General features: G+C 43.4%; 40 protein-coding genes and 1 pseudogene (1 of these 41 running past the window's edge). 12 read left to right on the top strand and 29 right to left on the bottom strand.

Annotation, left to right across the window (positions count from 1 at the left end):
- From eat to EPX21_RS16250, 5 genes are all read right to left on the bottom strand, one after another.
- Positions 1 to 440: the 5' end (the start) of an ethanolamine permease gene (gene eat, locus EPX21_RS16270; RefSeq protein WP_134090758.1), read on the bottom strand. It extends 862 nt beyond the left edge of the window; 440 of the gene's 1302 nt are visible here — the first part of the coding sequence; its start codon is at positions 438 to 440; its stop codon lies beyond the left edge, outside the window.
- A 58-nt stretch (positions 441 to 498) separates the two neighbouring features.
- Positions 499 to 1284 carry a 5'-nucleotidase, lipoprotein e(P4) family gene (locus EPX21_RS16265; RefSeq protein ID WP_134090757.1) on the bottom strand — a complete coding sequence of 262 codons (786 nt, stop codon included), beginning with the start codon at positions 1282 to 1284 and terminating at the stop codon, positions 499 to 501.
- A gap of 14 nt (positions 1285 to 1298) precedes the next feature.
- Positions 1299 to 2837: a SusD/RagB family nutrient-binding outer membrane lipoprotein gene (locus EPX21_RS16260; protein WP_134090756.1), complete on the bottom strand. Its 1539-nt coding sequence runs from the start codon at positions 2835 to 2837 to the stop codon at positions 1299 to 1301.
- A 108-nt stretch (positions 2838 to 2945) separates the two neighbouring features.
- On the bottom strand, positions 2946 to 6356 hold the full coding sequence (locus EPX21_RS16255; protein ID WP_134090755.1) for a SusC/RagA family TonB-linked outer membrane protein: 3411 nt from the start codon (positions 6354 to 6356) through the stop codon (positions 2946 to 2948).
- Positions 6357 to 6368: 12 nt separating this feature from the next.
- Positions 6369 to 7355 (bottom strand): FecR family protein, encoded by a 987-nt coding sequence (locus tag EPX21_RS16250; RefSeq protein ID WP_134090754.1) that lies wholly within the window; start codon positions 7353 to 7355, stop codon positions 6369 to 6371.
- A 270-nt stretch (positions 7356 to 7625) separates the two neighbouring features.
- Between EPX21_RS16250 and EPX21_RS16245 the strand changes: the two genes are divergently transcribed.
- Positions 7626 to 7937 (top strand): nucleotidyltransferase family protein, encoded by a 312-nt coding sequence (locus tag EPX21_RS16245; protein WP_134090753.1) that lies wholly within the window; start codon positions 7626 to 7628, stop codon positions 7935 to 7937.
- Positions 7938 to 8035: 98 nt separating this feature from the next.
- Here the strand turns inward: EPX21_RS16245 and EPX21_RS16240 are convergent, their stop codons facing one another.
- The 8 genes from EPX21_RS16240 to EPX21_RS16205 form a co-directional block, all read right to left on the bottom strand.
- Complete coding sequence (locus EPX21_RS16240; RefSeq protein ID WP_166670791.1) at positions 8036 to 8617, bottom strand: RNA polymerase sigma-70 factor; 582 nt, start codon at positions 8615 to 8617, stop codon at positions 8036 to 8038.
- A 316-nt stretch (positions 8618 to 8933) separates the two neighbouring features.
- Positions 8934 to 12044: a DUF5107 domain-containing protein gene (locus EPX21_RS16235; protein ID WP_134090751.1), complete on the bottom strand. Its 3111-nt coding sequence runs from the start codon at positions 12042 to 12044 to the stop codon at positions 8934 to 8936.
- A 47-nt stretch (positions 12045 to 12091) separates the two neighbouring features.
- Entirely contained in the window at positions 12092 to 15082 is a 2991-nt protein-coding gene (locus EPX21_RS16230) for a glycoside hydrolase domain-containing protein (protein WP_134090750.1), read from the bottom strand.
- Between the two features lie 10 nt (positions 15083 to 15092).
- Entirely contained in the window at positions 15093 to 16583 is a 1491-nt protein-coding gene (locus EPX21_RS16225) for an aryl-sulfate sulfotransferase (RefSeq protein ID WP_166670790.1), read from the bottom strand.
- 10 nt (positions 16584 to 16593) lie between these two features.
- Positions 16594 to 18147 carry a RagB/SusD family nutrient uptake outer membrane protein gene (locus EPX21_RS16220; protein ID WP_166670789.1) on the bottom strand — a complete coding sequence of 518 codons (1554 nt, stop codon included), beginning with the start codon at positions 18145 to 18147 and terminating at the stop codon, positions 16594 to 16596.
- Positions 18148 to 18157: 10 nt separating this feature from the next.
- A complete protein-coding gene (locus EPX21_RS16215; protein WP_134090748.1) occupies positions 18158 to 21586 on the bottom strand; it encodes a TonB-dependent receptor in 3429 nt (1142 codons plus the stop codon).
- A gap of 120 nt (positions 21587 to 21706) precedes the next feature.
- On the bottom strand, positions 21707 to 22882 hold the full coding sequence (locus tag EPX21_RS16210) for a FecR domain-containing protein (protein WP_134090747.1): 1176 nt from the start codon (positions 22880 to 22882) through the stop codon (positions 21707 to 21709).
- Between the two features lie 652 nt (positions 22883 to 23534).
- Positions 23535 to 24095, bottom strand: coding sequence for an RNA polymerase sigma-70 factor (locus tag EPX21_RS16205; RefSeq protein WP_134090746.1), 561 nt, complete (start codon positions 24093 to 24095; stop codon positions 23535 to 23537).
- A 406-nt stretch (positions 24096 to 24501) separates the two neighbouring features.
- Between EPX21_RS16205 and EPX21_RS16200 the strand changes: the two genes are divergently transcribed.
- The 4 genes from EPX21_RS16200 to EPX21_RS16185 all read left to right on the top strand — a co-directional run bounded on the left by EPX21_RS16200 (position 24502) and on the right by EPX21_RS16185 (position 31030).
- Positions 24502 to 25035 carry an RNA polymerase sigma-70 factor gene (locus EPX21_RS16200; protein WP_134090745.1) on the top strand — a complete coding sequence of 178 codons (534 nt, stop codon included), beginning with the start codon at positions 24502 to 24504 and terminating at the stop codon, positions 25033 to 25035.
- A gap of 75 nt (positions 25036 to 25110) precedes the next feature.
- The gene (locus EPX21_RS16195) at positions 25111 to 26163 is read left to right on the top strand and encodes a FecR family protein (protein WP_134090744.1); all 1053 of its coding nucleotides are present in this window, start codon (positions 25111 to 25113) and stop codon (positions 26161 to 26163) included.
- 6 nt (positions 26164 to 26169) lie between these two features.
- Complete coding sequence (locus tag EPX21_RS16190; RefSeq protein ID WP_134090743.1) at positions 26170 to 29502, top strand: SusC/RagA family TonB-linked outer membrane protein; 3333 nt, start codon at positions 26170 to 26172, stop codon at positions 29500 to 29502.
- Between the two features lie 10 nt (positions 29503 to 29512).
- The gene (locus tag EPX21_RS16185) at positions 29513 to 31030 is read left to right on the top strand and encodes a SusD/RagB family nutrient-binding outer membrane lipoprotein (RefSeq protein WP_134090742.1); all 1518 of its coding nucleotides are present in this window, start codon (positions 29513 to 29515) and stop codon (positions 31028 to 31030) included.
- Positions 31031 to 31107: 77 nt separating this feature from the next.
- Here the strand turns inward: EPX21_RS16185 and EPX21_RS16180 are convergent, their stop codons facing one another.
- From EPX21_RS16180 to pgi, 9 genes are all read right to left on the bottom strand, one after another.
- The gene (locus EPX21_RS16180; protein WP_240768704.1) at positions 31108 to 32166 is read right to left on the bottom strand and encodes a glutaminyl-peptide cyclotransferase; all 1059 of its coding nucleotides are present in this window, start codon (positions 32164 to 32166) and stop codon (positions 31108 to 31110) included.
- Between the two features lie 135 nt (positions 32167 to 32301).
- The gene (locus EPX21_RS16175; protein WP_134090740.1) at positions 32302 to 32670 is read right to left on the bottom strand and encodes a YraN family protein; all 369 of its coding nucleotides are present in this window, start codon (positions 32668 to 32670) and stop codon (positions 32302 to 32304) included.
- Between the two features lie 8 nt (positions 32671 to 32678).
- Entirely contained in the window at positions 32679 to 34661 is a 1983-nt protein-coding gene (gene dnaG, locus EPX21_RS16170) for a DNA primase (protein ID WP_134090739.1), read from the bottom strand.
- Between the two features lie 35 nt (positions 34662 to 34696).
- Entirely contained in the window at positions 34697 to 36019 is a 1323-nt protein-coding gene (locus tag EPX21_RS16165; protein WP_134090738.1) for a mechanosensitive ion channel family protein, read from the bottom strand.
- Positions 36020 to 36171: 152 nt separating this feature from the next.
- Positions 36172 to 37356, bottom strand: coding sequence for a M20 family metallopeptidase (locus EPX21_RS16160; RefSeq protein ID WP_134090737.1), 1185 nt, complete (start codon positions 37354 to 37356; stop codon positions 36172 to 36174).
- A 1-nt stretch (position 37357) separates the two neighbouring features.
- Positions 37358 to 37786, bottom strand: coding sequence for an SPOR domain-containing protein (locus EPX21_RS16155; RefSeq protein WP_166670788.1), 429 nt, complete (start codon positions 37784 to 37786; stop codon positions 37358 to 37360).
- 130 nt (positions 37787 to 37916) lie between these two features.
- Entirely contained in the window at positions 37917 to 41222 is a 3306-nt protein-coding gene (gene secA, locus EPX21_RS16150; RefSeq protein WP_134090735.1) for a preprotein translocase subunit SecA, read from the bottom strand.
- Between the two features lie 488 nt (positions 41223 to 41710).
- Positions 41711 to 42967, bottom strand: coding sequence for a sorbosone dehydrogenase family protein (locus EPX21_RS16145; protein ID WP_134090734.1), 1257 nt, complete (start codon positions 42965 to 42967; stop codon positions 41711 to 41713).
- Positions 42968 to 43018: 51 nt separating this feature from the next.
- Complete coding sequence (pgi, locus tag EPX21_RS16140; protein WP_134090733.1) at positions 43019 to 44665, bottom strand: glucose-6-phosphate isomerase; 1647 nt, start codon at positions 44663 to 44665, stop codon at positions 43019 to 43021.
- A gap of 301 nt (positions 44666 to 44966) precedes the next feature.
- On the opposite strand from pgi, the gene EPX21_RS16135 reads away from it, so the two are divergent.
- The 4 genes and pseudogenes from EPX21_RS16135 to EPX21_RS23510 form a co-directional block, all read left to right on the top strand.
- Positions 44967 to 45674, top strand: coding sequence for a hypothetical protein (locus EPX21_RS16135; protein WP_134090732.1), 708 nt, complete (start codon positions 44967 to 44969; stop codon positions 45672 to 45674).
- 86 nt (positions 45675 to 45760) lie between these two features.
- Positions 45761 to 46847 (top strand): peptide chain release factor 2 gene (gene prfB / locus EPX21_RS16130; protein WP_134090731.1). Its coding sequence is split into 2 segments (ribosomal slippage): positions 45761 to 45820 and positions 45822 to 46847, totalling 1086 coding nucleotides; the frame shifts between segments, so codons are not numbered across the junction.
- 83 nt (positions 46848 to 46930) lie between these two features.
- Positions 46931 to 47152, top strand: coding sequence for a DUF433 domain-containing protein (locus EPX21_RS16125; protein ID WP_134090730.1), 222 nt, complete (start codon positions 46931 to 46933; stop codon positions 47150 to 47152).
- Position 47153: 1 nt separating this feature from the next.
- Positions 47154 to 47297, top strand: a pseudogene (locus EPX21_RS23510) (DUF5615 family PIN-like protein); the annotation flags it as partial.
- A 34-nt stretch (positions 47298 to 47331) separates the two neighbouring features.
- On the opposite strand, the gene dcd reads toward EPX21_RS23510, so the two are convergent.
- Positions 47332 to 47868 (bottom strand): dCTP deaminase, encoded by a 537-nt coding sequence (gene dcd / locus EPX21_RS16120; RefSeq protein WP_134090729.1) that lies wholly within the window; start codon positions 47866 to 47868, stop codon positions 47332 to 47334.
- Positions 47869 to 48104: 236 nt separating this feature from the next.
- Here dcd and EPX21_RS16115 point away from each other — a divergent pair, with 236 nt between their 5' ends.
- Positions 48105 to 48749 carry a 4'-phosphopantetheinyl transferase superfamily protein gene (locus EPX21_RS16115; protein WP_240768703.1) on the top strand — a complete coding sequence of 215 codons (645 nt, stop codon included), beginning with the start codon at positions 48105 to 48107 and terminating at the stop codon, positions 48747 to 48749.
- Between the two features lie 7 nt (positions 48750 to 48756).
- On the opposite strand, the gene EPX21_RS16110 is transcribed toward EPX21_RS16115, so the two are convergent.
- From EPX21_RS16110 to EPX21_RS16095, 4 genes are all read right to left on the bottom strand, one after another.
- On the bottom strand, positions 48757 to 50088 hold the full coding sequence (locus EPX21_RS16110) for a S41 family peptidase (RefSeq protein WP_206106088.1): 1332 nt from the start codon (positions 50086 to 50088) through the stop codon (positions 48757 to 48759).
- A gap of 203 nt (positions 50089 to 50291) precedes the next feature.
- A complete protein-coding gene (locus EPX21_RS16105) occupies positions 50292 to 51398 on the bottom strand; it encodes a DUF5700 domain-containing putative Zn-dependent protease (protein WP_134090726.1) in 1107 nt (368 codons plus the stop codon).
- Between the two features lie 185 nt (positions 51399 to 51583).
- Complete coding sequence (locus EPX21_RS16100) at positions 51584 to 52435, bottom strand: retropepsin-like aspartic protease (RefSeq protein WP_134090725.1); 852 nt, start codon at positions 52433 to 52435, stop codon at positions 51584 to 51586.
- 245 nt (positions 52436 to 52680) lie between these two features.
- On the bottom strand, positions 52681 to 53163 hold the full coding sequence (locus EPX21_RS16095; RefSeq protein ID WP_134090724.1) for a FecR family protein: 483 nt from the start codon (positions 53161 to 53163) through the stop codon (positions 52681 to 52683).
- A gap of 371 nt (positions 53164 to 53534) precedes the next feature.
- On the opposite strand from EPX21_RS16095, the gene EPX21_RS16090 reads away from it, so the two are divergent.
- Entirely contained in the window at positions 53535 to 54062 is a 528-nt protein-coding gene (locus tag EPX21_RS16090; protein ID WP_134090723.1) for a PD-(D/E)XK nuclease family transposase, read from the top strand.
- Positions 54063 to 54430: 368 nt separating this feature from the next.
- Positions 54431 to 54622, top strand: a complete 192-nt coding sequence (locus EPX21_RS16085) for a hypothetical protein (protein WP_134090722.1) — start codon at positions 54431 to 54433, stop codon at positions 54620 to 54622.
- A 113-nt stretch (positions 54623 to 54735) separates the two neighbouring features.
- On the opposite strand, the gene EPX21_RS16080 is transcribed toward EPX21_RS16085, so the two are convergent.
- Together EPX21_RS16080 and EPX21_RS16075 are read right to left on the bottom strand one after the other, a co-directional pair.
- Positions 54736 to 56421: an outer membrane beta-barrel family protein gene (locus tag EPX21_RS16080; RefSeq protein WP_134090721.1), complete on the bottom strand. Its 1686-nt coding sequence runs from the start codon at positions 56419 to 56421 to the stop codon at positions 54736 to 54738.
- Positions 56321 to 57163, bottom strand: a complete 843-nt coding sequence (locus tag EPX21_RS16075; protein ID WP_134090720.1) for a carboxypeptidase-like regulatory domain-containing protein — start codon at positions 57161 to 57163, stop codon at positions 56321 to 56323. Before EPX21_RS16075 ends, EPX21_RS16080 begins: the two co-directional genes overlap by 101 nt.
- Positions 57164 to 57671: the final 508 nt, after the last annotated feature.

Below are 57671 nucleotides of genomic sequence, written 5' to 3'. Positions count from 1 at the left end.
TCAAAAGTTGCTGCTGCTTTTACCCCCACCATGTTCAACCCGGTAAATAACAAGTAAGCAATAATAGCGGTGTATATAATGGATGCCTCGGGGAAGAAAGCATTAAAATAAGCGCCAATGGCAAATGCAATAGCAGGTGGCGCAAAAACAAATTCAACTGTTTGGGCGATGCCCGATATAAAAGCGATATCTTTTCCCAGCACCCTGCCTGCATAATCAAAAACTCCACCAGCCTTGGGGATCGCGCAGGCCAGCTCTGTATAGCTGAAAGTAAAGGTAATATACATCAGCATCACCACAAAAGTAGCAAGCGCCATGCCCAGTGTCCCGCCCTTTTCCAAACCCAGGTTCCAGCCGAAATACATACCAGAGATGACGTAACCTACGCCAAGTGCCCATAATGCAAAAGGGGTTAATGTTTTTCTTAATGTCGTACTCATTCATTATTTGGTTTAATGTTTAAAAAGTCTCCCCAGCTTTTTATATGGCTATTCAACATTAGTAGCTTCTCATCAGACTATTCAATACGGTGTTGCTATCCGCAAAAGATAGCGCCTTTTTATCTCGGTAAAAGGCCTCTTCCCAATTTCCGTACATATGATTAGGTAATACAATAAAACGCTTTCCGAAATCCAGTCGGCTTTTTTCTACCCATTCCCGTCGTTCTTCCATCGAATTATTGTTAAATATAGCAGAAAAATCACCAAGGTTATCTCCTAACAACATAATAATATTGAAGTTATCGGCCACACTATTTCTTCTCTTTTCTTTCGATGAGGTATCTTCCAGTAATAACAAATGTTCTTTATCCGCATGCGGGAAACCATACTGCTGTAAGTTTGCCAAGGTCTGTTGTTCGTCCTGCAAAATACGGTTCGTAACGTAAAAGACTGTCACGCCTTTTGAGGCAGCGTACTGAAAGAAAGACGGTGCCCCAGGTACGGTATCGCAGGCCACTTGCTTCGTCCATTCAACCCAGGAAGAGTCGGTGTAATTTCCACCCTGTTGCGCTTGATGCACATAATAAGGGCTATTGTCCAACACTGTTTCATCAATGTCCGTCACAATGGCGAAAGGTTTATCCGTTGAGGATTTTAATAACTCGTCCAAGCTTAGCCGAGCGCTATTATAAGCTTGATAACTTAGCGCCCGATATTCGGCAGCACGCTGCTGCCACAAAGCCCCCCAAGCGGGAGCTTCGGGCATTAACGACAGTTCCTTCGTATTGTTTTTTTGCTTACAGGACAGGAGGACCAGCAAGCAGAGTATTCCTATTTTACGCATAAGGTAGTTCCTTCTTATTTTAATATCCAAATTTCCTGATTCACATGATCATTCCCACCAAACTGTCGCTGTATCGCTTCAGAAACATTTTCACCATTATAATTCAGCTCATCAGCTGGATATAACCACCTCTTTGGGAAAGTATTTGTCGGATCATTCAGGTTGGTCGCCGAATTCAGGATGAAGGTTGGGTATCCTGTCCGTCTATTTTCAAACCAAGCATTAAAATCACAGGCTTGTAAAAAACCAGCTAAGTATTTTTGCGTAATGATCTGTTCGATTTGTTGTTCGGTTGATCCTGTTAGCGGATGATCATTCACATATTGTTGAATATAATCGTCTGTGATCGGCATACCATGATGATATTTTTCATTATCAGGAGTATAACGTGCTAAAAATTGCATCGAGGCTGTAATTCCGGCATTGTAATACGTGCTTGCCGCACCACCAATCCAACCTCTTATACTCGCTTCTGCCAAAATAAACTGCACATCCCAATAATTGAACTGTCCTACCGGCTCGGCATTGAACAAGTCTGCATAACGATCGTTCAAGTCACTAAAATCCTTTGTGGCGTGGATCGTTTGCAAACTATTAAAGGATGCGGATGCTTCGACCGCGGGATAAGCATCCCAATCCGAAGCGCTTTTACCAGCAGCCAGCTTTACAGCAGAAGGTTTTGCATAATAAAACAATCGCCGATCCCCCATCTCCTTTAAAGGATTAATGAGATTTGCCGATAACATGGGGTAAATTGTAAAGGGGTTAGAACTATTGATATTTACCCAAGGGTATTTTTGGTTGTCCTTATCCAGATAGGTAAGCGCAAAATTATCATCATAGCCCCGCATAAGCGGCCGGTTATTCACAATCTCCTGAAAGCGAGATATCACGTTCAAATCAGCATCATCTGTTTTTTTATAGAGATTGATCAGTACATACAACTCAAAACTATTTACTAAACGCTGCCATTTATCAGTACTTCCATTATAAATAGGATCACCCGCAAAATTTTCTCCTTGAGAAAAGAGGTCATTGGCCTGATCCAATTCTGACAGAATTCCTAAAAACACCTCTTTCTGCGCATCATACTTCGGCTTCACCAAACCCTCTGTTTCTCCTTTAACGGCCTCCGTATAGGGTATATCGCCCATTTGCATGGTTAGTATAAAAAACTGCCATGCGCGGATGAAATGCCCCAAGGCAGTATAGGAATTTTTCAAACCATCTGTTTCAGCGTAACCAATCATCGGATCTATATTACGGAGTAGCGACAAACGATTAAAGTTACCGCGCGTAATTCGATTATATTGGTAATTTTCCTGCCCTTCCTGCCAGGTAAGGTATTTTGCTAACAGAAAAGGTTGCATAAAGGATTTCTGCGTACTGATGTCTGTCCGTGTAATATCGAGCAACATGTTACTGGCCAACATACCCGAAGTGACCTGATCGGTGGCATTGGGATTGGTGTTCATCTCATCAAATTTAGAGCAACCCAGCAGCAGGCTCGTTGCCATGCTGAACACACCGATATATTTTATATAGATTTTCATATGTGTATAATTTATTTTTTATCTGTCATATGGAATACTCATGTGTGTTTGTGTTTTGGAAACATGAGTATTTCATTTTTTATCACATTAAAAATTTAACATCCTTTATTAAAACCCAAGACGTATATTCAACCCAAGCATACGCTGTGAAGGTGAGTTTAAGTTTTCCGTAAACACATCGGGATCCGAAAATTTAAATTTGGTAAATAAAAGCACGTTCTGTCCAGTCAACGATACGGATGCGTTTTTAATACGCGTTTTGGACAACAGCTTTGCTGGAAAGTTATAACCAATGGATATTTCACGTACTTTCACAAATCCTTGCTTTTGCACACCATGTTCGCCGTCACCATCGTTCAAAGATTGCGCGTAATCTTGGTAATTCACCTGCACATCGTTTGGAGCATATACACGGGTATCGTTGGTTATTTGACCATATTTATCATAAGTTGCTTCACCCGATACCACTTTTACACCTTGGCCAACGTAATTCGATAAACCATTCACCACTGCATCATAGCGGTATTGATTATCGGTTTCCGGATTCGCTCCTGTATCAAACATTTTATCCCAGATATAATTGTACATTAAACCACCAATACGGCCATCAATGGTAATACCGAGCGTGAAGTTGCCCAAACGGAAAGTATTGATAAAACCAAACATAAAATTAGGATCACCATAGCCCATTTTACTCTCGTAATTGCTGGTCTTCGGAATACCGTTCACATGAATAATATTTCCCTCCGGATCGCGTTCCCACATATTTTTCTTATATACATCCCGTCTCGCCCCTTTCTTCGTCCAAAGATCGTCGGCTGAATAAACAGGATCTAAATTCACATAATATTGATGGTTGTTCGACCAGTTGATCGCTGTATTCCATTCAAAGTTTTGTCTCTTAATGGGTGTCCCTGTCAAGGTGATCTCCAAGCCTCTCCGTTCATAGGTTTCAGCTGTATTGACAAGCGTTGAAGAAAATCCGGAAGCGGAGGAGATGGTTACAGCCTTTTGCTGATTGTAGTAATACTTATTGAAGTATGTAACATCGAGGCCTATCCTTCTTTGGAACAAAGAGATATTACCACCAAATTCATAGGTGCGGTGCGCATTGGCCAGCAAACTATTTCCGAGCAGGTTAGCCGGGTAACTGGCCGTATTGTAATTATCCCAAACACCCGGTGATACCGCATAGGTTCTGTTGTTGCTGTATACGTCCAAAGGCGACTTATCAACCGCCCAGGAACCACGCAATTTCACCATATCAAAAGCTTGTGGTAATTTGACGTATTGAGAGAGGATAAAGCTGGCGGCCACGGAGGGATAAAAATAGGACCGGGAAGATTTAGCTTGTGTGGAACTCCAATCATTTCTACCGGTCACATCCACAAAGATCGCATCATCCCAGGATAAACTGGCTTTACTGAACACGCTATTCACCTGTCTTCTATATTCCGTTTCAGCAACTAAGGCCTTGTCTACTGAAGCAGCCAACGAATACCAACCCGGCACACTCAGGCCATTCTGCGTGGCTGCGTCTAACCCACGATCATTGTAGTAATAAATGGTTCCCCCTCCTAAGGCATTCAATCCAAATTTACCCCAACTTTGGTTGTAGGTCAATATGAAATCATTATTCGTGCTGAAGCCCCAGTCTTTATTGATCCCGTAGGTACCAAGTGAATTAAAGGACACATTTGTCCCCGGGGTTAATGCAAGGCTAGGATCCTCTCTTGAATAGTATCTTCCTACGTAAAACTCACTGCGCGTCGAGTTGATACCGATCGGATTCCGTATCGTCTCTATATTACTGTAAAAATCATATCCGGTACGGAACAAAACTTTCAAATTTTTATTGATCTGATAGTTCGCATTAAAACTGGCATATAGTTTATTCTGCGTGATACCATTCAGTTTTTCATAGGCAATTAAGTAGGGATTATCATACCAGGCATCATACAGCCAGTTTTGTTGTTGATGGGGGGTTACCCAATAATCACGATACTGCCGGATATCATAATCTGGGCCGGTCCACATCAAAATCTGATAAAGATATCCTTGATTTCCATATCCTGTACCCCATACTTGTGGAGCATTCTGCCGGGTATAACCAGTTTGGGCCCCAATGGTAAATTTATCTCCCAGCTTCATTTCTCCGCTGTTCGTAAAGTTGATGATATTGAGTTTGGTATTTGGGTACTGGCCTTTATTGAGAATATGATTCAAGCTGGTACGAAAAAAGCCGTTTTCACCTGTTTGCGTAATGCTCACATTGTTATTGGTTATGATACCTCTTTCTAAGAAATTCTTCAGATTATCTTTCCCGCTAGAGACTAGCGGCATCTCTTCTTCTTGTTTAGTAATGGGATTCCACTGCATTGCCGTTTGGCCAATATCCAGTTTAGGTCCCCACACATAATCATCTGCAATAGCTCCATTAATGCCATGGGCATAAGAAGTTTGTACTTCTGGAAGTGCTAAGAAACCCATTTGGGTCATTGTATTGCTGTTCACGTCGGTCGAAAAGCCTTTTGCCTGTCCTCTTTTGGTGGTGATAATGATGGCACCACTACCTCCTCTGGAACCGTATAGTGCAGATGCCGTTGCACCTTTTAAAATGCTCATATCGGCAATATCATCGGTAGGAATATCCCGCAATGTCATATTACCATAAGGCACCCCGTCTATGACGATGAGCGGCGATTCGCCTCTCAATTCGATCGTTGGCCGGGCATTGAATTCGGTAGAATTCTTCACCACTAAACCCGAAACTTTACCGCTTAAGGAAGTTCCCACATCCACTCCTTTAACGGTTTGCAATTGCTCACCAGAAACCTTTTGCACGGCATAACCGAGTGATTTTTCTTCCCGCTTAATGCCAAGTGCCGTAACCACCACTTCTTCTAGCTGGCTTTCGCTAGGGCGGAGCTGCACTTCGATGTGTGTTCTACCGTGAATGGGTTCTTCCACCGAATAATAGCCCATATAGGAGAAAACAATGACCGCATCGCCGGAAACTCCGGTTAACACATAGTTGCCGGAAGCGTCTGTTACGGTACTTCTGGTGGTACCCTTGATCAGGACACTTACACCAGGTAAGGCAGTACCATCCGCCGCATCTTTTACAGTGCCGACAATTTCCTGCTGTGCATTTGTGATGGGAGAAGGGGATTCCGCCTTCTCTTGCTTGGTAGCGACTTCCTTCATACTTTTAGCAGGCTTCACCACATATAACATGTCATCAATCTTCTCTACTGCAAGCTTTCCAGCAACTACTTTTTCCAGAAAGGAGGCGATATCGCCCTTCTTTAGTTTGCTTAGGTCCGGACTTTCAATCATCGCCGGACCAATGAGATCGGCGCTATAGTTAAAGCGGATATTAAATTTCTGCTCTAAGGAACTCAGTAAATCCCGAAAGGGAATGCGTTGTTCCTCCGCATCTGCTTTGCTTAACGTACCGAACGTAAAGGCAATAAGGAGCATGATAGGCAATTTTTTGCCTAGTAAAAATCGTTTCATAAATCTCCGTTTTTAGTTATTAATTTGTTGGTTGATATTTATTTTTTTATTGTCATGAATTGTTATCTCACAATTTAACGCTGCCGAAAGTGTTTTGATCGCTTTGTCAATATCATTGGAAGGTAAAGAACCTGTAAAATGTCTTTTCTCCAAACCGGTCTTACCAAACACAACATCGTAGCCGTAAATTTCTTTTAGAACATGGGCTATCTTCGCTAACGATTCGTTTTTAAAAGGAAGCAAATCGTATTGCCACGCCGCATAATCAAGGGTATCCACCGGTCTCTTAATGAGCGTTTTTTCCTCCATGTTTAGCATGGCCATTTCTCCTGGGACCAACATGGCCGCCTCCTTGGCTGTATTTCTAATGGCCACCTGCACACTTCCCCGATTCAGCACGACATGTGTTTCCGCTTCTCTGGCTTTTAGGTTAAAGGCCGTTCCCAATACCCGCACTTCTAATCCTTTTGATGTATACACAATAAAAGGTCTTTTTTTATCAGGCGCTACATCAAAAAACGCCTCTCCTGTTATCCAAATTTCTCGCTTATCTTGGTTTAAAAAATGCTGATGGGTTTCTATTTGTGTATTGGCATTCAACAACACCTTCGTGCCATCTGGCAGCATCACCGTTTTCTTCTCGGCAAAATCTGCCCGGTAAATAGTTTTGGTTGGACTTAGAAGAGAGTGCGCTAAAATTCCGATTGCGAATAAGACAATAATACTGGCAGCGACCACCAGCATGGATTTCCACGTGCTTCCTGGAAATTTGCTTTCCTCACGCCCCTGGTCGGAAGTGATAATCGCATGGAATATATCGTCAGACGCCTCTTCATCCAGTACAGCCTCCTGATCCAAACGTTTTATTTCTTCAACGGTTGGCAATCCTGCTTCATGCTCGGTCGACTGCAAAAGCTTAACCAACAAATCAATCTCCCGCCGGGTGCATTCACCCTTGATAAATTTTAGATAGAGATTTTTTATTTGCTGTATGCTCATGCTTGTCCTATTTATAAGGTAATACAAGGAACTTAACAGGAAGGACGATCAGGGAGGGAATTTTTTTTGAAATGGTTGAATAGTTGAGTTGTTGAATAGTCAAATTGTTGAGTAGGGAATTAGCTGATTAGCCAATTTGATAATGAGTCAATGATCTATTCACTATCACTACTCAACTATTATCACAACTCGACTACGAATCGTTTGCGTTAAGTAAGTGTTTTTTTCATTGACATTGGCGAATTTCAAGCATTTTATCTAAGTTTGTGTATGGCAGTCGCAATTTATAATAAAGTGGATTTAATATCCCTTCTTCAAGCCAATAAAGACAGGATTCGATCATTTGGTGTTAAGAAGCTAAGCTTATTTGGCTCTTTTGTGACCAATCAGGTAAAAAGCGATAGTGATGTTGATTTTTTAGTGGAGTTTAATCCGTCGATGAAGACGTATGATAATTTTATGGATCTCTCTTTTTTCTTGGAAGATTTATTAGGAAGAAAAGTTGAACTGATTACACCTCAGTCGTTAAATAAACATATAGGTCCTTATATTCTTAAACAGGCAGAGCATGTCCGTCTCTAATATCGAAGCGCTTTATTTAGTTAATTGTCTAATTTAAAATTATCCCTACTTAACTACTCAACGACTATTACTCACAACTGGCAACGGGCAACTAAAAACTAAAAACCCGCAACGAATAGAACGAAAGCAACTAAGGAGGTAGTTAACTCAGCGTGTGTATACATGTAATGTTTGATAAATTTGAGGGACTTAACGATCTGGTCTTTCACCGTATTCTTTGAGATACAAAGTTGATCGGCTATTTCTTCATGCGAGAGGAACTCTATCCTACTCAACTTAAAAATCAGTTGTCTTTGCGTAGGTAGTTTATTAATGGCTTCTTCGTATATCTCCCGCAACTCCTTACAATGTATCCAATCTTCCAGGTCATTGTGACTCGCTGCCTGACTATAAAAAACATGCGAGGCATACCGTCCTTGATGAGCGATTTGCTTTAGCTTATTATAAATACTATTGCGAGCGATGCGGTACACATAGGCTTTGAGATTTTGTTCCGGGTCTATATTTTCCCGGTATTTCCACACCTGCATGAATACATCTTGAACGGCTTCCTGTGCTAGCTCACTCGATCTGAAAAAACGGTACGCATACGCATACACATCCTGCTTTAACAGGTCATAAAATACTTTGAACGCTTTGGGATTTCCTGCCCTGATGGCAGTTATCATACTTGTATCCATTCCATCCATTTTGAACCTTCCAAAAATAGTATATACACGTTTACCGCATTTTAAATTCTTATTAAGCTAATAAGAACATTTTTTGCAATACAGCGCTTATTTTGAGGATAAATACATCTCCAAAAATGCAAACATATACGACCTACAGTTTATCGGTATCTTATTGGTCAGCCTGCCTTATCGGCAGCGATTGAAAGCAAGTATATAGCTTCGGTTCCTTTTTTCAAAACAATAGTGAAACGCAACCGATTGCGTGAGTTGTCTTTGTAACGCACGTGATGCTAAAAATTAATGAACACAAAATCATCATACAAATCTAAAACAGTCGCCTATCCTCTTGGATCAGTAAAAAGCTTATCAGTTCGTTTAAGTCAAGTGCATTACCTTGAAGCAGTGCATGTTGCGCTAAGGTTTTTGCTGCCTCGCTCGATGAAGTATTTGTTTGGTCGGCCAACCACTCCTTGGCTTTTATTGCTGCGTCGCTTGCCTTACCCAGCGCTTTCAATGCAGCTATTTTTAATGGCACACTCGCCCCCCTATGCGCTTGATCTTGAACAATCTGCAACAAAAGCCTTTGATACTGCTCCTTTTCGCCTTTTGCATTACAAATTTGTGCTGCTACCCAGCGTACCAGCTGCTGATCTTTTAAGTTTTCGTAGGGCTCTCCCACTCCTAAATTACTGGGCCATTGTTGTGCTTCCCGTACTTTTTGATTTGCCAAACCAAACTCCTTGCGCTGCAGGGCTTGTAAGGCGAGCATCAACTTGGTTTGCTCATAATACTTGCGACCGTCGGTTGCTCCTTCGAAAGGCAAAATCTGAATGGCCTTCAACACTTTTTCGGCTGCCAGGAATTCCTTATTTAGCAAGAGCACTCGAATATAATCCAAACCGATTACATAATTTGCCGGATGATGTTCGTAATAGGGTTTGATTGTTGCAATCGCTTCCGTGTACATTTTTTGCCGCGATAAAAACCGGGCGAATAACTGCCCGTAGCGCCACTCCTCCCGGTCGAGCTGAATGGCTTGCTGCAGATCCCGCCGTTGTACCGCTTCTTGCCCTGCTTGATAAAGACGTGCACGTGTCACGTAAAAAGGAGCAAAATCTACCGGATCTTTCACTTGCCCCAACAATACCCTTGCTGTGTCCTCGTTGTTTCGAAAGATATGTACCAGCGCTTCCAAATAATTCGCTTTCCATGATGCCTTTTCGGCGCTTGCCCATGCAAATACCGCCGCACTCTCCTCTCGGAACGGAAACACCTGCTTCAGATCGGCCGCCTCTGCCATTTGTAACCATTTGTCTTTTTCTGCGTCCTGTTCGCGACAGAGCCAGGCAAGCCAATAGAGGCCTTCTATATTCAAGGGAGATAGGCTTAAAACCTCCTTTGCCGCATCGAATTCCTTGATATTGGCATACCAAATGGCCAATTCTAAATACGTTTCCATTGGCAGTTCATTGCGTATGAGGGAAACAAAATGATCTTTAGCTGCAGCCGATGGATCTTGGAAATAGCTTTCAAAACGAATAAAATGATTTAAAGGTTCTCTTAATCGAATAGCTTCTGCTATTGCGGTTGCTTCTACCTCCTGTTTGGCGTGTCGTGTGCTTAGGTATTGTAGCTGTAATGCCTCGATATTGTCCGCATTTTTTCCTAAGGCCTTTTGGGCATAATCAAAAGCCCGATGATAATCTTTCTCCACGACATATGCCTTGCTCAAGGCGGTATAGGCTGCGCTCTGAAAAGTGGGATCTAAGGAGGCCACTTCAAAACCGTCCATGGCATCATACGACTTACCTAATTTAGCAGCCGCGAGCCCATAATAATAGTTTGCTTCCCCATGGTAAGTGTCTATACTTAAAGCCTTTTTTGCATAATAAAAGGTCGAATCGTAATGCATATGCGTCCATTGAAGCTTCGCCATTTCAACGAGCGCAGGCACAAATGATCCATCCTTTGCCAGAGATTGCGCAATTTTAGGCTCTGCCTCTTTATAAAAACGCAAGCGCATACGATCCCTCCCTTGTAGGTATAAGCCATAAACAGATCCGGTATCCATTGTTTCTGGCAGTTCCAGGGGTCTTTGTAATAGCGCCGAAGAAGAGCTTTCCAAGAGATCCAGTACCTCTTGCCGTATTTTTACCTTTTTTGGATGGGTCTTCCCACCTCCTGTGATTTCCAAGGATATGGGCTTGCCAATTGTTGTCTGTATAAAGGCCTCCTGAATGAGTTTTTCATTTTCATCATAGATAAATAAGCTGTCGGCTAAAGCCTGATTGGGATCTATGTTAAGTATGAGCTTATCGGCCACCTTTTTTGAAGAAAAAGTCCCCAGAAGGCTCGCTGCCTGAGCCGCTCCAATGCCCTGGTAGGGAAACCAATATTCTATCCAGGTGTCTGTTTGATAAGGTTTGAAATCGATTTGTTTAAAGGGGGTGAAACTGCTCTCAAACATATTCTGATTGAATAGGCGTCCGCTCTGTATTTCTACATATTGCCCACTATTGTCAGTTAACAGTTGTTCCCAGATTTTCCCTTCGCCCGATTGTGCCCAGAGAAAGATTTTCTTGCCCAACTTATCTTCCCGATTAGCGATTCGCAGCATCCCATAATCCTGATTTTTCCAATAAGCACTGAAATAACGACTGTGGGTGCCTAATACATGGTATGACTTTGATCCGTCAAAATTATTCTGACGGTAATAGGACAGATTCCTTCCCTGTTCATCTATCGGCCAAGGATGACTCTTGCCATCATGACCGATGTAATGATCTCCGGGGTAGAGAAACTGCAAATCATCTGCTGCAGGAACCCCTAGGTTCATCCAGGTATAATAGGGCTGCTCCATCGGATTGGTATTGCTCCAAAAAGAGCGGGTGGAGAAATAACGTTTATCTTTTTCAAGCTTTATTTCCAAGGTCCAGCGGGTACGGGTAAGCAGGTCTAAGGCACTGATAAAGCAACTGACACTACCATCCTCATGCTGCTGCGTCAGGTAGTCTACCGGTGTGGAGGTATTCGGTGTATGACCGATAATACCATAATTCGCCTCAATCCCACCGCTGGTCCATGGCCCGCGCATGGCGATATCCCGGAATTTAACCACCTCATTATTATATATAAAATCTTTTTGTGCTACTTTATCAAAAGCCGACCAGATTTTGCCGCCTATTTCGGGCATGATTCGCACTTTGATAAAATCATTTTCCAGCTCTACTATTTTCCAATTTTTTTGGATCGGCTTCTGGGCGAATCCATCAAACCTGAAATAGGGATAAATTTTCCGGGAGGCCGGAATAGGATCTGGATCAGAAAAGGGATAGGTCACGTAACGTTGAGTCGTTTCCTTGATGCTAGCTGCCTGTTGTGCATACAGCACAACAGGCAATATCGTCAATAAGCTTACAAGCATTGATTTAATCATGGCATATTCTTTTATGGTATGAACCAAGTATCCGGATCAACTCTTTATTATTCAACAATCAACAACAGGCCCTTATTTTTTTGAACGGGTATCGCTTCTCCTATTTTAAAATGACGGGCTGTTTGAAATTCGTCTATCGCAGGAGCAGTAATAGTAGCCCGCTGGGGGTCTATGCCAAGCTTTTGCCAATCCAACTGCAATTGAATCGCTACGTCTTCGGTTGCCCAACTGGCAAGGGATATCATCAATTTCCCTTTCTTTTGGTAGCCGGTTGCCAGCACATCTTGGCGATCAACCTTTACCGGATTGTCTGCTACCCAATAGCCAATCATCTCCGATCCTTTCATTCCAAAATCATCCCAGGCTTTCCAAAGTGCTTGTGGACCGCTTTTTTGATAGGGCAATCTATTTGTCATCCCATATACCATTCCTCTCCACGGATTTCCACCATCTTGTAACATCTCGCCCATCAAACCGAAAGGAATACCGCTTACTTCGGTAAGAAAGAAATCGGGATCGTTATTTTCGTAGTCGAAATACTCGCCAAACCATAAGCGATTGAGATAAGGAAAATGCTCCAGGTATAAATTTGCACTATTGTTAAATCCGTCCCGTTCGTTATATTGATTGGCCGAATGTAGATCAATTAGTCCAGGGCGACCGTCTTTCGTCATCACTCTTTTTATCCGTTTCATCGTCACCCGGTCGAACGCAACATCATCTAGGTAAATACCATCAATACCGATGCGATCCACTAACCAATTCATGCCTTCTACATAGTAATTATGCCACCGGTTCATGCCACTGTTGATAATGGCTGCATCTTGATAAAAAGGAACGAACCAAGCGGCTATATAATCCTGCTGCAGGTGTTCCTGTAACCAGGAGTATCCTTTCCCAGGCCCCGACGAGAATACTTCATGACCTAGACTCCTTAATGGATATAATTCATACATACGGTTAGAGACTTCTCTCACCGTATTATAAATTTTCACTTTCAGTCCCAAATGATGGGCGGAATCGATGTAGCTTTTCATCTCTTTTGTAGCGATGAAAGGATAATTGATATAAGGATTGAGGGCATTACCATGGTGAATATTGATCACATTGGCGCCACTGGCCTTCACGGTGTCGACCGACTTATACGCGTGAAAATACCGTTCGCTCCATTGTTCCTCGGTATTTAGAGCATGAAAAGGTGTGATCAGCAAATTAAAATTGTAAAATAGCGTGTCGCCTTTTTTCATGTTTCTGGCTCCACTGTAACTGTTCACCAGCATCGATGCGCCTTTCACGCCGATATCGATTCCTCCTCTATTTGCATTTCCCCATGACGTAGGTAATAACAAAGGCTTCTGTAAATAAAAATTTGTATTTAAGGGCCTGGAATAGTGCTCATCTCTGAGCGAAAATTGCATGCCCGCATTGACCGCACCAATCCAAGCACCATCTTGATTTTTATTCGCTACATCCCACTTCCAGGCAACAGCTTCTGGCCGGCGCCCTCCCTTATACCCTAGCCCCATTAAATAGGTAGCCTGTTCTTGCTGATAAGGAATATGCATCGCAATATCGGTCAGCGCCATATCATGAAGCGCTGTTACCTTTACCGTATAGTTTAAAAAGCCATCAAACTCCAGCGAAGCGGTAATGTCCATCTGCAGACCATCGGCCATACTGCTGCTTTGCCAGGAAACCGTACCCGCCTCTTTTTGAAGGAAAGAAAAACCGGTTGTTTTAAAGCTGACCTCCTTTTTATCAGCTTGTTCAAAATGGAAATGAATCGGCTCATACAAGAGATCGTTCGGTTTATCCGTGATGTGCGTCATCGCTGGGCTAAAGAAGGTTTGAATTTGCTTGGGTAGTCCGTTTTCGGCTATAATAACTTTTCTTCCCAATAAGGATACCGCCGTATCGCCCATCACTTGCAAGGGGATATACGGTTTAATCACGGTATTCTCCTGTGCCAAGGTAGAGTTCAGCCAAGGCAATCGTGTCTGTAACCAGGGTTCGTGCACGCCACCATCTGTAGCCACCTCCGCGCTGAGCACTAATTTCAACTGTACTTGCTGCTCGGGTGCATTGGCAGGTTTGACGGTCAGTACACCTTCATAAGTCCCGGGCTCTATCTCTTCCGGTAGCTTCACCCCGCACCAAAGAGGCTGCACCCTATCTTGCGGCACATTTACCTCCCATTTTATCGGCTCCCCGGTATAACTAACACCCCGTGTATTTATACAATTGAACAGTTCGGCACCTATCGTTGCTCCTTTTTCATTCCGTAGTGGCGAGAAGATAATCCTCACATTTTCTAATGCCTGTTTGGGCGACCAAAGTCCTAATTGAAAAGCATAAAAACAGCCTCGGGCACTTTCTCCCTCAAAGCGATTATTTTGCAGTCTACCGCTTAGCCATTTTTTCGGCACATGATCGTTCATGCGAATGGGCAAAGATCGATCTTCCGGAAAGATAAAATAGGCTTGGCTTTTATGTTTACAGATAAAACCGTTTACTTCTTCTTGCGTCGCAATCGTCTCCATGACACCATTTTCATTGAAGGCATCTACCGATTCCAATCGCAGCAATTGCGTTTTACTTTTCGGTTTCTGCTGCTTCTCCTGTTCTTCATAGCGAATGGTATCAGCTTTTTTTAGATATTCAGCATCCGGATAATATTTGCTTCGTCCTCCCAGCTGATAAGGCAGGTAATACACATAATAAATTCCTTCGCCAGATAGGGGATGAAAAAGCAATACGCCCCCCTCTTCATTCATCGTCACATAGCGCGCGGGATCAATCGCTTGCTGCGTCAAACTATCGACAATGATCACACGCTGATCGCTTTTGACGTTACGGTTTCGCCAGGGAATACTTACTTTCACGAGTTTTTCATCGCCCTTGACCCGAATAACCGCCCGTTGATTTCCGAGCGAATCAGCCCCCCATAAAGACTTTTGAGGAGGGTAGTGATGCTGTGCGTACACCGAAAAGGATAACAGCACCATAATAATGTATAACAGTTTTGTTTTAGTATACATGAATGTTTATTTATTCGGTCCGTCTGTATTTTTTCCACAGGCTATCGGGCACATATTCCGCTCTATAGGGTATAAAATACGTATTTAGCTCCCACAGTACTTTCCCCAGCTTATCCGAAATGAGCACGCTACCTGTTTTCGAGCTGGTTTGCAAGATATTGCCATTGGGCAGTAAATAGGCGCTCCCCATCCGCGCTGTATATTGCTTATTTGGTAGCGGCACATCCAGCTTTTTCGTAGCGGTCTTTTCTTCCGTATTTAAGGTAAAAGACAACGCTCTGGAAACTTTATTGGTGGTGGACGAATCACGTGGAGAAAAATCTCCATTGTCAAAAAGCATCAGATCACCCTCCTGATTGATATGCGGTGCATGTTGGAAATAGAAATAATCCGATGCGTTCATCTGAAAGTCGCCCCCTTTACCCAAGCGCCACAAGGTTTTCCCCGTCTGCGCATCGATTTTCCATACTTGGTTTTCAATGGGAGACGAAACAATGTAATTACTATCCTTATCAAAGGATATGGTATTGATATGGAAGCGATCGTGCTTTAAACTGTCCAACCGCACATCCTTTGCGGTATCCCACTGATCCCAAGCCGACCATTTTTTTAACACCTTGCCCGTGGTATCCATGACCACTACACCATCACCCCACAAGGTATCTCGGGGTATACCCTGCTTCCGTTCATCCAATATATAATCTCTCACTACCGCAACGATGTGGTTTGATTGGTCCATACGCAGATCATGGTGCACAATCATTCCCAGCTTATCGGTGTTCAAGCGCCAACGCACATAACCGGTTAAATCAATTTCTACCAACTCCGTCCCACCCATAAAACCGGTCTTTCCGGTACGTAAACTATACCCTAAGCCGCTTTTTACGAAGGGTTTATTTTCCTGAGGTTTCGCGAACTCGTCTTTCCCTACCGGCGCTAACAGCGCTAAAACCGTTCCTCTCGGTGTGAGGGAAGCAATCCTTACGCCCATCTTCTCCTCTTGCCAATACCATTTGATAACCCCTTTGCCATCTACCATGGCGATATATCCTGGGAATTCGCGATAACAAAGCATCGTGAGGCCTTCTCCTAGAGCGCCTGCGTCATGCGGGTGATTTTCCTTAATCCAATCGTGTACCATCCAGGGGGATTGCTTTCGGGTTTGAAAATGCATGGTTTTCGATTTAATAGGAACGAGTCGATCCAGTACAATGCGGTAGTGATAGTCTGTTTCTGCTTCCAACAATAAAAGGTTAATCAAATGTTCTGTCGCAGCCTGTCGCACGGGTGTCAGATAATGCTTTCCATCCTTTCCAGCCCAATACTCCACATATACTGTGGCCGGTTTATTTAACTGTATACGAATATCTTCTTTAATAGCCGAATTGTCTGGCGATGATAGCTGGATATTGACGATTTGAATATCATGACTGTAAAAATAGTAGCCTCCATAAAGGAGGGCTACTATAAAAAGGCTAACGAGAATGTTCTTTTTATTCATTTGAAACAGACTAAGGTAAACGTTGTGCATTAGCGGCCGCCATTTCCGGGTGTAGATTTGCCTCATCTAAAGGATAAGGAAAATACCGCAGCTTTTCGGTAACCTTCGGCGTCATGCCCCGTGCCTGTAGGTATTCATTACAGATCTCTTCGTACTTACCCAAACGGATCAGATCCGCTTTACGTTTGTACTCAAATACCAACTCAAAACCACGTTCATTTACCAATGCGTCAATAAATTCATCGTTGCTAGCTGGCGCAGGAAAATCAGTGCTTTCCCCCAGTAAGGGTGCACCTGCTCTTTTTCTGATTTCGTTCAAATACGGTAAGCCCGCCGAGGGTCCTCCCAAGGCATTTTCAATCTCTGCCTTACACAGGATAACGTCCGCTATCCGGAAGACCTGAATGGTCCGGCCATCGAGATACGACCCGTTTACCATCTCATAGGAGTATTTTTTTGTCGCCACATTCTGCATGAGCTTCGTTGTGTCATTCGGAGCGGTTGTTTGTCCCGGTCTTGGTATCATATAATAAAAACCATGGCTGGTGGAGCCGTCTCGCGCCGCATTGCCTTCATAATTGTAATAGAAGAATTGCTTCCGGGGATCGCGATCATCGAACTTGCGCCAAAATTGTAAAGAGACACCGTAATATTGCCAACGATCGGTCACCTCCGGATGATCACTGGGACCAAAGTGATTGGTAATTTCACCGCCATTTAAAGCCGACTCATGCAAGATCCCGAAGATCATCCCTTTGTCCATTTTATTGGATTCTGACCATTCATTCTTAAAATCAGCATTCAAGGTATACACCCCTTGATCACGGAGTGCAAGCACCTGATCAATATACACCTTGGCTTGCTCGTATTGATGTGCACGCATATAGTTTTTACCCAACAAAGTAAGTGCAGCACCTTTCGTTGCTCTGGCTAAGCCTAGTTCGCTTGTCCACCTTTCGGGTAATACTTCCGCGGCAAACTGGCAATCGCTATGGATCAAGGAATCAACTTGTTCTACGGACGACAAAGGGGTATTATAACTTTCCGCTGGATTTTTTGTGGCAGTAATTAAAGGAACAGGGCCCCATCCATCCGTCAAATCATTATAAGCCAAAGCGCGTAAAAAACGGGCCTGTCCCAATACTAGGTTTTTATTTTCATCACTCATGCCTGACACCGCATCGATATTGTCTATCAATAGGTTGGCATTGGAAATGACCTGATACATATTTTGCCAGTTACTTTTAAAGTACCGGTTGTTTTCATCATACGAGAAGTTACTTAAATGCGTGGGGTTACCTGCAGCGGTAGAAAAGCCCATATCCGTAGCATAGTCGGTAATCATGACCAAGTAACCCGCATAATAGAGGTAGGCATCTCCCGGATAGGGGCCTAAGCTTGCATAAGTACCGGTAAGCGCCGCATTGATATCGCTTTCCGTAGAATACGCATTCTCTGTCGTTAAGTCGCTATACAACTCTGGTTCCAGTTTGGTGCAAGCACTGACACTCGCTAAAACCATACTGAAATATAAAAAACGTTGGCTTAGTTTTATAAAGTTCATCTTTTCGTTTTTAAAAATTAACATTAATACCGAACGTAAAGGCACGCATACTAGGATAAGAGTTAAAATCTAAACCTGCACCGGCATTTGCTGTCTGGGCATTCGAACTATATTTGATCAAGGAATCATTTTCATAGCCTTTGGTATCTACCTCCGGATCCCAACCCGAGTAACCACTGATGGTGAACAGGTTTTCGGCCATGACGTACACGCGTAAGGATTGCATGGCTTTCGTTTTCAAGGGAACCGTATACCCGAGTGTCAGATTCTTCAGCCGCAAGAAAGAGGCACTTTCAACAAAATGGTCATTCACATAACCACCATACTCGGTATAATAAAATCCATTCCGAGGCAGATCCGTGTTCGTGTTTTCAGGCGTCCATCGGTTCAAGGCTTCCACAGATCGATTCCATTCCAGGTTCATACGGGTCATGTTCAATAAATCATTGCCTAAATTTCCATAAATGAACGCTGAGAGATCAAAATTTTTGTAGGCAAATGTATTGGTAATACCATAGGTAAGTTTCGGATACGCCGAGCCGATGATGGTTCGATCCGCCGCCGTAATAATACCATCGCCATTCACGTCCGCAAACTTTGGATCGCCTGCTTTCGAATTCGGTTGCGGTGTGTAGGATTCTCCCTGTTGGATAACCCCGATGTACTGATAACCAAAGAGCGAGCCCAATGGATCTCCTTCCCGAATAACCGCATAAGCTTCTTCTGATACGGTGCCCATCGGTTTAGATGAAGTGATATAAATATCGTTGTCGCCACCCAGATCAAGCACCTCATTTCGGTTCATGGCAAAATTCAATTTGGTATCCCAGGTGAATGCACCGGTGAGATTTTTTGTGGCAATAGCAAACTCCAATCCTTTATTAGAAACAGAACCTACATTACTTTGTCCGGAAGTATATCCCGAATAAAGCGGAAGATTCAGCCGAATCAATAGGTCGCTTGTTTTCTTATAATAAGCATCCATGGTGAAGGCAATACGGTCATTTAACAACGCAAGGTCTACTCCTGCGTTATATTGAGCAGTGGTTTCCCACTTTAGCTTCGTATTTGCCGGTGATGTAATATTCAAATAGGTGCCGCTAGTATTGCCTATACCGTCGAAGGTATAATTGGCATTACTCATCAAACCAAAAGAGGCATAATTCCCAATACGCTCATTACCGGTTTTACCATAACCCAAACGGAATTTAAGATCAGAAAGGAGCTGTTGATTTTGCATGAATGGTTCGTTAATCATTTTCCAGGCAAAGGATCCGGAAGGAAAAGTGCCCCATTTGTTATCCGCGCCAAAGCGCGAGGAACCGTCATGTCTCACCGTAACCGTAAACAAATATTTGTCATTGAAGGAGTAGTTCGCCCGGCCAAAGAAAGATACTAACATGTTCTCCGACTTCGCCGAATTCACACCTGAGATCGTGGAGGCAGCACCTAGATTATTGTATCCATATAAATCCGTTGAAAAGCCATACACATTGATTCCTTTATTATTATTAATAAACTTTTCATACGAATAACCTCCCATGACATTTAAGTGGTGTTTACCAAATGTTTTGTCATAGGTGATGAACATATCCGCCAAGTTGTGGGTAAGGTTATAATCGGCCTGCGAAGCCACCCCATTATCAATACTTCCTTGATAAGATTCTTTTGACAAATAGGTCCCTAACTGATCGTGTAAAATTTCGGTACCTGCATCAAAACGGGCGGTAAGTCCTTCAAAAGGTGTTATTTCTAAGTAGAGGTTTCCATTAAACTTATCTTTCTGTACGTCATTTTGACGCGACATGAGATTCGCCAAAGGATTATCCCCTCTTCCACCCGGAGGCCGTCCAAAAGCTCCGTTTGCATCATAGACGGGAACGGTAGGATCATAGGTCAACACGCTATATAATACATTTGAATTCAAAATATTACCATCATAAATTTGATAGTTTGAACTTTCGCGCTGACCAAAAACAGAAGCCCCGGCTTTCACATAATCGTTGATCGTTTGATCAATATTTATCCTGCCAGAAACTCGTCCGAAATCAGTTGTTTTCAAAATACCTTTTTGGTCAAAATAACCGATGCTACTAAGTACTTTGGTTTTTTCACTTCCACCTGTAAACTGGACATTATGATTTTGCACAACGGCTGTCCGTGTTGCCTCTCTTACCCAATCCGTATTCACGTCGGAGTTCAACTGCGACTGTGTATACACACCGTTTTCAATTCCTTCCTGTCCGTTTATTTCTTTGTATAAATCGTTCGCTAAAAACATGTATGATTTTCCGTCCAACAGCTTATAGGGATTAATGGCTTTCTGTGTACCCACATAGCCATTATAAGCAACATTGCTTTGTCCCGTCTTACCGCGTTTTGTCGTAATCAATACCACCCCGTTCGCACCTCGTGAACCATAAATCGCTGTAGCGGAAGCGTCTTTTAAAATTTCCATAGAGGCAATGTCATCTGGGTTGATATTCACCCCATTATTACTTGGGAACCCATCGATGACGTAGAGGGGTTCATTACTACTACTGACGGAATTTGAACCGCGAATACGGATAGACATACTTCCTCCGGGAGCCTTAGAGTTCTGGGTAACGACTACCCCTGAGGCTCTTCCCTGAATAGCCTGCGCCACATTGCTAATGGCTCCCCCCTTTGTTAAATCATCCGCACTCAAGGAGGATATGGCCCCTGTTAAATCTCCTTTTTTCTGTGTACCATAACCTACCACAACCACTTCATCCAGCCGTGATTCCATACTTTTTAAGATCACATCTACCGCTGTTCTTCCGTTTAAGGAAATTTCCTGCTCGGCATAACCAACGAAACGAAATACCAACACCGCATTTGCCGGCACCCGAAGGGTATATTGACCATTGCTGTTGGTGGTGGTACCAATAGAAGTGGAGCCTTTCACAAAAACGGAGACACCTGCTAGTGCCGCGATAGAGTCTTTGACTGTACCTTTCACTTCCAAATCCTGCACCAGTGAAGGCGTTGGCTCTTCCCTATCCGGTATAATCGTAATGGTGGTATTGTGCATGCGATAGCTCAGCTTTTTGTTGCTGAGGATTTTATTCAAGGCATCCTGTATCGACACTTTCTCTATATGAAGTGACACAGAACCTGCCTGTTTCAACTGTTCTTCATTATACAGAAAACGGTAATTTGTCTGACCTTTCAGCACCGTGAGTACCTCTTTCAAGGAGGCTTCTTTTACCGATAGACTCACTTGCTGCGCATTCCCTGCCGCATGCAGTCCAAGTGAAAAGATAAACATTAATAACAATGTTAACTTCATCCGTAAATAATTTGTTCTGGTAAGAACCGTGTACTTCTCTAGCTGCTGGACGGACTGATAAATCCTTTTCAGACAACGATGATGGTTTTCTACACTTGGCCCTTTGTTGTCAACTAAGTAATCCATATTTTCGTATAGTTAGGGTTGGTTATAAATTTGATGTATCCGTTCATTTTTTTGGCTTGGCCTTAACTTCCGCCGGAGGTGTTGGCGCATCTCCGGCATCTGTTTTATTGAGTCATTTATTTATGTTGGTGTTTTATGCATAGCCTTATTATTTAATTTAATGATCAGTTTTTTCCCTTCCACCTGAAATGCCAGTCCGCTCACATCTTTAAGCATCTCGAGTACTTCACTCAGATTTTCACTCCGGCTTACGCTGCCACCAATATGCATCGCGGGTATTTTATCTATGAACGCTAATTCAAGATCATACCATCGGGCAATCTGCTCCAATACCGGCACGATCGGATCTTCGCTAAACATAAAATATCCATCTTTCCATGCCACTGATTTTTCAAGATCAGCCGTTCCTACTTTAATGTCATTTTCTTGCACAACGGCTTGTTGACCAGGTTTAAGAATGTTTTCCGAATGCCTATTGCTTACTTTTACTGCGCCATTTAAGAGGGTTGTCGTTGTTTTATCCGGTTCGTATCCAGCTACGTTGAAGCTTGTTCCTAGAACCGTAATGTCAGAACCGTTCATTTCAATTTTAAAAGGATTGTGATGATCTTTGTTCACTTCGAAATAAGCTTCTCCTTTCAATTGAATTTTCCGTTCATTTGCTGCAAAGTTTACGGGAAAACGTAGGGAAGAGGAGGCGTTTATCCAAACACGTGTGCCATCTGAAAGTGTTATCTTATAGGTCCCACCTTTAGGAACCACCACCGTATTATAAATTTCTTGACTTCCCTTTTGAGCTGCTTGGCTATAAACTAATTCTCCCGTGGCTCCGCTCAATACGATTCCATTCTTTTCATGAAGCTCCATAGCCTGATCGTTTAGCTCAACTGTTCTTCCGTCCGACAATAAAAGCTGGGCCTGATTTCCGCCGGGGAGCACATCATTTGCATAGCGCTTATATTTGTCAGGTATAATTTTAGCATCTTTGTGCTTATTCCACGGACCCATTAATACTAAAAGCAAAATAGCAGCAGCACTTACAGCAGAAATCCATCCGATCTGACTTTTCTTTTTGTACTTTTTATCGACAAATCGTTCCCAGGCATTAGCAACATCATGCCTCTGCAAGGCATGCAGTTTCTGCTCAACGTGAGCATTATTTTTATAGCTTTCCAAAAGCTTTCTTATGCGCGGATCATCAGCTAACAATGTTTTGAAATGCGCTTCTTCCTCCTCCGTAAGCGTTTGGCGTATATATCCTGCTATTAATCGAGCTATCTCTAAAGGATCCTGCATGCTTAATATCTTTTTGCTTTTATATACTAAGGCACCTAAGCGTGAGAAAAGGATGGAATTTTTTTTTATTTTTTTAAAATCTGTTACCGCTGCATTCGTACTATATAGCTATAATAAATGAAGCTTTAATTTATGCATATTGATATTTTTTACCTTTGCCCTCAACCCCTTCCGTGCTCATTGCCGCACAGGCTAGTTCCTTTGTCCGCAACAAAGGAACCAAAATGCCTGGCTAGCTTACTTCGTTGCAATCCGTGGCCAACATGCCGGCCGCAAAAGGAGACACCCTTTCCCACAAAACCATGCTTCGTTCGTCTTTTGCTCTATTCTCGTTAGCTTCGCTAAAAAGCTCAAATAGGCATGTTTAGCTGCCGATTGCTTCCTTCGCAAGCTGATGCCACTGGTGTACTTCGGAACGGCTCTGCTTACTCGCAAGGTCTCTCCGTTCTGCTAAAAACCGCCTCAGCTAGTTGCGGCTTGCAGGTGGAGGCACTAACCCTTGTAGCAACTAGGTGCAGCGGGAGGTTTTGCTTCTTTTTGCGGAAAAAAGAAGTCTAAAATAAAGGTTCATTTATAACGAGCAATATAGGTAAACTAAAAAGCTATCTTCCAATTTATGGTTAACGAAGAAAGTGTTTATACATGAACAGCCTCATCTTATCAAAACAGCCAATAATAAGATAAAAGCTGCTGCTCCGAGCTGCTGCTTTAAAAGATGTAGTGCCCTTTGTTTCTGACTTTTCACGGTATGGATACTCACCCCCATTAATTCGGCTATCTGCGCATTTTTAAGTCCTTCTAAATAACCTAACCTACATACCAATGCGCAACCTTTAGGCAATTTATCTAAAGCGTCCATGAGTTCTCCAATGACTTCCGAATGGATCAGATGGTCTAGGATTAGATTTTCCTCCGCAAGAGGTGCTTGATGCCGCTGCTGATAACTTACGACCACACGACCATGTCGGATGCGGTTTAGGGCATCGTGTTTAACGGTCGTATAAAGATAAGATTTAATGGCTTGATCATTCCAATTAATTCGCCCTTGTTGCTCGCAAAAAACGACAAAAGCATCTTGAACAATATCTTCTGCTTCTTGCTCGTGTCCAAGTAAACCATATGCAAATTCGAATAAACGAGGATAGTATCTCTTAAACAACTCTTCAATTGATAAAAGATCTACCTTCTTTTTACGAATGCTCCAATTCATCATAAAGCAATCAAGCTGATCATGTAAACACTATGATTGATCCCCAGTTTAATATTGGTTCAATAATTGAATCGGCGGTGAACCCTTATTCGGGTAATTTCAATCAATGGTAGAAACTTTTTTGAAGAATTGCAAGCCTTTGATAAACGCAACCGATTGCGCATTATCCTTTTACCTCATATGCACCCACGATACTTGACGCTGTACCAAAGCCATTGGTGTGGCAAATTATGAACAGTTAAAAAAAGATTTTGTAGCCAAAGGAGGCGAAATCGTTAATAGCAAATAGTGAAAAATGAAGCACCAAGGAAAAATACAGACAAGTTATTCAGCAAAATGACGTCAAAAACTCAAAAAATCCCTATTTTAGTGGAGTTTGTCAACCAAATGACTGCCTTCTATGTGATTTATGTATACTAATGATTTAAAAAACGGTCACATTCCATCCTTTGAGGCGTTTTATATGCACTGGAACAAAAGAGTATACCAATACGTATACAAAAAATGCCAGTCTACCTACCTGGCGGAAGAACTAGTACAGCAAGTCTTTATGAAAATATGGCATGATAGAGAAAAATTGCGCATAGATATTTCTATCGAAGCACAGTTATTCCAAATTACCCGGAGCAAGCTGATCGACGAGCTCCGTAAACAATCTTTGTTGTATGAGATGCAAAATCACCTGCTGACGAATGGCGAAACCACATATGACCCCCCTAGTCTAGAACACAAAGAAACCTTAGCTAAAATTTATAAAGTAATCAATACCATGCCTCCTATGCGAAGGACCGTATTTCGGATGAGCCGTTTTGAATATTTAAGCTACTCAGAAATAGCGCATCGCCTATCCATCTCTCCAAGAACGGTTGAAAACCACATCATTTCGGCCCTGAAAGTCTTGCGACGCTATCTATCATTATTTTTCCTTTTATTTTTCTCCTGATTTTTTCGCTGTCACTAGGGGTAGTGCCTTTTTCATTCGTATACTTCATAGAAGGATAAAATCAACTTATAATATATGGATCCAGCACTTCTAAGCAAATTTCTAAAAAATGATTGTACGAAGGAAGAGATCGCGGAAGTGACGCGCTATCTGAAAGCAAATCCGGATGTTCTGGAGCAATTATTTCCAGTGGAGGAATGGGAACAACTTGTGGAGCGCGAAAACGATCAGGGTCCTTCTTATGAAGAACAAAAGCGGGCTCTCAAAAAATTATTGATCCAATTAGATCTCAAAGAAAATAATACGCGATTCTATTATGCTGTGGCGGCGTGCATTGCTTTTTTACTCTTAGCAGGTGTATTATATTTATTTGATCATCAGAAAGAAGGATCCATTATCGCTTCCGAGGCCCCGACTTTAACCAAGAAAGACGCTGGCTACTACATTCATGAAATCAATGCCGGTAATAAAGTGATGGAACTGAAAGCATCGGACGGATCTATCATCGCCTTGCATCCCGGTGGCGAATTGCGCTTTGCGGAAGATTTCAGCAATTTAACCAGTCGGGACTTCGAACTAACAGGAAAAGCCAGCTTCCATGTAGCGAAAGATAGTAAGCGTCCCTTTGTGGTACACAGTCAAGGAATCACAACAACGGCGCTCGGCACCGCCTTTATCGTCCATGCGCCCAAACGTGGAAAGGAAGTCCATATTACCCTCTTAAATGGAAAAATTATGGTAAAGGATGGGGCGGACACCAAACATACGCATTACCTCGAACCCGGTGATGAATTGTTCGTAAATAGTGAAACACACCTTGCGCGCTTAAACCCACCGAACAATAAGCAATATAAGACGCAGCAAGCTGGCAGCCGGGGTAATCTGGAAGAAACCGACAGCACATTGAACTTCAATAATCTGGCATTAAAAGAAGTATTACACTTTTTAGAAAACAACTACCAGCTGCACATTCGCTATCAGGAAAAGGACGTAAGCAAGCATTACTACTCTGGCTTCTTTAAGAAGGATGCCGATGTAGCGCAAAAAATACTCGCTGATATTGGGGTATTGAACGATTTTACCATAACAAAACTTAAAGAAGAATATATTTTAACAACCATTAAATAATTATCAATGAAAATGTTTACTCACCTCAAAAGGTGTTTATGGCCGTGCATTGCCCATAAATACCGCTGTCAAATCTTTGTGCTGCTTTTACTCTCTAATGTTGCACCACTTTATGCCCAAACAGGCGCTACTGTAACGGGTGTTGTCAGGGATACGCTCGGCAATGCTTTACCCGGTGTATCGGTCGGTCTGGAGAACAAAAATACGGGATTCAAACAAGTAACCAGCACCAATGAAACGGGCACATTTTCGTTTAGCGCCGTGGCTGCTGGCGAAGGCTATGCATTTACCGTCACTTATGTTGGCTTTAAGCCGAAAATATTAGCCAACTATACCATCGCCGCAAATGACAAGCTCTCGCTTACGGTTACCTTAGAGGAGGATGCCGCCTTGCTGGACGAGGTGGTAGTAACAGCCCTTGGCATAAAACGCGAGCGAAAAGCCTTGGGATATACCGTTGCCGAGCTAAAGGGAAGCGACTTGACACAGGGGCAAGAGGCCAACGTAGCCAATGCCCTGTCGGGAAAAGTGGCGGGTGTAAGTGTCAGCCGATCGGCATCGGGCACCGGTGGATCTTCGAAAGTGGTTATCCGGGGAAATAATTCCCTTATTGGCAACAGTCAGCCACTTTACGTTGTAGATGGTGTTCCTATTGACAATCAGAATATCGGTCCGGCCGGAAGCACTGGGGGAACGGACTATGGTGATGGTATCTCCAATATTAATCCGGATGACATCGAAACGATGTCGGTATTGAAAGGACCGAACGCCGCAGCGCTCTACGGCCAACGGGGCAGCAATGGGGTTATTTTGATCACTACTAAAACGGGAAAAAGCGGACAAGGATTGAATATCCGTTATAATACCGATTATTCATTAGGATCTGCCTTGGTACTGCCTGATTTCCAGAATGAATATGGGCAGGGTTTAAATGGGGATTTTACCCATTTCCGCACGACGGACGGTAACATTGTTTCCATGAGTGACGCTATCAGTCAGGGACTACAAGGTATGCCCAAAATGAGCGCCGGAAGAGATCGCCTCACCCGTGCCAGTTGGGGTGCTCATATGGACGGACAGCAATATGAAGATCAATGGGGAAATATCCTGAACCTGAATCCCCAGCCCGACACTTATGGCGCCTTTTTCCAAACGGAAAAGCAATTTGTAAATAATATCAGCGTTGATGGCGGAAACGACCGCATCAATTACCGTTTCTCTTATGCCAACACGTCTGTTGATGGTTATGTGCCGACGAATACGCTTGACCGCAATAATTTTAATCTGCGGACGCAGGCAAAGATAACCGACAAGTTTAACATCGATGTAAAGGCTAATTACATCCTGCAAAAAGCAAACAATCGTCCTACACTTTCCGATGCACCGGAGAATCCTGCTTATTTATTAATCAGCCAACCGCGGAGCATGCCTATGGATATCGTATCCCAATACAAATGGACTGCAGCCGATATTTCCCGCCAACTGGGTTATGCGAATGTGTATGAAGGCCTGGAAAAAACCTATGCAACAAATAGTTCTACGGCCAATCCTTATTGGACTATTCATGAGAATCACAACAGCGATCGCCGGGACCGATTGATCGGATTGCTCCGCCTATCTTATGATTTTGCTCCTTGGTTAAAATTAACTGCCACGGGTGGTACGGATTTCTACACCGATCAGCGTTTTCGCTATCGCCCCACGGGCACCTATCAAAGTCTCAATTTCCGCGGCGACCTCCGAGAGGAAGTGATTCGCGTTCGCGAGAACAACTATGACGCGCTTCTCAGCTCCAACTTTGCCGTAACAGACGACATTAAAGTGGGCATAAACGCTGGTGCCAGTCACCTCAACCGCTACCTCCGCCAAACAGGGAATGTAGGTACTTCGTTTATCGTACCCGATCTTTATGTTATCAATAACACCCTTACCAATAGTTATTTATTTGATCTGATCGAATCCGAAATCAACTCAGTGTACGCATCCGGCCAAGTGAGCTATAAAGATTATCTATTCGTTGATTTTTCTGCACGTAACGACTGGTCGTCTACCCTTTCAAAAAACAACAACTCTTTCTTTTACCCCTCTGTTAGTGGAAGTTTGGTGCTCTCGGAAGCATTCAACCTGCAGAACGATTTCTTATCTTATCTAAAAGTGAGAGCGTCATGGGCGCAAGCAGGGAACTCAGGCAATCCCTATCAGCTTACAGGTACCTACAGCTTAAATCAATTTTCCCACGGAGGGATACCCCTTGCCTCCTTTACGGAGATTATCCCCGATCCGAATTTAAAGAACGAGCTGACCACTTCGGTGGAGACGGGAGCAGATATACAGGTACTTCAAAACCGTTTGGGTCTTTCGTTTACCTTTTATCGTGCAGCCACCAAAAATCAGATCTTGGACATTCCCATTGCGCCATCTAGTTTATATGCGGTGAACCGCATCAATGCAGGAGAAATCAGCAATAAGGGCATTGAATTTGTAATCAATGGCACCCCCCTCAAAACAGCCGGTGGATTCACCTGGGAATCGTCTTTTAACTTCAATAAGAACGTCAACAAAGTGGAGTCGCTTGCACCGGGTGTAGAAACCTTCCTTTTAGGTTCCGATAGAGGCATCAATGTGGTAGCAGAAACAGGCAAACCTTTTGGTCAGCTTATCGGCACCCAATTCGCCTGGATCAAGGATCAGCAGGGCAACCGTTTAATTGACCCCGATACTGGCCTGCCTTTGCGCAGCAGCAGTAGAGTGCAGACAGATCTTGGCAATGCACAACCAAAATGGTTAGGTGGCTTTTTCAACTCATTTCGCTATAAAGGTGTTACCTTAAACGCACTGGTAGACATCCGCCAAGGTGGGTTCATTTTCTCACAAAGTAACCGGGAACAGATTATCTATGGTATTACCAATAAAACGGTGCCTGGCAGAGACGGCACTTATGTGGCATCAGGCGTTTTGGCGTCGCGCAACAGCGAAGGTAACTGGATTGGAACAGGCCAGGAAAACAATATACAGATAAATGCGCAAGATTATTGGAATATGGTGGCGAGCGACAAGGAGGTCATGGTATCAGAAGAGATGCTGAATGACGCCAGCTATATTGCCATGCGCGAACTTAGTATGAGCTATGTGCTTCCTGCCAAATGGCTCCCTGTCAGAGCCATCCGAAGCGCAAGGATAGGCCTTTACGGACGTAATTTATTTTATTTCCAGCGAAAAACAGATGGCTTTTCGCCCGAATCGGCTTCCTTTAACACGTCTAACTCATCGATCGGTATCGAATCAACCTCCTTACCGATGATGCGTAACATTGGTTTTAATTTGTCTATTGGTCTTTAAAATTTACGTCATGAATACTATAAGCATTAAAATAAGAATGATAAGTGGTGTCCTTTCCATGCTCCTACTCAGCAACTGCACCAAAGATTTCGAACAATTAAACACTCCACCAACCTCGGTAGTCACTATTGACCCGGGTCTGTTACTTTCTGGTGTCATAAAAGATGGCACCTTTGCAGAAGGTGGAGAACTTCCAAACAATAAGTTTGGTTCCTGGGTGCAACATTGGGCCGGCGGACCGGTAGTGCCTGTTTCGCGTTATATCGAATCTGCCGAAGATAATATTTGGGAACAACACTATGCTCTTATCCGTAATCTAAGACAGATTGCACAAGAGTTACAGGGACAGGAAGATTCACCTACCGGAAAATCCAAGCTAGCCATCGCCAAGATATACGAGGTAGTCATCTGGCAACGCCTCACGGATCTATTTGGCGATGTCCCGTTCTCGGAAGTCACCAACGATCCAACATCCATTGTGGTAACCCCCGCTTTTGATTCGCAGGAACAAATTTACACCACGCTCATTTCATGGCTGGATGAGTCTATTGCTCGACTGGATGCTGGAGATAACACCTATGGCAGCGCCGATTTTTTTTATGGGGGAGATGTTGCCAAGTGGGCAAAATTTGCTAATTCCCTTAAATTAAAACTGGGTATGCGCATCCGTTTTGCCAATCCGCAGCTGGCACAGCAAACCGTTGAGTCTGCCATGAACAGCTCTATTGGCTTACTGGCCAGCAACAATGATAATGCCGCGGTACCCACCTATAATAATGCGCAGGCCGAAAACTTTAATCCCATGTTAAGTCAATATGTTAGGGGCAGCTCCGATCTTCGTTATTTAGCAAATACATTGATTGATCAACTGAAAGCAGATGATGATCCTAGATTGCCCCTGCTAGTCCAACCTACTGTCAATAGTGTGGCGGCTGGTCAACCGGATTATGCCGGACTCGGTGTGGCATTAACCGATAATGAGCTAGCACAAATTATCCGCGCTAATTATTCAACAGCTTCTTTAAGCACCTGGTTCAGTCAGACATTTGCGCCGATCCCCTGTTACGCGCTAACGTACTCGGAGGTGTCCTTTTTCAAGGCAGAAGCAGCACTCTTAGGTTGGGGTGCGACTTCAGCCGATACCGAAACATTCTTCTTAGAGGGGGTAAGAGCCGCTTTTGCCCTGCCACCGTATAATATCAGCTCTTTACCGGGAACCTATGTGGCAACAGCGCTAAGTCTGGAAGGTTTAACAGATGAACAGAAATTAGAGAAGATACAGACCCAAAAATGGATTCACCTATTTGGGAGGAATTATGAAGCATTTGCCGAATGGCGCCGAACCGGATATCCGCTATTAGTTCCCGGTAATAATCCGGGTTCTACTAATGGACAAATTCCTAGAAGAGCTATATACTCAACGCAAGAAGCACAGTTAAATGGAACCAATTATAATAATGCAGTGAATCGGATGAGCAATGGAGACACCTTTTTATCCCGCGTTTGGTGGGATAAACGGACAGAGTAGTTATTTTAATCCAAAATCATCTATTAAAATAAGGGGTCAATATAATGCTATTGGCCTCTTTATTTTATAGACATCACTCATCGCCCCAAAAGTTTAATCTCAAACAGCTTATCCCAGTTTTTTCCCGTCACGTAGAGGCGTTTGCCCTGCCGATCATAAGCAATACCGTTGAGTACATTAGTGTCTTCGGTTACATCTTTCTGCGGCAATAATCCGATAAGATTGATTTCGGCTTCCACTTGACCGGAATGCGGGTCGATTACAACAATTACATCAGAATAATAGACATTGGCATAGATCTTTCCATCCACATATTCCAGTTCGTTCAGCTTATCAACCGGTCCTTTGCTATTGTATACCTCGATGAAGCCTTCCTCCCTGTAGGTATCTTTATTTAAGAAATAGAGGCGGTTAGTTCCATCCGATTTAATAAGGCGCTCACCATCAAAACACAGGCCCCACCCCTCTTTGCTGGCTTGGTAAGGAAATTCGCCAACTTTTTCAAAAGAGTTTCTGTCATATACAAGGCCGACCCCTTCTTCCCAGGTTAACTGGATGATTTTATCGCCTACGAAGGTCATCCCTTCCCCGAAATACTTGGCGGGAAGGTCGATCTTTTGGACTACCTTACCTGTTTTCAGTTCCACCTTTCTTAAGGTTGATTTACCACGCTGTCCGGTACTTTCATACAGAAATCCATCGTGGTATTCTAAACCCTGCGTATAGGCCTTGGCATCATGCGGAAAGGTATTCACCACACTAAAACTATATTGTTCCGGCATCTTAGCTGCAACGACAACGATATTCGTGCTTGCGCTCTCCGACTGCCCGTCCCGAAAGACATTCGCTGTAATAAGTTGACTCCCCATACCTAGGCTATCCGTCTTCAACCAAACATCTGCACTGTCTTTCACCGTTATATAAGGCTTATCATTTAGCAGGTAGACCACTGAATCAAAAGATACGCCATGGGGCAAACTCAGTTGCAAAGAAACGCTATCTCCTCTATTGATTAACGAGCCGGGTTCAACGGTACTAAAGCTCAGTGATCTACTGGATGAATCGTTCGACTTGTCTCGGTTACAAGCGGCCACACTGCATAGGGCAGCCAATGCCAGAAGCAAAATTTTGTTCATACACAAATATAGAAGATGTAGTGTATACGACATAATTTATTCTTATGATACAAACTTAGAGAAAAATGGCAAGTTATAAGTGGTACGTTTTAGGTTTTAGGTTCTAACTTAGCACTTATAACTTATAACGTTTAACTAAGAATACCTCGGCCAAAAGGCATCTTTAATGTGTCTGATATCATAGCTTTGATCTTTATTCGCAAAAATAGAAACCACATCAAAACGGATTTCTCCCTCATACTGATGCTGTCGGATATAAATCGTGGCTGCCTGTGACAATTTGCGTTGCTTCTGCCAGTTAACAGCTTCATAAGGCAAACCAAAACTCCCACTCGAGCGCGTTTTTACTTCGACAAAAACCAACTGGGCGCCATCTTTCATAATCAGATCGACCTCCAGGTGCTTGTACCGCCAATTCTTCTTGACCAGTTGATAGCGCTGCTTTAACAAATATTGCAAAGCTTGCTGCTCTCCCTGCGTACCGATGAATTTATGCGTCGCCATCCGTTGCTCTATTTAACGATGACCGTCCCTAAATAGCCTGTCAACTCTTTTTCCATCATTTTTAACTTTTGATACTTATCCATTAAAATTTCTGAATTCGCTTCATCAGATTCGACCTTTAAGGCTTCTCTGATTTCCTGCATACTCTGCTCCACCTTCCGTTTCTTGATTCTATAGAGTACCCCTAACACGGCGTTTTTTAGATTATCCGTTTCTTGGGCTACATAAATTTTCCGTTTCTCGTCGTTCCAATTCGGACTAAGGCTATAAGGTGAAGAGAGCATCGAAATGGCTAAGTCTGCAATCTCCCGGTCGGCATGGGTAATAAAAAAGCGTTCATCAGGCAACTCTTCGCGTTCAATAAATGCTAAGTAGATCGAAATAATCTTTTGACATAAAGGGTCGGCAAACTCAACGTCCTGTAAGCCTGCAAACAGGACGAAAGCGATGGGATAATCTTGCTCCCATTTAGCAGGCATTTGCCCGTAATTAATCAATAGCCGAATAATTTCACGTTCTTGTAAGACAATCGACTGAGCAATGGCCGGCGGTGAGTCCTTGTCAGTAGACACATCCCCCATATCCCTGGGATCCATAAACAGATCAGGTGGCGGTTCATCTACCCCAAAGGGAGTGTTCGCTTGAAACGCGGCGGGGCCTTCAGAAGCTTTTTGACTTTTCTTGATCGCCTGCAATTTCTGCTTATTCAGCTCGGCGATCAATAATCGTTCTTCAATATCCAACAAGCGACTGCATTCGCGTATAAACACCGACGCTTTGATGTCGTCTGGAATCAGCGCAATACTGTCTACCACATCATGGATCACGCCCGCCCGCTTCACCGGATCGGTTCCAGCCTCTTTAAGTAGTATATCCGTCTTGTAAAAGATAAAATCTTTACTGTTTTCGGCAATGTATTCCTTAAATCGGACAGCCCCATGCTTCATAGCGAAAGAGTCGGGGTCGTCCCCATCGGGAAAGAGGAGTACCTTTACGTTCATGCCTTCCTCCAGCAGCATGTCCATTCCGCGCAAAGAGGCCTTGATGCCCGCCGCATCCCCGTCGTATAAGATGGTGACATTTTTGGTAAATCTCGAAATGAGCCGGATCTGCCCGGTTGTAAGGGAAGTGCCCGAAGAGGCTACTACATTTTCTACACCGGCTTGGTGCATGGAGATTACATCGGCATAACCTTCTACCAAATAACAGTTATTTTGGTCGGCAATTGCTTTCTTTGCAAAGTATAATCCATAGAGGACGTCCGACTTATGGTAGATTAGGCTTTCCGGCGAGTTTACATATTTAGGAACCTTTTTGTCGGTCTTGAGCGTTCGACCACCAAAACCGAGGACCCGCCCGGTTAGGTTATGTATAGGAAACATGACCCGTCCACGGAAACGGTCGTAACGCTTTCCATCGTCTCTACGGACGATTAGGCCAGTCTCTTCCAAGAAATCCTCGCTGAACCCCGCTTTAACGGCCTCATCATATACGGCTGTCCAAGCTTCTGGCGAATATCCTAGCTCAAATTTTTTAATGATGTCATCCCGATATCCACGCTCACGAAAATAACTTAAGCCAATAGCTTGGCCTCCTTCCGTCTCCCATATGTGCTCGCGGAAGAATTTAGCAGCCCAGTTAGTAACAATCAACAGACTTTCGCGCTTATCGCTTACAGCCGCCTGCTCGGCCGAAAGCTCCACCTCTTCAACCTCTATATTGTATTTCTGTGCGAGGTAGCGCAGGGCTTCCGGATACGAATATTTTTCGAGATCCATCACAAAGCGCACCGAATCGCCGCCTGCGCCACAGCCGAAACATTTATAAATGCCTTTACTCACGGATACGTGAAAAGAAGGCGTTTTTTCGTTATGAAAAGGACAAACACCGATCAAGCTCGTTCCTCTTTTCTTTAGATCCACAAAGTCGCCCACCACCTCCTCTATCCGAGCGGCATCCAAAATTTTTCCGATTGTTTCCTGCTTGATCATTAGCGTAAAGATAGGAAATAGTTATAAGTTGTAAGTTACCGCTTTTCACCTCCCTGAACTTCCAGTCCATTGGTAAATTTAATGCCGAGTGTATCTGCCCCTGATGTTCTTTCGAAAATCTGTAATCCGAAATAAGGTACGGCCGCAATGAGGTGATCGAATATGTCTGCCATGATGTACTCATATCGTGCCCAATTGGTTGTGGTGGTAAAAACGTAGAGCTCAAGAGGCAATCCGTTTTCAGTGGGCGCTAATTGGCGTACCATTAAGGTCATGCCTTTGTGAATATCGGGGTGGTTCTGGACATACCATTCAGCGTATTGGCGATACAGGCCAAAATTGGTAAAATTCCTTCCGTTCAGAGCAAGGCTTCTGTCCGCACCAATTTTTTCGTTGTGTTTTCTGATGATGTCACCCCTTTCCGTGATATAGTCGCGAATCCCCTGTATTTTTTGAAAATCAGGCAATTCCGCCTCGCCCACAAAACGAATACTTGCTTGCTTGATGATAATGGAACGCTTGATACGGCGTCCTCCCGACTCCTGCATGCCACGCCAGTTCTGAAAAGAATCGGAAATCAAGGTATAGGTAGGAATGGTGGTAATGGTTTTATCAAAATTACGCACCTTGACGGTGGTTAAGTTAATTTCTTCCACATCACCATCAGCCCCGTATTTAGGCATAGTAATCCAGTCGCCAATACGCACCATGTCGTTGGTGGTCACTTGGATACTTGCTACAAAACCCATAATAGTGTCTTTGAACATCAACAGTAGAATGGCCGAAGCAGCACCCATCGCCGCAAAAAAGGCCATCGGGGATTTACCTGTTATGCTTGAAAAAATGGCTACTACACCAAAAAGCAGGAACACCATGCGGACAACCTGCAAATAGCTTTCCATCGGCTTGGCTGAAAATTCGGGTTTTTCCCGCAATACATCCGTACCCGATCTTATGATGGCCATAATAATGGAAATGATCATAAACACCATGTAAACCTCCGTTGCGATATCCAAAGGCCTGATAAGGCTCGGGAAATCGTCGAATACAATCGGTATGGCATTTTTCACTAAACTAAAGGGTGCTATTAAAGCAAGAAAGTGCGGAAAGCGATTTTTCAGCAAATAACTGAAAAATCGGAGTTGCGTACGGTCATAGATTTTGGTAAAGGCGACTTTTAACACCTTTCTAACAAGGTATTGTACGAGATAGACTAAAAAAACTACAATTGTCAATAAGACAAAGACATTAACATAAGCAGCGAGTTCTTTATTGATTCCCATATCAACGAGTTTATGGTAGGTGAACTGGCTGATAAAATTGGAGGATTTCTCTAAGCTGTCTTCTAAATTATCCATTTCGTGGAGTAGGTTTTAAATACGATCCAATCCCAGGAGGACGGAAAGTTGAAAAATTAAAAAATTAAAGCTCGCATACAGAAGAAACGCCCTGTTGGAGCAAAAAGAATCATAACGTTTCAACGCTATGTCGGCAAAGATACAATTTTTAGCTAATTCCCCAGACGTTTAAGCGCAATATAGGCCATTAAGCCCGTACTGAGCGCCAATGCCTTTTCATCAATATCGAAGTTAGGCGTATGCACCGAAGCGGTGATCCCCTTCTCCACATTACGGATCCCTAAACGGTAAAAACACGCGTCGGTAACCTGCGAATAGAACGCAAAATCCTCTCCGGCCATCCACAGATCCAAGTCGACTACATTTTCCTTGCCGAGATATTCCTCTGCATAGGCCCTTGCCTGTTGCGTTAGCTCTTCATTATTAACGAGGTAAGGGTAACCATGCCGTACTTCAAAGTCACACGATCCTCCCATGCTTTCGGCAATGCCTTCGGCCATCTTTTTCATTCTTTGGTGGGCCTCTTTCCGCCAGTCCTCATCAAAGGTCCGAAACGTACCTTCCAACTTCACTTCGTTGGGAATCACATTGGTAGCTCCTTCCGCGTTAATTTTGCCGAAGGACAAGACCGTGGGCATTTTGGGATCTGCCACGCGGCTAACAATTTGTTGAAGTGCTGTTATAATATGCGCTGTAATAACAATGGGATCAATGTTTTGTTGTGGTTGCGCGCCATGCCCGCCTTTTCCTTTCACGGTGACGTAAAGCTCATCCGTGGAAGCCATATATTTCCCGGCCCGAAAGCCCACCTTACCCGAATCGATCAGTGGCATCACATGCTGACCGATAATGGCCTGCGGTGCAGGATTCGCCAGTGCGCCCTCTTTAATCATAATGCTTGCACCACCGGGAAGCTTTTCCTCGCCGGGCTGGAAAATCAATTTCACGGTGCCGCCGAACTGACTTTTCAGTGATGCTAGAATTTTAGCCGTTCCTAATAAAGAGGAAGTATGCACGTCGTGTCCGCAAGCATGCATCACCCCCGCGTTCTTCGATCCATAGGACCTTCCTTCCACTTCGGTAATGGGCAAAGCATCGATATCGGCTCTTAAGGCAACCACACCGTCTCCGGGCAGCTCGCCTTGAATAAGTGCGATAACCCCTGTATTTGCCATCTCCTGCCAAGGAATGCCTAATTCATTTAATCGTTCTTTAATATAAGTCGCCGTGTTATACTCTTCGAAAGAGAGTTCTGGATTGGCATGTATATGCCTACGTGTGTCTACAACTTCCGGAAAGATGGTTTGGGCAATCGTCTGGACGGATTCTTTTAACATGCTAATACTCTACGTTAATCGTTTCGTTAAAAATAAAGACTGCATTAAAATCGCGCTTGAGTTGGTTTGCGAGCGCTTGCGCTTGACTCCTGCTCCTAAAATCGCCCACCTTGACGCGATAGTTAGGCTGTTCATAGCCCACGTACGTATTGAGATCCTTATAAACCTGTTTGAATCTTGCCTGCGCGTCGTAAGCGTCATTCCGATTGCTTCCGGAATAAATTTGGACGCGATAGCCCCGCGCTGTCACCTTTTTACCAGTCTTCAACGGCACCCCCGGCTTACTCGCCTCATCGTTTGGTGCCATAGTTGCGCTTGTTCCCAAAGACATCCGCTCCTTTTGGAGCCGTTCGATCAATGCGCTCTTGTGTTCCTCCACCACTCCCTTACTGTCCTGCGCAGCAACGGTTCCCGTGTAGAAAAAAAACAAGAAGCTTTTAAAGATGAAAATTCGCTTAAGGCAAGATGTCATTAACATATGTAAAATAGTTATCGGTTACCGGCTTTTGGCTTTGTTTATGAATGAGTGAATAGTTGTTAACTATTCACTACTCTACAAACTATGCCTGCCCTATACCGTGACAGTTTTTATATTTCTTTCCGCTGCCACAAGGACAAGGGTCATTTCTTCCTATCTTATTATCGTTTCGAATGGGCTGTGTTTTTTGGATTTCCCGCGTGTCTTCCATCGGCGGAAGTCCGCCACCAGAAGTCGCCGCAGCCAACTCGGGCTTAGAGACCTGCACCTTAGGTTCCTGAACCGGACGCCGTGCCTCGCGAACCTCTTGTGGCTGCTGATGTGGAATTTCACCTTTGAACAAGAAGGCAACGATGTCTTTATTCATCGTAACCAACATCTCCTTAAACAGATTAAAGGCTTCCATTTTATAGATGATAATCGGATCCTTTTGTTCGTATACCGCATTCTGAACCGACTGCTTTAAATCGTCCATCTCACGGAGGTGCTCTTTCCAAGACTCATCTATTAATGAGAGTACAACGCCTTTTTCGAAAGCTTTAAATACCTCTCTACCATTCGTCTCCACCGCCTTTTTCAAGTTGGCGGCCACCTGCAAACCACGTAGTCCATCCGTAAAAGGCACCACAATATTTTCGATCTGCTCTCCGCGGGTTGCGTAAACATCCTTCAACACCGGCAAGGTCTGATTAGCAATATGTTCTGCTTTGCGATGGTAAAAGTCGATGGCCCGTCCGAACAAAGTATCCGTTAAATTAGCTATACTAGTGTTTGCAAAAGCCTCCTCAGTCAATTCCGGGTCTACCGAGAAAACGCGGATAAACTCGAGCTGAAAATCCTCGTAAGTACCCGCTTCCTTGTATTCGGTTACCAAATCCTCCACTACATCATAAACCGTGTTATTCAGATCAACGTCCAAACGCTCTCCGAACAATGCATTTTTACGTTTTGCGTAAATCACGGTCCGCTGCGAGTTCATCACATCGTCATATTCCAGCAAGCGTTTACGGATACCGAAGTTATTTTCCTCCACTTTTTTCTGTGCACGTTCAATAGACTTCGTTATCATCGCATGCTGAATCACCTCTCCTTCTTCAATTCCCATGCGCACCATGATATTAGAAATCCTTTCCGATCCAAACAGGCGCATCAGGTTATCTTCCAAAGAAACGAAGAACTGAGAAGAACCCGGGTCACCTTGGCGACCGGCCCGTCCGCGCAGCTGACGGTCAACACGGCGAGATTCGTGCCGTTCCGTACCGACAATTGCCAAGCCACCGGCCTCTTTAACGCCCGGCCCTAATTTGATGTCGGTACCCCGACCAGCCATATTCGTTGCAATAGTTACGGTGCCTGCTTGACCCGCTTCGGCCACAATATCAGCCTCTCTTTGGTGCAGCTTAGCATTCAGCACGTTATGTTTAATTCCACGCAATTTCAGCATGCGGCTCAGGAGTTCCGATATTTCAACAGAGGTCGTACCAACCAATACCGGCCGACCCGCTTCTGTCAATTTTTGGATTTCTTCGGCTACTGCATTGTATTTTTCACGCGCAGTCCGATACACTAAATCTTCCCGGTCATCACGTTGTATTGGAATATTGGTAGGAATTTCTACAACATCCAATTTATAAATTTGCCATAATTCACCAGCTTCCGTAACGGCTGTACCCGTCATACCGGCAAGTTTGTGATACATTCTGAAGTAGTTCTGTAAGGTGATGGTTGCATAGGTCTGCGTAGCATCCTCCACCTTTACATTTTCCTTTGCTTCGATCGCTTGGTGTAATCCATCAGAGTAACGGCGACCTTCCATGATACGCCCCGTCTGCTCATCCACAATCTTCACCTTAGCTTCGTCGATGATATATTCCACGTCCTTTTCGAACAGCGTATAGGCTTTCAACAATTGATTGACCGAATGGATACGCTCGGATTTTATAGAAAAATCGCGCATCAGTTCATCTTTCTTCTGCGCTTTTTCCTCCGCCGGGATGGGAAGCTTTTCTATCTCTGCGATTTCTGTTCCTACATCCGGCATTACGAAAAAGTTTGGATCCTCTCCAGAACTGGTGATGAGCTCAATACCTTTTTCCGTCAACTCTACCTGATTATTTTTTTCATCGATTACAAAGAACAGCTCCGCATCCACCTTTGGCATGTTTTTGCTTTGTTCCTGTAAATAGTAGTTTTCTGTTTTCGTAAGCACTTGGCGGTTGCTTCCTTCACTCAGAAATTTAATAAGCGCTTTATTCTTAGGCAATCCTCTATGGGCTCTTAACAAGGACATCCCTGCGCCTTCGACATCAGTATTACCGGCAGTTATTCCCTTTTTCGCTTCGTTTAAAACGGTATTGATATAGGCTTTCTGCGCATTTACCAAACGCTCGATTCTTGGCTTTAAGTCGTAAAACTCATGTTCGTCTCCGCGCGGGATAGGTCCTGATATAATCAAAGGAGTACGGGCATCATCAATCAAGACCGAGTCGACCTCATCCACCATCGCAAAATGCAACTTCCCTTGTACCAAGCCTTCAGGAGCTTGCGCCATGTTGTCGCGCAGGTAATCAAAGCCAAATTCGTTGTTGGTTCCAAATACGATATCCGCGGCATAAGCGTTCCGACGGGCGGCCGAATTTGGCTGATGTTTATCGATACAATCAACGCGCAGGCCATGGAACTCAAAGAGCGGCCCATTCCACTCCGAGTCACGACGCGCTAAGTAATCATTCACCGTCACAATATGAACACCCTGCCCGGATAAGGCATTTAAATAGGCCGGCAAGGTACCGACTAAGGTTTTACCCTCACCCGTAGCCATTTCAGCGATCTTACCTTCGTGCAATACAATACCCCCGATTAATTGCACATCGTAGTGCACCATGTTCCAAGTCACCTGACTACCGGCAGCGGTCCACGTGTTATGCCAAACCGCTTTATCGCCTTTAATCTCTACGTTTGGCTTCTTAGCAGCGATATCACGATCAAAGTCGTTAGCAGTAACTTCCAAAGTTGCGTTTTCGGTGAACCTGCGGGCGGTTTCCTTTACAACTGCAAAAGCCTCTGGAAGTATCTCCATCAATACCTCCTCTAATTTTTTATCGCGATCTTTGCTCAGTTTATCTACTTTGTCATAAATGGCATTTTTCTCTGCCATTTCTACCTCCGGCTGTTCGGCCTCTGCTTTTAATTGATTGATTTCTGCATCTATGTCCGCGAGGTATTCGGCAATGCGACGCTTAAAATCAAGCGTCTTTTCACGAAGCTCATCATTAGTCAGTCCGCTCAGTTTAGCAAACTCCTCTTTGATTTTGTCCACTAAGGGACGAATATGTTTTATATCGCGATCAGATTTACTGCCAAAAATTTTACTTAAGAATCCTAACATGTTCAATTATAATCTAAAATATACGCCATTTGTGTCAACAAATGCGCCAAATGTTTCATTGCGTCATATTGACATCAATACAATTGCCAAAGTTAGTGATTTTTTGTTAATAGTGATCAGCTTTCGGAGCTCAGGTTATTGGTTGTTGATTATTGGTTATTAGTGGTGAGTGATAAAATAGTTGCAGTAGCGGTGGCAGTAGCAGTTGCGGTTGCGGTTGCAGTAGCAATAGCATTAGCGCCCCGTCTATTGGAATGATTGAAACTGTTCCAAAACAACGGAAGAACAAGAACATAGGAGGTGTGTTATACCTATACTAAATGACAGGTGGATTTTAGGTGGAGGTAAGGTGGCTTTAACGTGGACTTGACGTGGACTTCCTACAGCTTTATGCCCTAAGCGTTAGGCTATAGGCCTTACACCATACACCTTACCCCCCCTTCAGCCTTAAAACGCCTGCTTAAAGCTTACGGCCTACAGCGTTAAAGCTATTGAGGCAGCACCGCCCAAATGGTATTTCCCGCGTCATCCGCCACCAGCATATAGCCCTGTTTGGCAAAGGCCACTCCTACCGGACGGCCATATACTTCCGCTTTGCCTTCATCCGCGATAAAACCAGTTAAGAAATCCTTGTATTCTCCGGTAGGCGTTCCATTTTCAAAAGGCACTAACAGCACCTTATACCCTACCAGTTTAGAGCGGTTCCATGAGCCATGTTGACCTACATAGGCACCACCTTGAAACTTACCTGAAGTACCGAAGGCCAAGCCGAGCGAAGCGGTATGTGCGCCCAAAGCGAAATCAGGAATAATCGATTCGGCGACCAAATCCTCCCGTTTCCCTTCCATACGAGGGTCGGGATTCTTCCCCCAATACGCATAGGGCCACCCATAAAAGCCATTCTCTTCTACGGAGGTAATGTAGTCGGGAACGAGGAGATCACCCAATTCGTCGCGCTCGTTCACCGCCGTCCACAATTTACCCGTGTTCGGTTCCCAGGCCATACCAACCGGATTCCGAAGTCCGGATGCAAACACCCTTTCCCCACTTCCGTCCGGATTGATCTCCAGGATATTCGCCCTTCTTCGTTCATTCTCCATGCCATGCTCCCCTACATTACTCCCGGAACCAACACTCACATAAATCTTGGTACTATCCGGCTTCATCAACAAGTTTCTTGTCCAATGGTTATTATAACCACCTGCAGGCAGGGATAAGATTTTTTCACCAGCCACCGTGATTTTGGTATCACCCAATCGATATGGATATTTCAATATACCGTCGGTGTTAGCTACGAGGAAGCTGTTACCCATCACCAACATACCCAGCGGTTTGTTCAAGCCCTCCAGAAAGACCGATTGGTTGTCTGCAACACCATCTCCGTTGCTATCGCGAAATAAAGTAATTCGGTTTGCGCCCGTGCCTTGGGTTTGCGATTCGGCTACAAATACATCTCCGTTCTGCGCCACATAAATCCAACGTGGATGTTGCAAACCGCCGGCAAATTTGACTACCCGATAGCCTGCCGCCACAACAGGCGTTTTTCCCTCGGGCCACCCCACCACCTTCGATTCTTTGGTACTCGATGGCGTTGCTAAGGGCTCGGCCAAGTTAATATTGACGCCATATTCACCTACCGAATCTGTAGGCTGTTCAGGCGTCTCGGTCTGCTCTTCGCTACCCCCTTTACAGGCAGCAACGAAAAACAAAAATGGTAAAAGTAAACAAAGGCTATATCGATTCATTTTGGATAGTTTTATTCATGCTATAAAACAGGTATGCATCCAAAATGTTTTTTACCGCCATCCTTTATACTGATTGATCAAACCGTTGGTAGAGCTGTCATGCGAGTTGATGGTCTCTTCGTTTCGCAGCTCTGGCAAGATCTTCCCTGCCAATTGTTTACCAAGTTCAACCCCCCATTGATCAAAGCTGAAAATATTCCAAATAATGCCCTGCGTAAATATCTTATGCTCATAAAAGGCAATTAAGCTGCCCAGGCTCCGCGGCGTTATTTTCTTCAACAGAAACGAGTTGCTCGGCCTGTTGCCTTCGAAAACCTTAAAGGGAGTAATTGCCGCCACTTCTTCATCCGACTTACCCGCTTTTCTCAATTCTGCTTCTACTTCGTCTTCCATCTTTCCATTCATTAACGCTTCTGTTTGCGCAAAGAAATTGGACAGCAAGAGGGTATGGTGTTCGCCTATGGGATTGTGTGTCTGAGCAGGCGCTATAAAGTCGCACGGAATCATCTTGGTTCCCTGATGGATCAACTGATAGAAAGCATGCTGCCCATTAGTACCTGGTTCTCCCCAGATAATCGGCCCCGTCTGGTATTCCACGGGCACGCCATTTCGATCGACATACTTCCCATTACTCTCCATATCGCCCTGTTGGAAATAGGCAGCGAAACGATGTAGATACTGGTCGTAAGGCAGGATAGCGTGACTTTCAGAGTCAAAGAAATTATTATACCACACGCCCAGAACGCCCATAATCACGGGAATATTCTCTTCCAGCGGCGTGCTTTTAAAATGGTTATCCGCGGCATGCGCGCCAGACAACAATTCTTTAAAGTGATCAAAACCGATACTCAAAACAATCGACAGCCCTATTGCGCTCCATAAGGAATAGCGACCACCGACCCAATCCCAAAACTCAAACATGTTCTTGGTGTCAATACCGAAGTCCTGCACGGCTTTAGCATTGGTGCTAAGCGCCACAAAGTGCTTGGCTATATCGGGTTCAGCACCGCCCTGCGCTAAAAACCAGTCGCGCGCGCTGTGCGCGTTCGCCATAGTTTCCTGTGTCGTGAAGGTTTTGGAAGCAATCAGGAACAAAGTCGTCTCCGCATTTACTTTACGTAAGGTTTCGGCGATATGCGTTCCATCTACGTTGGAAACAAAGTGTAGGTTTAAATGATTTTTATAAGGCTTTAATGCTTCAGTCACCATAACCGGTCCCAAATCCGACCCACCAATACCAATATTCACCACATCGGTAATGGCTTTTCCGCTATAGCCTTTCCAAGAGCCGCCGATAACCGCTTCACTAAATTCCTTCATATGCTCCAGTACGGCATTGACGCTCGGCATTACATCCTGCCCGTCTACCAGCACCGGGGTATTGCTTACATTCCTCAGCGCCGTATGCAGTACCGCACGGTTCTCTGTCTTATTGATAGGCAAACCTTTAAACATGGCATCTATTGCCTCTTCCAGGCGGCATTCTCTGGCCAATTGTACCAACAGGGCAACTGTCTGTTCGTCTATTCTATTTTTCGAATAATCGAATAAAATATCTTCGAACATCAAGGAAAATTTCTCAAATCTATGGGGATCATAGGCAAACAAGTCGCGCAAGTGTTTCGGCGCAATATTGATATAATGGTTGCTCAGGTAGTTGTAAGCTTCGGTGTCGGTAAAATTTACGTTTGGTAACATAAGCAAATTAAATTTTCACGAAACTACAATTTTAGGGCAGAAAAGCGAAAAGCTTTTTATCCACCGCACCGAGATTTACTTTCTTCCGACAGTTTACTATAACCCAAATCTGTCATAAAAGACAGCCTCCCTCTTTTAACACAATTTATTATACAATATGTAAAAAAATTCAATACCTTTATACAAACAAATCCTATATTAGTCAGTTCTTTTATAAAAGATTAAGATAGGCGGAATTGAGCCGAAAAATATTAATCATTAAAGCGGATTAAGCGATCACCATCTTAAAAACGTATTCGAGATGACTGATGTAAATTATGACAATATAGAACGTTACCTATCTGGAAGTATGACAGATAAAGAACGTCATCATTTTGAGGCTGAGCTCGACGAAAACGAGGAGTTGGCCCAAGAGCTTCATTTTTACATGTATGTTAACCGAAGCATCTCGGAATGCCTGTATCACACACCAACAGACCATCGAAACTTCAATCAGGGAAAAAACAAGAGACGCCAGGACGTGAGTAAAATCAAATGGATTGCCCTGATATCGATCGGTGCCGTTCTTGCCGCGATGGCACTTTGGAGACCTTTAAAATCCGGACGGTTGGCTGACGCTTCTACCATCAAGATGGCCGCCATAAATGCCGAGGGTTTGCCGGTAGGCAACAAATATGCCGACATCATCGATCTTTTTAATGAGGGGAAATACGAAGAAGCCCTACCCTTGCTAAATGGGGCTTTAACAGAACGGCCGAACGATCTCTATATCCGCTATTACCGCGGGGTTACCTTTTTGAATTTAAAATACCTGGGTTCTGCGCGTCGCGACTTACTCAAAGTGTATACCGAAAATGCGCCGCAAATGTATGATGCGGCCTACTACATAGCCTTGTCATACTTGGAAGAAGAGGATGATTATAAGGAAAGTGCCCGGAATTGGTTGAACAAGATTCCGGAAGAAGCGCCTATCTCTTCCAAGGCAGAGGCGCTGAAGAAGATGCTGTAAGTAGCAGTTGACGGTTGAATAGAGGCGATCTCCTTACTTATTACTTAAAATTTACCACTTAAAACTTAAAATCTTACCTTTGTTCTATGACGAAAGAAAACATTCAGGAATTAAGGGATCGAGCAGCTTCCCTGAGGAGGCATCTTTGACATCGATGCAAAACAAAAAGAAATAAACCAAGAGCAGGATATCACGTTAAATCCCAATTTTTGGGATCATCCGAAAGAAGCCGAAAAGGTACTACAGTCTATTAAAAGCAAAAAAATCTGGACAGACAGTTTTGAGGAATTGACGCAGGCAATCGATGACGCTGCCGTGATGTTCGATTTTTATCAAAGTGGTGATGCCAGTGAGCAGGAAGCGAACGAACTTTTCCAAGAAGCACTGAAGCGCGCTGAGGAGCTGGAATTTAAGAACATGTTAAGCGCTGAAGAAGATCAGCTCACTGCTATTTTACAGATTACAGCCGGGGCCGGTGGAACAGAAAGCTGTGATTGGGCAGCGATGCTGATGCGGATGTATATCATGTGGGGCGAAAAAAACGGTTATAAAGTAACCGAACAGGATTTCTTGGAGGGCGATGTCGCGGGTGTGAAATCGGTCACCTTGCAGTTCGAAGGCAATTTCGCCTATGGCTACCTCAAGGGAGAAAACGGCGTACACCGATTAGTTCGGATTTCACCGTTCGATTCAAATGCCAAACGACATACTTCTTTTGCTTCGGTATATGTGTATCCATTGGTTGACGATACGATAGAGATTGATGTGAAGGACGCCGACATCGAATGGGACACCTTCCGTTCGGGAGGGGCTGGCGGGCAAAATGTAAATAAGGTAGAAACCGCCGTGCGCTTACATCACAAACCATCGGGCATTGTCATAAAAAATCAGGAATCGCGCTCGCAGCTGCAGAATAAAGATAATGCCATGCGCCTGCTCAAATCGCAGCTTTATGAAATCGAGATGCGTAAACGGATGGAAACAACGGCGGCAATTGAAGGCAGCAAGAAGAAAATAGAATGGGGTTCACAAATCAGAAACTACGTATTACACCCCTATAAATTGGTGAAAGATTTACGAACGGGGCATGAAACGTCCAATACACAAGCCGTTTTAGACGGAGAGCTGGATGAGTTTTTAAAATCGTATCTGATGGAATTCGGCAGGAACTAAAATTCGTTTTTCCACAGTGCTTTTTGTCATTTTTATATAATAAACAATAAACGCTATCTTTGTAAAGATAAGACACTAAGGTTATGTACAACTATCGCAATTATATCACCATTGATACCAATATACGGTTCGGCAAACCTGTTTTGATCGGAACACGTATCTCGGTATATGACGTACTCAGCTGGTTTGCCAATGGCATGAGCGAAGACGAAATTATCAGCGATTTCCCTGAATTAAATATCGATAAAATCAGGGCTTGTTTTGCTTTCGCTGCTGATCGGGAACATAAAATAAGAGTAGCATAAGGTGAAAATACTGCTCGACCAAAATATATCGTTCCGTGTGGTAAAAAAAATCCAGACGCTTTATACGGAGGCCCGACAAGTACGCGAACTAAGGCTCGAAAATGCTAGTGATAGGCAAATTTGGGCATTTGCTAAAGAACATCACTTTACTATAGTTAACAGTCTTTGCATACGGCTAACTAAAATTCGTTTTTCCACATCATGGATTCTACGGGCCGTGTCGTTTTCCGATTGTATTTGGCATTACCCTTCGTATTGTACATGGTGTGGATATCTCCTTCTACCGCGAAATAGATTAACTGTCCGATAGGCATTCCCGCGTATATGCGCACGGGCTGAGCGACGGAAATTTCAAGCGTCCAGGTATTGCAAAAGCCAACATCCCCTTTCCCCGCCGTTGCATGAATATCGATTCCCAGGCGCCCGGTACTGCTTTTACCCTCCAAGAAAGGCACGTGCTTATGCGTTTCCGTATACTCAAGCGTTACGCCCAGGTACAGTGTGTTCGGTTCCAGAACAAAGCCAGACTTCGGAATTTCGAAATGTACAATTTCATTATGAACCTTCGCATCCAGCACCCGGTCTTTATACGTCGCCAGGTACTTACCCAGATGCACATCATATGAATTGGTCCCCAGGCATTCTCGTTTAAAGGGTTCAATAATAATAGTACCTTTATCTATTTCTTCTAAAATTCTTTTGTCTGATAATATCATAGTGCTTTCTTCTGAGGTACAAACTTACTGAAAGGGAAGGCGAGACGCAAGTGTGAAGGAGGGAATTGGTTGTTAGTTGTTAGTTGCCGGTTATCAGCTTAGCCTGTCTTATCTAGGTTTTAGGGATTTTAGGTGTTAGCTTGTAGTTATTAGTGATTGCAGTCGGCTGCGACACTAAAGCCGAAAGCCGATCTCAAAAGCTGATGGCTATTAACAAAAAATTACTACTTTTATTTATGGGTTTAGTATATCTTAAAGAAGTCGATCAGCATACACGTTTCGCCATCTGGAAAATTGAAGAAACAGCCGAAGAACTATTAGCTAAGTTACAATTAACCAGAAGTGAAAAAGCCTTTCTGGAGCGACTTAACAAGGGTAAGAGAACATTAAATTGGCTTGGGACGCGCGTGCTCCTCCGCACTATGTTAGATGCACCGGGCTATATCGATTGCCCTTCGGATGAGAATGGTAAACCCTATTTGGTCAATTTTCCGCACAAGGTGTCGCTAAGTCACTCGTATGATTATGCGGCCTGTATGCTAAGTAAAGGGCATGAAGTAGGCATTGACATGGAGCTTGTCAAACCGAAAATAAAAGTAATTGCCCATAAATTCATGAAACCCGAAGAGTTGGCCCAACTTCAGCCCGACCATCAATATGTAGAACAGCTCTTGACCTGTTGGACGGCGAAGGAAGCGGTTTATAAATTACAGGGAAAGAAAGGCGTTTCGTTTAAGGATAATATCTATATCGAACCATTCACCTATCAGGAACAAGGCGGCAGTATTATTGCCCATCTCGAAGGCCCACATCAGCAGGCCAGCTATCGGGTTTATTACGAGCGTTTCCGGGAATTTATGTTGGGGTATGTAATAGGGTAACAAAGTATTATCGCTGGTTAATTTTTTCGCCGAGATAAGCAAGCGCCCGCTGCAACACCACATCTTTATTTTGCATGTAGTCATCAAACGTAGTTTTAACTTCTATATGAGGGATAATACCTACTCCTACAAATTCTCGTCCATCGGGATAAGTGTCCTGTTTTGTACAGATTCTTGCTTCTCCACCGCCGGGTAATGCGAAATGGAACGGTTGCCCAGTACTTCCAAAAGTCTTTTCACCTATTCGAATCATATGCTTCTGATTATCTGCCATAATGAGCATATCCTCAGCGGCGGAAGCGGTCTGGTGGCCGGTAAGCAATATCGTCGGAACTACAACGCGTATTTCCTCCTGTTGAAAGCGGGTCGGCTCATAGGGGGAGTCACGATATAGCTCATTGTGAAAAGCGAGGTAAGATTCAGTTGTACGTTCCTTACTCATACCCCATTCAGCCTTTCCGTTAACGGTGTCTTGAGCTTGTAAAAAGCTGCCCCAAGCTTTGAACATGCTGATATTCATCCGGGTTCGCGATTTTGAACCGTATAATACCGTATCATTCGTCAAGTGCATAAGGATCGCCTTCGCATTTGAACCACTGCCTCCACCATTGTAGCGGAGGTCAATAATAATTCCCTTGGCCTTCCTTAGTTCGTCCAGCTTTTCTTTAAAGGCCTGCACAATTTGACCATCTTCAAAGGAATTCAACGCAAGGTATGCGATATCATTTTGTTCCCAACGAAAATCCAGAAGCTCCTTCGGAGCATCAAATGCCGGATAGACCGCCTCTTCTTGGGTTCGGCTATGGGTTAGCGTTTGCGTGAATACGGCTCCGTCCGGCTTACGAAAAGTGACTTCATACGTATCGCCTTCAAAACCGGCAAGCAACGACCGGACACTCCGATCTTGCCGAATGTAATCCGTAGACGATGAGATGTACGGAGCAACGTATTTCGAAATGAACTGGTTGGTCGCCATCCCATTTATTTGGATGACTTCGCTTCCCGGAGGCACTTCATCTTTTTTGCTCGCGTTCACCCTGAAGACAATCGCTTTACCATCCACGTTTTCCAGAAACAAACGGTACGCGCCGAACATGGTAGTCATTTGCAATGCGGAAATGGAATCGGGGAAGTATACATCGGTGTGCCCATCGTTCAGCATACTGCAGAAACGTTGTAACTCACGGTAATACGCATAGTCGTTGGGTGTTTCCTGTACAGATTTAATCAACGTACGATACGTACTATCCCATGCAGCCTGATCTATTTTATTCAGATAAACGAAGTTATAGTTGACTTCTTGCCAGAATTTGGAAAGGCCGTAAATCTTGTCTTCCACACTGAGCGTGTTTGGCAACACTGCTTGGGCTTTACATAAATTTGGAATTAATGCTTTAGCGAGAACAAAACTGAAAATAAATGTATTGACAAAGGATCGCATGTTAATTGCTTTTCTAAAAATACAGAGAATATACCAAAATACAGCTTCTCTAAGTTGCTATTGTATAAGCTAAAAACCCAAATTCGTTTTTTGAAGCGATCTTATCTGTTTACGTAATAGATTTTTCCTTTCTCCCGGTACTTTTTATCCAAGGACTGAATGTACTGTATAACAGCATCAGATAAAACATAGGCAGCTTTAGTATCGCTTTTGGCCGCTCTGTTGTATAAATAAATATAGTAAAAAGGATTACTGATGTTGTCAATCAATTCCTCTTTATAGCCGTTTCTTTCGATGACATCCATGATATAATACCCCGGGATATGCCCACTCGTATTCCAGGTGTTTAATAACTTTCTTAATGTTAAAGAAGACTTGTCAATGGTTTCACTTCCCAACAAAGAGTCGATATTTGCTAAGACCGCCGGTCCTTCTTCCAAAAAATTCTCCGGATAACCTCGCTGAAACTCTAAAAGTGCATGGGCGTCCTCTCCCTGATAACGCTTGTCGACCAGATCGGCACTCCCCTCGTTCAACATTCGTTGTAAAACTTCTATGATTGCTTCATCTTCCTTATCAGCGGTAAAACGATATCGAGGCCTTAAGCTATGGTGCAACTCATGCCCCATTAAAATTCCCGTCTTATTTTTATCATTAAAATAAGCGCACATTAAGGTACAAACAATCCAACCATTTTCAATATGGGCATCTGTGTGTAAAGGAATGATTGAAAATTTATAGTGATCGACTCGTTTATGCGCCTCCTTAGGCAGCATCGTATAAGCGTGTTCATAGCAAATATCGAAATAGCCCTTAGGGTTCTGTTTCATCGTCCGCAAGTACGCTTTCATCTCCTCTTCATGCACTTTATACTCATTGATAATGTAAGTCCACCAGTATTTATTCGGGTCTTTCAATCTATTGTTCAAAATAGATTCATTTTTCGGCATATAAACGATCTCCATCGTTTTCCTATAGGTGTTGAAAAAAGTGGAATCTACTCCCTGATCGTTCATATACACTTCAATCGCCTCATCTTTCAAGAATTTGTTCCAGCTTTCTTTCGATAAAGAATCGCCTTCTCTTAACCGATCAGTCAATTTAAAGTACTCCCAGCAAGTACGATCATCTATCGACTGTGCCTTTATCTCATTTGCTAAGCAAACGACCATTACAACGAATACGAGGATTCTAACTATTATTACCATCTTATGCGGTTTATGTAGATTATATGTTTTTAGCTAACAACAGCCTTCGGAGCAACAATTGAGAACGTTTAGGTCACGTCAAGACATCCAGTTTATCACAGCTACCAGGGATTGCGTACTTCCCTAAACATCTTGCAACGATATCACTACCTGCTTTGTTCCGACACTTCTTGATTTAAATATTCCTATCGCACGATCATATATTTGTTCGCCATATCCACCGTCACACGGTCACCGATCCAATTCAATGACATCGTGCCATCATAAATAAGCTTGTCTATAACCAAGAACTTTGGTTCGGACACTTCGATTGATCTTGCAGAAGCAATCGCAATACTATTCAGCTTCCTTTCAAAAACGGAGGTTTCCAGCTCTTTATTAAAATCGCTCTGAAGTTTCCTCTCCTGAACTGGATCTCCGCTTTCCTCTCCCAGCAGCGGCAAATAATACTTATTCATATGAAACGCATTCTTTCCTGCGCCGGTGTCGATCAGAAAACAAAGGTCCTTTTGATTATTTATATTCACCCATGCAAATATCGTATAGGCAATATCTCTATCTTTTGTCACTAGCAAAGGAATCTTCGTCCCCTTATTCGCGGCACCGGATATTGTGAGATCTTCTAAAACCAATTGTTCTTTTTGATAATCAATGGTAAAAGGCTGTTGTAAAAAAAGACCTAAGGAAATTAATCCATCCAAGCCGGCCAAATCTACATCAATGATTGTGGCTATCGGGTTATTCACCTTAAAGCCGGCCAGCTCAAATGAAGTGAGGCGATACAAATCGACATCCATCCTTTCTCCAGTAGATCGAAAACCGGTATATCGCTGCTTTAGATCTATAAGCCCGCCATTTAATTTATCACTGTAATCTTTCGTTAAAAGATTAACGCCCGCTCCCGTATCGAAGATAAAACGTCCTTTAACCCCATTGAATTTAGCCTCCACAATCAGATGCCCCTGTTCAGTAAACTCCAATGGTATAATTTGCTGGGCACTTAGGAATTTTATTACAAAAAATAATAAAATCAACATTATCGCTTTTTTCACAACTTAATATATGAATTTGTTCATTAAAGGAATTGATTTAAAACTACTTCTTTTTTTGGACTCTTCAAATCATACATAAGGCACCATGATGGTCAAATACAGTGGCTAGTGGTATGCCTACTCTGTCTAAGGTTTTTCGGCTCACCCTTGTTGCAACAATATAAAAGTAGAGCATCGGCGAACGAGAAGCGATTTATTTCGACGAATACCATTATTTTTTCGACTTATTTTTAAAAAACATATTTTAACAATGAGGCGTTTAAATCAGGCATTCCAACCCTGTCTGTGCGACTTAACTTGTTTTGACTGTATTGTGCTAACTGATTGGCCTGAAGCAGCAGCATTTTACTGTTGTGTTTCGAACAGAAGTTTACCTTGCCAGCTGTTACCTGAATGGTTGTTTCCTCTTCATCGGGATACGCTTTCAGGTTAAAGGAAGTTCCGAGTATCTGGGTTACGGTCTTTGAGCTGAAAACCGTAAACGGCCGTTTGGCGTCTGTGGCAACAGAAAAGTAGGCTTCTCCGGTCAAGTAAACCTGTCTTTTGTTTTCTTCAAAATTTTTCGGATAACGGAGTGTACTTGCTGCATTTAAATGAACGGTAGTACCATCGGGTAGCTTGAGGTTCGCCCTTTGTCCAGGCTTGGTGCTGATTGTGCCATAGGGAACGGTCGTTGACTTCGGTTCTGCCTGTTCTTGTGAGAAGTATAACATTCCGGCCAGCACAAATAGGATGCAAGCTGCTGCCGGTTTATATGTCGTTCATCCGTGTCCGGTCCTCATTCGTGTGTTCTATAGCCTATATTGGGGTTATATCCCTATATGGTACGTAAAAAGGGGCAAAACATGGCCTTTTATGCAATACCTGTCGGACTCCCATCGGACTAGACTATGGAAGGAATCGCGGTTGGATGTATAACAGAGTAGATTAGGGGGATTCAATAGGTACATGGAGACGATGACGAATTTGGAACACCTTTATGTAGCATTTATTGCTTTAACTGTTCACTTTGTTCATTTGCCGAAGAAAATCGCTTCCCAGCTCTGGATACCCTAATTTAGCAGGGAATCCAAATCTATTGTGCATGAATACAGAAGAAAGCTACATCAAACCCGGTAAATTTGTTGATCCGTTAAGCGACTTTGGTTTCCGTCACTATTTTGGCAGTGAGCCGAACAAAGAAATCCTGATTGAGTTTCTGAATGACCTTTTTGAAGGCGAGAAGCGTATCGGGACACTTGAATATGGGCCTAATGAGCATGACGGGGACGATAAGGAAGACAAAAGAGTTGTTTTTGACCTACACTGTCGCGGAAGCAATGGCGAGTACTCTATCATCGAAATGCAGCATATACGGCAGGAATATTTCAGGGACAGAGCGCTTTATTATAGCTCGCGTTTAATTCAGCGTCAGTTACCGAAAGGAAAAGCTTTCAATAGCTACCAGCTGCCCGAAGTTTTTCTTATCGCTCTTTTGGAATTTCGTATGGAAGAAAAGCAGCGAAGCCATTATTTTCATGATATCGCCCTTTGCAATAAGAGCACGGGCGAAATTTTTTACAAAAAGCTGGGCTTTAAATTCATAGAGTTGCCTAATTTTGCCAAGNTGTAGACTCAGCTAAATCTTTGAAAGAGACCGGACTTTTAAGTAACGAGCAAATTGCCAAAAGCCTTAAGCTACCTCTGGAAGTAGTTGAAAAGCTATAAAAATAATACAGCATAAGTTTAGAAGCCATGCACGAAAAAAAATGTGCATGGCTTTTTTGTTTAAGATATCGTCAGGCCCAGACGAGGTTGAAGGTGTCTAAAAAGTTGTCATTTCGACCGGACCCCGAGGCTTCGGGGGAAGTGGAGAAATCTGTTATTTGTAACTAACTCATTAATAGATATCTCGATTCCGTTACACTACACTCGATATGACGTTGGAGGTCTTTTTAGACACCCTCATGTGTCTGTTATTCAGGGACCAAATTTAGATGTATGAAAAATATATCGGATTTTTATGAAAAGAGTGGCGATTGGTTATTCAATTTAGGTGACCCCGTTTCAAATATGCGCAAGTCCCGCTGCACCATAAGTCAATCCGCCATCGGTTATCTTTCCTGTATTTTGCTAAAAAACATTGGAAAAGACACACGCCAAGCCACCCCGATTGTAAAGAAAAGTGTTTAACAACATGGGTGTTTTTAGATATAACACCCTCTATTTCAATGATCTTTCTTTCAAATATCCCCATATTTTCTTTCGACAAGACACTGATTGCTTCCATAATTATATTATTAGTTTTAATTTGCTCGGTTGACGACCTCTTCATTGCCTAGCTTTTTGTCGGTGGCAGCTTTAACGGTTGTCTTACCAAAATTGAAAGTAAAGCCAAGTGATACGCGCCTGGAATCTTGGTAATTCACATTATATACATACAGGTTTCCAGCGGACATTTCAGACCTATATCGCTGCCCTTTCAGCAAATCGTTGACCGCCAACACCATTTGTGCACGACTCTTCAGAAAAGATTTTCTGACAGCCAAACGAGAGAAGTTACTACTGAAATCTCGCCACCCGCCATATCCAGCCCGACCATAATGGTTGTATATCGCATCAATCGTAAATTTCGCAGGTAAACGAAACGTCGTACTAATACCAAAATTGTAAGAGTAACCCGACTCGCTGACGTTATCGGCATTCAACCGCCCTTCATAGGTGTAGCGGAACGACCTAGCATACCCATTAATATCCCACCAAACGGCAAGTTGACGGCTATAGCTCAAATTAGCAGACCATTCGCTTCCATCCATATTCATCGGTGCATAAATGGTTACTTCTCCTTCCTGTCTCGGCAACTGCATAACAAGGTCCTTTTCCTGGATATAACCAATTTCAAGAAAAAGATCTGTTGTCAGCTCGCCGTTTACGGTAAACTGATGGGAATACCTAGGTTGCAGATGCATATTTCCCTCCGATAGTTCAAATTCGTTTAAATAAGTTCTAAAAGGCATCATCTGCCTAAACCCTGGACGTGAAATAAATTTACGATAATTGAGAGTCACTTTGCGATTCCCTATTTCTTGCTGAACCATAGCATTCGGAAACAAGTTAAAGAAATTACGGTTGTATACCTCACGCACTCCCATGTCTGTATTCTCAGCTCGAACGCCGATCTTAATGAAGGTTTGGCCAAAATACCGCTGTACTTCCGCATAGCTCCCTATAATATCCTCGTAAAAACGATTAAAAAAAGTTAAGTCAGAAAGCAGAATCCAACTTCCATCAACCAATTGGTACTGATTGGTTTCAGAGTTATTACGCGATAAACTCAACTTGAATCCGGTATTTACATGAAAACCGTTAGCGAAAGGAAGTATAAAATCCGATTGCAATATTGTTACATGTGCCTTCCCGGGGTTGTCATTTTTTATCAAAGGCAGTTCATTGAGCAACGTACCATCAGGCAAATACATTTCTTGATAAAGCATCTGCGTCTCTGAACGATTGTTTATAGGGGTATAAGTTGCCACAAATTCGACTTGCTTGCCTAGTGTATCCAACTTACCTATATAATTCAGGCTATAATTCCAAACATTGCTAGATACGAACCGATTGTGTGCTCTTAGCAAGGTAGAATCTCTCGTACCCCACATCACCGCTGAAAAGTCGTTGGTACCTTTCATTACGGAATGAGGAGCAATCCTTCGGATCAGATTGCCAGTAAAAGTAATCTGGTGTGTAGGGTTTATTGTGTAGTTCACTCCAACTTTTGCACTGTGGTTACGGTAATCATAAAATTCGCTGTTCGGCCCTCCTATAGCCAATGAATTTTCCCTATATGAAAAGTAACGTGTCCCTTCAATAGTCGTCATCATATCGCTTCTGTTAAAGTTGTAGCGCCCATCTACCGTCCATTTTTTTTTTGCGGTAAGTGAGATTAAGCCCCACATTACCTCTACCATAATTGCCACGAGAATAAGTCCCATTCAGCCTACCGGTGAGGCCTTGAGCCAAAGCACGTTTAGTGTGAATACTGATCACTGCATCCACCGAGGCGTCATAACGCGCAGAAGGATTCGTAATGAAGTCGATTTTATCAATATCACTGCCATTCATGGTATTCAGTACGTCTTTGAGTGTGACGCCGGGAATAGGCACATTGTCTACCAGCACTAGAATATTGCGTTTGCCGTTTATTACGATCTGCTCACCCTGCACTTGCATAAAGGGCATCGCCATAAAAATCTCCATCACGCTGCTGGTCTGAAAGGTGCTCCCTCCTACATTCATGACAAAGCGATCAGCCTGCCGTTCAACCACCTTAGGATGGGCATTAATTGTCACTTCCCCCAACATCGTAGCATCGGTCGCCAACACCAGCTTTCCCAAAGCTATATCATTCTCCAATCGGATTTCCCTCTCCAACGCCTTATAGCCGACCATACTGACCAGAAAATAATAAGTGCCTGCAGGCAATCCACTCAGTTCAAAAGAACCAGTGTCATTACTAAATACTCCTTTGAACGGTTTATCATCCTCTTTAGCCGTCTTAAGCGTAATGGAAGCAAACGGCAAGCCTTCCCCCATATCGCTATAGACGGCACCTTTGATAGACAAAATGTTTTCCTGCGCCTGTGTTGTTAAACATGATAAAACCATGATCCAGAGAAAAAATAAAGCGATCAACCTATGTTGTTGTTCGATTTCGTATTTTACCCTGATCTTCATAGTGTCAAAACTAGGCAGTTGGGTAAGACTTCACTATTTTTTTCGACCAATACAGCCTGTTCTTCGACGGTTCTTTGTTTATTATCACAGCAATAGGTTCTAAGTCGACATCAAAAAGAAGTTAAAATTCCTATTCTATTTTTATCATTAAAATAGGTGCATATTAGGGTACAAGGGAACCAATATGAGTATCTGTATGTAAAGGAATGATTGAAAACTATAAGTTATTTACTCTCTTATGCACCCGCTTTTGGGCACAATCTTATTCAGTTTAGGTAAATTGTTATATTTCCAACTTAGCAAGGGCCTTCGAGCAGCAATTTCGTGTATTTCTTCAGATCACAATAAGACATTCAATTTATAGCCGTGAACATAAATCACCTGTTCCCTAAACATCTTGCAACGATATCACTACCTGCTTTGTTCCGTATCCGCCCTATGGTCCACGTCTATGAAGAATGTTATGATGTCTTTAGCTTTGCTAGATGAGCAAAGAAGAAAAAAGAGT

The sequence above is a fragment of the Olivibacter sp. XZL3 genome (assembly GCF_004368405.1).
Lineage (GTDB): Bacteria > Bacteroidota > Bacteroidia > Sphingobacteriales > Sphingobacteriaceae > Olivibacter.
The sequence above is the reverse complement of the archived record's forward strand: the minus strand, read 5'-3'. Positions and strand labels throughout refer to the sequence as shown.

Excerpts from the sequence above, each read along its gene's own strand:
- EPX21_RS16180 (WP_240768704.1), bottom strand. The coding sequence starts at position 32,166 with ATGAACAAAATTTTGCTTCTGGCATTGGCTGCCCTATGCAGTGTGGCC.
- pgi (WP_134090733.1), bottom strand. The coding sequence starts at position 44,665 with ATGTTACCAAACGTAAATTTTACCGACACCGAAGCTTACAACTACCTG.
- EPX21_RS16125 (WP_134090730.1), top strand. The coding sequence starts at position 46,931 with ATGTACAACTATCGCAATTATATCACCATTGATACCAATATACGGTTC.
- EPX21_RS16220 (WP_166670789.1), bottom strand. The coding sequence starts at position 18,147 with ATGAACTTTATAAAACTAAGCCAACGTTTTTTATATTTCAGTATGGTT.
- EPX21_RS16230 (WP_134090750.1), bottom strand. The coding sequence starts at position 15,082 with ATGTATACTAAAACAAAACTGTTATACATTATTATGGTGCTGTTATCC.
- EPX21_RS16240 (WP_166670791.1), bottom strand. The coding sequence starts at position 8,617 with ATGGATACAAGTATGATAACTGCCATCAGGGCAGGAAATCCCAAAGCG.
- dnaG (WP_134090739.1), bottom strand. The coding sequence starts at position 34,661 with ATGATCAAGCAGGAAACAATCGGAAAAATTTTGGATGCCGCTCGGATA.
- EPX21_RS16115 (WP_240768703.1), top strand. The coding sequence starts at position 48,105 with ATGGGTTTAGTATATCTTAAAGAAGTCGATCAGCATACACGTTTCGCC.
- EPX21_RS16260 (WP_134090756.1), bottom strand. The coding sequence starts at position 2,837 with ATGAAAATCTATATAAAATATATCGGTGTGTTCAGCATGGCAACGAGC.
- EPX21_RS16100 (WP_134090725.1), bottom strand. The coding sequence starts at position 52,435 with ATGTTGATTTTATTATTTTTTGTAATAAAATTCCTAAGTGCCCAGCAA.
- EPX21_RS16105 (WP_134090726.1), bottom strand. The coding sequence starts at position 51,398 with ATGGTAATAATAGTTAGAATCCTCGTATTCGTTGTAATGGTCGTTTGC.
- EPX21_RS16135 (WP_134090732.1), top strand. The coding sequence starts at position 44,967 with ATGACTGATGTAAATTATGACAATATAGAACGTTACCTATCTGGAAGT.
- EPX21_RS16205 (WP_134090746.1), bottom strand. The coding sequence starts at position 24,095 with ATGATGAATTGGAGCATTCGTAAAAAGAAGGTAGATCTTTTATCAATT.
- EPX21_RS16160 (WP_134090737.1), bottom strand. The coding sequence starts at position 37,356 with ATGTTAAAAGAATCCGTCCAGACGATTGCCCAAACCATCTTTCCGGAA.
- EPX21_RS16145 (WP_134090734.1), bottom strand. The coding sequence starts at position 42,967 with ATGAATCGATATAGCCTTTGTTTACTTTTACCATTTTTGTTTTTCGTT.
- EPX21_RS16235 (WP_134090751.1), bottom strand. The coding sequence starts at position 12,044 with ATGATTAAATCAATGCTTGTAAGCTTATTGACGATATTGCCTGTTGTG.
- EPX21_RS16080 (WP_134090721.1), bottom strand. The coding sequence starts at position 56,421 with ATGGGACTTATTCTCGTGGCAATTATGGTAGAGGTAATGTGGGGCTTA.
- EPX21_RS16215 (WP_134090748.1), bottom strand. The coding sequence starts at position 21,586 with ATGGATTACTTAGTTGACAACAAAGGGCCAAGTGTAGAAAACCATCAT.
- dcd (WP_134090729.1), bottom strand. The coding sequence starts at position 47,868 with ATGATATTATCAGACAAAAGAATTTTAGAAGAAATAGATAAAGGTACT.
- EPX21_RS16225 (WP_166670790.1), bottom strand. The coding sequence starts at position 16,583 with ATGAATAAAAAGAACATTCTCGTTAGCCTTTTTATAGTAGCCCTCCTT.
- EPX21_RS16095 (WP_134090724.1), bottom strand. The coding sequence starts at position 53,163 with ATGTTATACTTCTCACAAGAACAGGCAGAACCGAAGTCAACGACCGTT.
- EPX21_RS16175 (WP_134090740.1), bottom strand. The coding sequence starts at position 32,670 with ATGGCGACGCATAAATTCATCGGTACGCAGGGAGAGCAGCAAGCTTTG.
- EPX21_RS16190 (WP_134090743.1), top strand. The coding sequence starts at position 26,170 with ATGAAAATGTTTACTCACCTCAAAAGGTGTTTATGGCCGTGCATTGCC.
- EPX21_RS16245 (WP_134090753.1), top strand. The coding sequence starts at position 7,626 with ATGGCAGTCGCAATTTATAATAAAGTGGATTTAATATCCCTTCTTCAA.
- EPX21_RS16200 (WP_134090745.1), top strand. The coding sequence starts at position 24,502 with ATGTATACTAATGATTTAAAAAACGGTCACATTCCATCCTTTGAGGCG.
- EPX21_RS16195 (WP_134090744.1), top strand. The coding sequence starts at position 25,111 with ATGGATCCAGCACTTCTAAGCAAATTTCTAAAAAATGATTGTACGAAG.
- EPX21_RS16085 (WP_134090722.1), top strand. The coding sequence starts at position 54,431 with ATGAAAAATATATCGGATTTTTATGAAAAGAGTGGCGATTGGTTATTC.
- EPX21_RS16075 (WP_134090720.1), bottom strand. The coding sequence starts at position 57,163 with ATGAAGATCAGGGTAAAATACGAAATCGAACAACAACATAGGTTGATC.
- secA (WP_134090735.1), bottom strand. The coding sequence starts at position 41,222 with ATGTTAGGATTCTTAAGTAAAATTTTTGGCAGTAAATCTGATCGCGAT.
- EPX21_RS16165 (WP_134090738.1), bottom strand. The coding sequence starts at position 36,019 with ATGGATAATTTAGAAGACAGCTTAGAGAAATCCTCCAATTTTATCAGC.
- EPX21_RS16255 (WP_134090755.1), bottom strand. The coding sequence starts at position 6,356 with ATGAAACGATTTTTACTAGGCAAAAAATTGCCTATCATGCTCCTTATT.
- EPX21_RS16265 (WP_134090757.1), bottom strand. The coding sequence starts at position 1,284 with ATGCGTAAAATAGGAATACTCTGCTTGCTGGTCCTCCTGTCCTGTAAG.
- EPX21_RS16210 (WP_134090747.1), bottom strand. The coding sequence starts at position 22,882 with ATGCAGGATCCTTTAGAGATAGCTCGATTAATAGCAGGATATATACGC.
- EPX21_RS16250 (WP_134090754.1), bottom strand. The coding sequence starts at position 7,355 with ATGAGCATACAGCAAATAAAAAATCTCTATCTAAAATTTATCAAGGGT.
- EPX21_RS16185 (WP_134090742.1), top strand. The coding sequence starts at position 29,513 with ATGAATACTATAAGCATTAAAATAAGAATGATAAGTGGTGTCCTTTCC.